Genomic DNA, 56,726 nt, shown 5'->3' with positions numbered 1-56,726 from the left:
GAGCTGGCCGGCGCGGTCATCACGGTGCCGGCCTATTTCGACGAGGCTCAGCGCCAGGCGACCAAGGACGCCGCAAAGCTCGCCGGGCTGGAGGTCTTTCGGCTGCTCAACGAGCCGACCGCTGCGGCCGTGGCTTACGGGCTGGACAACGCCGCCGAGGGCGTGTACGCGGTTTACGATCTGGGCGGGGGCACCTTCGACATCTCGGTGCTGAAACTCGCCCGGGGTGTGTTCGAGGTGCTGGCCACCAACGGCGATCCGGCCCTGGGGGGGGATGATTTCGACCGGGCGGTCTATGATTGGCTACTCGCCCAGAGCGGGTTGAAGGCACTCTCCAGCAGCGATGCGAGTCTTATCATGGCCGCCTCCCGCGTCGCCAAGGAACGGCTTTCCGAACAGACCGAGGCGACCATCGACGCCGTACTGTCGGACGGTTGCCGGCTTGTGCTGACTTTGAGCCGCGACACCTTTGCGGAGCTGACCGCCGGCTTGGTTAAAAAAACGCTCACCCCGGTGCGCAAGGCGCTACGCGACGCGGGGCTCGCCATCGATGACATCAAGGGCGTGGTCCTGGTCGGCGGCGCGACCCGCATGCCTTGCATTCGGGAGGCGGTGGCCGAATTCTTCCAGCAAACGCCGCTCACCGATCTTGATCCGGACAAGGTGGTGGCGCTGGGCGCCGCCATGCAGGCCAACCTGCTGGCCGGCAACCGCGCGGGTGGCGACTGGCTGCTGCTCGACGTGATTCCGCTGTCGCTGGGCATCGAAACCTTGGGCGGTTTGTGCGAAAAGATCGTTCCGCGCAATACCACCATACCGGTGGCGCGGGCCCAAGAATTCACCACATGGAAGGACGGTCAGACCGCCATGAGCATCCATGTGGTACAGGGCGAGCGCGAACTGGTGAGCGAATGCCGCTCGCTGGCGCGTTTCGAGCTGCGCGGCATCCCGCCGATGGTTGCGGGTGCGGCGCGTATCCGGGTGACCTACCAGGTCGATGCCGACGGCCTCCTCAACGTGACCGCATCCGAGCAGACCAGCGGGGTCGAGGCCAGCATCGAGGTCAAGCCCTCCTATGGTCTGAGTGATGCGGAAGTGGCGCGGATGATAGAGGATTCCTATCTGCATGCCCGCGACGACCTGGAGGCGCGGCGGCTGCAGGAGCAGAAGGTCGAGGCTTCGCGTCTGATCGAAGCCACCGAGTCGGCATTGGCCGAGGACAGTGACCTGCTCAGCGAATCGGAGCTTGAAGTCCTGGTCAGCGGTCTACAGGTGCTGAAGGTTGCGATGGAAGGGACGGACTGGCAGGTGATCAAGAACGCCGCCGACGCGTTGAACGAGGCCAGCACGGAATTTGCCGGGCGGCGTATGGACCATAGCATCAAGGCCGCCCTGACCGGCCAGAAGCTGGAGAGCTTGGGAGTCTGAGCATGCCGCAGATCAAGGTATTGCCCCATGCCGAACTGTGCCCGGAAGGCGCCGTCATCAAGGCGAGCTACGGCCAGAGCATCTGCGATGCGCTACTGCACGGCGGGATCGAGATCGAGCATGCTTGTGAGATGGCCTGCGCCTGTTCCACCTGCCATGTCATCGTGAGAGAAGGCTACGATTCGCTGAACCCGGCGGACGATGCCGAGGATGACATGCTGGACCGGGCCTGGGGCCTGGAGCCGCATTCCCGCCTGGCCTGCCAGGCGGTGGTGAGCAAGACCGATCTGGTCATCGAGCTGCCACGCTATAGCCGTAATCTGGCGAAAGAACTCAAGTGAGGTCAGCCATGGCTATACACACCGTAACCATCAACGACACCACCCTCCGGGACGGCGAGCAGACCGCCGGGGTCGCTTTCACCGCCGAGGAAAAGCTTTCCATCGCCCGGGCCTTGGCGCGGGCCGGCGTACCGGAAATGGAAGTGGGCATTCCCGTCATGAGCGCCGAGGAGCAGGAGGTGATCCGCGCCATCGCCGCCCTGGGGTTGCCGACCCGGCTGATGGTCTGGGGCCGGATGTGCGAACGGGACTTGGCGGCGGCAGCCGGCTGCGGGGTCGAACTGGTGAACCTGTCGATTCCGGTATCGGACATCCATCTCCGCCACAAGGTGAACCGGACCCGCGAATGGGTACTGGCCAGTATCGACCGTTTCGTGAAGCGGGGTCTGGATGCCGGCATGGAAGTCTGTGTCGGCTGCGAGGATGCTTCCCGCGCCGATCCGGACTTCATGCTGCAGGTTGCCCAGGGGGCGCAGCAGGCCGGCGCCCGACGCATCCGCTTCGCCGACACCCTAGGGCTGTTGGAGCCGATGACCACCTTCGAGCGTATCCACCGGCTGGCCGCAGGCACCGACCTGGAGATCGAGATGCATGCGCACAATGACTTCGGACTGGCAACGGCCAACACCCTTATGGCGGTGCAGGCCGGGGCGACCCATGTGAACACCACGGTCAACGGCCTGGGCGAGCGGGCTGGGAACGCGGCCATCGAGGAAACCGTGATGGCTCTGCACCGGCTTTACGGCATCGATACCGGCATCGCCGTCGATCATTTTCCGGAGATTTCCGGGTTGGTGGCGGCCGCTTCCGGCCGACCGGTGGCGGCCAACAAGAGCATCGTCGGCGAAGCGGTGTTCACCCACGAAGCCGGCATCCATGTCGATGGACTGCTCAAGAACGTCATTAACTACCAGGGTGTGGATCCGAAGGATCTCGGGCGCGAGCACCGCCTGGTGCTGGGTAAGCATTCCGGCACCCATGCGGTGAAGCGGAGCTTCCGCCAGCTCGGGATCGAGCTCAGCGAAAAGGATGCCGGCCGGGTACTCAAGCGTATCCGTATCCATGCCAGCCAGACCAAGCGCCCGCCCAGCGAGACCGAGCTGAAGCTGTTTTATGCGGAAACTTCGGTGTCGTCCCAGCCGCGTCCGGGTCTGTTCGGCTGAGACGGCGGGATCGGCAATGTAAAGAAACCTGATGGCTAAGGAATCATCATGAATCCGGTTTTGCAGCGCATACAAAGTTTTTCCGCAGCCGAGGAATTCCTCGATTTCTTCGGCGTCGAATACGAGCCCTCGGTCGTACACGTCAATCGGCTGCACATCCTGAAGCGTTTCAACCAGTACCTGAACCGCAGCCCCATTCCGGACGACATGGATGAAGCCACTGCCATGGCGACCTGCAAGGCGCTGTTGAGTCAGGCCCACGATGACTTCGTGAAGTCCACGGCAGCCCAGGAAAAAGTATTCAAGGTGTTCCAGGATCAGAACGGCAAGAGCATCTCGCTGGACAGCTTGAAGGCTAGCCTGGCCACGCGCGGTCAGGGAGCCTGAGACATGGTTTCCTCCCTTCTCTCTCTGGGACTGATCTGCCGAGAGCGGATTTGCACTGACCCGAGGGAGAGCGGGCAGGATAGCCCAGATTGAAAGAGTCGGGCGTGAGGGGCTGTTCAAGCCGTGTGCAACGCGGCAGACCCGGGCTCTCTCGTCCAGCCTTGCCGGCCATCTTCTCCCCAAGGGAGAAGGACAAAAGTGCGGTCGAGTGCCGCAGGTTCCTCGGGTAAGGAGCCGACGACTGTTCAACATAAGGAGAGAACTGTTCATGCCAAAGCCCAGTAAACACATCTTCGTCTGCGCCCAGACCCGTCCGCCCGGCCATCCTCGTGGTTCCTGCGGCCAGCTTGGCTCCACCGCGGTGTTCCAGACCTTCATGCAGCAGTTCGAGGCCGGCCAGCTCTATGGCCAGTTCGCACTGACCAGCACGGGCTGCCTGGGCACCTGCGATCTCGGGCCGACCGTCCTGGTCTATCCGGAGGGCGTGATGTATTCCAAGGTGAGCCCGGCCGATGTGGCCGAGATCATCGAGGAGCATCTGAAGAACGACCGTCCGGTCGAAAGGCTGCTGGCTCCGGCCGCACTCTGGAGCTGACGAGGACACCCAAGGATGACCGCCAACGCCGATCCTCTGCGTTCGTTCTATGCCGGTGAGGTGCCCGCCCGGGTGGGAAGCCTCCTGGAGCAGGCGATGAGCGCATATGCCGACACCGAGCGAGCCGAGGGCTACTTGCGGCAGGCGCAGGCCGAGGCACCCGAGGCCTTGTCGGTCTATTTCTCGATGTACAAGTTTTATTTCTACAAGGGACGCCTGGCCGATGCCGAGCGGGTCGTGCGCATGGCGCTGGAAGCGGCGGCGCGGCAGGGCGGCTTTCCGAACGATATCGAGGCATTGACGCCCGCCACTGTCGATTGGCAGCGCTATGATGCGCCCCAGCATTTCTACCTGTTCTCGCTCAAGGCGCTGGCTTTCATCCGGCTACGCAGGGGCGACAGGGAAGACTGCGAACGCCTGTTGGCCAAGCTGGGCGATCTGGACCGGAACGACAGCGTCGGCGCTTCCGTGATCCGGGCCTTTGCGGATGGGAGCGCGGCCTGACCGACCTTTTGGAATTTTTTACACTCACCAAGACACACACTGAAGAGGACGCTACATGTCTATCCTGACCATCCAGCCTTCCGGAAAAACCATTGAGACACGGGAAGGCGCATCCCTGCTTGAACTCATCATGGAAGCCGGAGAGGCCATCATGCACAAATGTGGCGGCAACGCCCAGTGCGGTTCCTGTCATATCTTCGTGCAGGCCGGCCGCAAGAGCGTGTCCAGGATTGGCGCCGAAGAGAATGCACGGCTCGACACGATCGTCGGCGTCGGTTCCAAGTCGCGTCTGGCGTGTCAGGCCAAAGTCACGGGCGAGGAGGACATCACCGTCGAGCTGCTGGGCTTCGCTTCCGGCTTGTAAATCGCGCGTTTCGTTCCCTTCCCCATTTGGGCAGCCGATAAATTAATGCCGTCATTCCGGCATGGAACGCCGGACCCATTCGCCGGAAGCGGATGGGCACTGGCCCGGAGGGTGCTGGGCAGGATAGCGCGGCATGAATCCAGTGCACAGGGACGTGTGAGGTCATGGCCATCCCCCGGATCGAGTCCGGGGCAGGCTCCGCCCCTGGCCCCTGGCAATCCCTGCCGGGGGACGAGCAGCCCTTTATTTGGCGGCATGGATTCCGAGAGAGAAGGGTACGAGCGCAGTTTCTTCCAATTCGAGAGGTATCGCCATGAGCAATATCGAAGACACCATCCGCGACCAGATCGCGAAGCATCCGGTCCTTCTTTACATGAAGGGCGTGCCGGAGATGCCGCAGTGCGGCTTCTCGGCCAAGGCCGTGTCCTGCCTGCAAGCGGCAGGCGTACCGTTCGCCTATGTGAACATCCTCGCGGCCCCCTCGATCCGGGAGAAGCTGCCGAGCGTGTCGCAATGGCCGACTTTTCCTCAGCTCTTCGTCGGCGGTGAACTGGTCGGCGGCAGCGACATCGTCAGCGAACTCGCGGCGAGCGGCGAGCTGAAGACCATGCTCGAGGCGGCCGTGGCCAGCCAGGCGCAAGGCTAGAGGCCATGGAAATCGCCGAAGTCCGCACCCTCATCGAATCGGGCATCCCCGGCTGCGAAGTCCGGGTGGAAGGCGAGGGCTGCAATTTTTCCGTGGTGGTCATCGGGGCGGCGTTCGAGGGGCTCAGCACTGTGCAGCGCCAGCAACGGGTCCTGGCCACCGTCAGCGAGCCTTTGTCCACCGGCGCCTTGCACGCCATCAGCATGAAGGTCTATACGCCGGTGGAATGGAGCCGGCAAGCCGATTCCGTTTGAGTCCAACCAGGAGGTGAGCCATGCCGTTATACGATTTTCACTGCCGCGATTGCGGCCAGACTTCCGAATTGCTCATCAAGGCCGGCGACGCGCCACTCTGCCCGCATTGCGGCAGCGGCAACATGGAGAAGCAGTTGGCGCAGATCTCGCCGCACATGAAGACGCCCGGACTGATCCAGAAGGCCCGTGCCCAGGCCGCCAGGGAAGGGCATTTCAGCAATTACAAACCGTCTGAGCGTCCGCGCTTGAAATGACCTATTGAACCTCGAACGGGCGAGGGCAGTGCCGTGAAACTTCAGATCGAAAAGCCCTATGTCGAAGCCATGGTCACCGAGTTCCCGCGTCTGGCAGGGCTGCAGGACCAGCTACGGTTCGGGAACAAGGCGGAGATCGCTTTTGCCCAGCTGGAGAATGCCGAAGTCAATTTCCTGCGTAACTTGTACGAGGAAGCCGGTCCGGACCTGAAGCAGCGGGCGGTACAGATTGCGGTACTGCAAAAAGCGCTCAACGACGATGGGGTGCGCTTCGAGGCGAACGAATTGGAGCAGGCGGTACCCGCCATCGTTCGCTATCTCGCGACCGATGCCATCCGCGGCTGGGTGTTCACGGCCAACGTCACCAATCGGCCCTTGCCCTACGTCATCACCCGGCTCGATTACATTCCGGAATCGAACGACGAAACCGGCAAGATTATCATCGAACTGAAGGCCAACGCCAAGGGCAGTCTCGCCACGGTCGCGCTGCGGATCACCGCCAGCGATGTCGTCGGGCGGACCGTGGGCGAGATCTTCGCGGCCAAGGGATTCCTCAAGGAGACGCCCGATCTGATCGAGGACTACGACCGCATCACCGCCCGCTATTTCGACTGGCGCGCCCGCTACGGCGCCCAGTTCGCGGGGCAAGGCATCGGTTTCTACGCCGAGGACCCGGCCGCCACCCACCGTGACACCGACTGGTCGCGCAAGGATGTGGTGGTACTGTCCTCCGGCGGTGGCAGCGCCCGGCTGGTGAACGACGAAGGCATCCTCACCCAGCGCACGCTGACCCTTGATGCCACCGGCGACATTCTGGGACCGTATCTACGCAAAGCGGCCAAAAGCAACCGCTACGACGCCGAGGATGAAGTCCAGGAGCTGCAGGACGCGATGCCGGAAGGGCTGTTCACCCAGCTTCCGGTGCATCCCTACATCCTGATGTTCCATCTGGAGCTGCATCATTATCTGTGGGTGCATGTGGAGGACGTCGCTCCCTACGAATACCAGCCGGAGTTGAAGCGCAAGCTGGTATTGCCGGAGGAGCAGACCGACCTGATCGACATCCTGACCGCTGAGATGGACATGCTGATGGACGACATCGTGGCTGGCAAGTCCGGCGGCACCACCGTGCTTTGTGCGGGTCCCCCGGGCGTCGGCAAAACCCTCACCGCCGAGGTTTATTCCGAGATCATCCGGCGTCCGCTGTACCGCGTGCATTCCGGTCAGCTTGGTCTCGACGTGGCGGCGATGGAAACCGCGCTGAAGGACGTACTGACCCGCGCCCAGCGCTGGGGCGCCGTCATGCTGATCGACGAGGCGGATGTCTACATCAAGCGCCGCGACGATGACATCACCATGAATGCCGTGGTCGGCGTGTTCCTGCGGGTGCTGGAATATTTCAACGGCCTGCTGTTTCTGACCACCAATCGGGTCGATGACATCGACGAGGCCATCGTCTCCCGCTGTATCGCCCTCATCAAGTTCTATCCGCCCGAACGGGAGGACCGTTGCAAGATCTGGCGGGTGATGACCGAGCAATTCGCACTGGCGGTGGACGAGGCGCTGATCAGCCAACTGGCGGACGTCTTTCCGGCCGCCACGGGACGCGATATCAAAGGCTTGGCTAAACTAGTGGCCAAGTATTGTTCGCACAAGCAGGTCGCACCCAGCCTGGAGGTGTTCAAGCGCTGCTCGATCTTCCGCGGTATGGACCTGGGAGTGGCGGAGGGGTATTGAGATGGGTGAACGTTTCGTCGTCGCGGAAATGAACACCCATCACTTCATGTTCCGGGGGGCCGGCGCGACCGCTGAGGCAGCCCGTCAGGCGCTGCTCAAGGCCTGGGCCGCGCATCGCAGCGCGCTGCTGGCGCAATACCCGGAGCGGGAAGTCCGCCTTCCTGAAGCCGAAAGGATGGAAGAGCATTTCAAGATTTATTACCTGGAATTCGAAGTGAATGCCGGATACCGTTGGCCGGACCGGCTGGTGTAGTGGAACAGGACCGAACCGATCATGAACTATGCCTTCCCACCCGCCCCCGTAATCACCCTCGACGCCATGTCGAGCAATCCGTTTCCGGTGCGCCGCATTTTTTGCCTCGCCCACAATTACCCTGAATCCGGCCGGGAAGCGGTCAAGCCCACCGAGCCGAGCTTCTTCCTGAAGCCACCCGGCGCCATCCTCCAGAACAATTCCGTGCTGCCATACCCGCCCGGCACCGGCGCGCTGTTTCCCGAGGTGGAAATGGTGGTGGCGCTGCACAAGGGCGGCCGCAACATTCCCGTGGACAAGGTCGATTACGACTATGTGTTCGGCTATGCCGTGGGCCTGGACATGACCCTGCGCGACGCACTCGACGCCGCCATCGCACAGGGGCTGCCCTGGGACAAGGCCAAATCGTTCGACCATTCCTCGCCATGCTCGGCGATCACGCCGGAGTTCTATGTCGGCAACATCGCCAGCGGCAGGATCGAACTCAAGGTCAATGGCGAGGTTCGCCAGAGCGGCAACGTAGCCGACATGCTGTGGAAGGTGCCGGAGACGGTGCATTATTTGTCCACCCGGCTGGAGCTGTTCCCCGGCGACCTCATCTACACCGGCACGCCGGGTCTGGCCTGCTCCGTGGTCCAGGGAGACGTGATCGAAGCCACGGTGGCGGGGCTCGAGCCTTTGATCATCACCGTGGGATAGCGAGAGGAGAAAGCCTATGCAGGTGACGACGATCCTGGTCGATGGCGTGCCCAAGGCGGTGGTCCGGCCCAATGACCGTAAGGATCTCGCCCGCTTTCTGCGCAATGGCCGCGCCTATTTCACCGCCGACGCGCCGGACGCGGAACTGAGCCACCGTCCGGCCGACGAGGCCGAGGCGGCGCGCTGGCATTCCGGCTACCGGTTGCATCTCGCCTGGGGCGGCAGCGAAGAATGGTTTTTCGGTGTGCCCTTGTAAGTACTCGGCTCAATCGATTCATTCGGAGAGACCCATGTCGTTCATTATCAGTATCGAAGGCGAGCACGCCACCCTGGCGTCGGAAGATGAGATTGCCGAGGGCATCGCGGCCGCACGTGAGGTGTTCGCCCGCAACGAGGCGGACCCGTTGGCCTGCCAGCTCGCCGTGGATAAATTGGAGAAAGACGAATTGCTCAGCCGTGAAGAGGCGTTGCTGTGCCTGATCTGGGACGAGGCCGAGGAAGCCGCCTTCCGCGCGGTGACCCTGGGTTGGCTGAGCCGGGCTGTTGACATCAAGATCGCGGTTCGGGCGGAGTCAGGCGAAGAGGCGATAGCCGCGCGCCTGACTCATTGAATTCACCTTCACTCGGGAAAACTCCCATGATCTATGTCGTCGAGGTAACAAGCCCCGGCAAGGCGAATGCCTGGTTCGCATTCGACCGGGAGGATTTTTCCCGCAAGGTCCGCGCCGCCAAAGAACGGGAAGGCCGGGTGATTTTCGCCACGACCAGCCCGCGCCAGCTGCTGGAAGCCGCCGGCCTCACGCCGGCATCGCCCGAAGCCGAGGCCGGCAACGGCCCGATATTCGAGCTGGCCGAAAAGTACGGCTGGGACACCGATCTGTACCGGGCCGATGATCTCCTGGGGGAGGGTGTCTACGACCCCGAGCCGGTTTCCGAGTTCGAGGCCTGTGTCGCATCCTTGGCGGATGGTCTTCATGCCTGCCGGATCTACCTGTCGGATGAATCGGCCACCGACGCCCTCTACGGCGATCCCTTCTACCAGGGACGGGAAGGTTTCGCCGCTCACATGGCGCTGCGGGATCAGTTGATCGCGCTGGAAGTCATTTCGGACGACCTGTGAGGGGGCGCCGATGACCGTGGAGCAACTGATACAGGCGCTTCTCCAAATGCCCAAAGATGCCGTCGTCCTGTACGAAGGCGACGCCGGCTATGCATTGGTCGGAGGGATCGACCTTCAGCGGAATGGAAACGGCGTTCCGGACGAAGTGATCCTGTTTCCCGATATGAGCGAGTGATCGCATCCCGGCGCAAAGCCTTCTCAAACCTTGGCACAGCCGTCCAATCGTGGTTTCATTGCCCCCGTTTTGTGCATGCGGTCTCCCGGAGGCATGAGAATTCGGCGGAGACGGCTTCCGGTCGGCGCTGGCCGCGCCACGATCCACAGACGGGGGAGTGATGGGACAAGGTCCGAAATTCCGCGGTTTCAGCTTGTTGGGCTGCCTGTTGGTGGCGCTGCCGCTCAAGGCGGACGAATTCGACGCCGCGGATACCGCCTGGATTCTGACGTCCACCGGCTTCGCCTGGTTCATGACGGTGCCGGGGCTGGCCTTGCTTTACGCTGGGCTGGTCCGCACCAAGAACGTACTCTCCGTTCTGGCCCAATGTTTTGCCGTCGCCGCCCTGGTGTCTCTGGTCTGGATGGGCGCCGGCTACAGCCTCGCTCTGGGCAGGGGAGGTTGCTCGGCGCCATGGCTCGGCGGCACGTCCAGGCTGTTCCTGCACGGTCTGACGGCCGACTCGGCGATCGGGCACGTGTCCGAGGCGGCATACTGCATCTACCATCTCGGTTTCGCCGTGCTTGCGCCGACACTCATGGTCGGTGGCTTCGCCGAGAGGATGAAGTTCTCGGCCGTGCTTTGGTTCACCACCCTCTGGATGCTGCTGGTCTATGCACCGGTTTGCCACTGGCTGTGGGGTGGAGGCTGGCTCGCCCGCCTCGGTGCGGCGGACTTCAGCGGCGGCGTGGTGGTCCACGCGACCGCCGGCGCGTCGGCCCTCACGGCCGCCTGGTTGGTGGGGCCGCGGCGTGGATTTCCGGATGCGCTCATGCCGCCCCACAATCTGACCCTGACGGCGGCCGGCGCCGGGATGCTGTGGATCGGCTGGCACGGCTTCAGTGCCGGTAGCGCCTTGATCACCAACGGCGCGGCGGGACTCTCGATGTTGAACACCCACTTGGCCGCTTCCGCCGGTGCGATGGCCTGGATGGGGGTCGAGTGGGTGCGCTTCGGGCGCCCCACCCTGCTTGGCCTAGTGACCGGCATGATCGCGGGGTTGGTCGCACTGTCGCCCGCGGCGGGCTACGTCGGGCCGCAGGGCGCCGTCATCGTCGGTGGCGCAGGCGGGCTGGCCTGTTTCTTCGCGATTCCCTGGATCCGGCGCAAGCTGGAAATCGACGATGCCATGGACGTGTTCCCGGTGCATGCGGCCGGTGCCCTGTTGGGCGTGCTTCTCACCCCGCTGGTCGCTGGCGGGGCTTGGGGCGGTTCGGGATTTCCGGGTGATTTAGGGCTGGGGCAGCGGATCGGCGTTCAGCTCGTCGCGATCGCTGCCGCAGGAGTTTGGAGCGGCACCGTCAGCTATCTCATACTCAAAGGTCTGGACCGTTGGCCGAGACTGCGCGTCAGCCCCGACGAGGAAACCGAAGGCTTGGACTTGAGCTCGCACAACGGCAAGGGCTATTACTTCTGAGGCGGCGGTTCACTCCGGGAGGAAAGGCGTAGCTTTTAGCATTAGTCTCTGGGCGGCATGGTGGCGGTCAATGGAAAAAACAGGTATTTCGCCTAATTCACCACGCCTTCCAGCCAGCCGTGTCCCCAGGATCGGGAAAGTCCAGCAGATGCGCCTTTGTCCGGTCAGGCCAGCTTCACCGACGGTAGCAAAGGCAGCCCCAGTTCCTTGAGAAACTCGTTGTGCTGCTGAGTGGCCGTCTTGATCTTCTGGTCCAGCGCCACAAGCTCGGCATGCACCGCCGCGAGATCGATTTCCTTTTCGGCTTCTGCTGTGCTCACATAACGAGAGATGTTCAGGTTGAAATCGTGCTGCTCGATTTCCTCCATGCCCACCCGCCGCGAGTAGCGCGGTTCTTCCTTGCGGTACTGGTAGGTGTCGATGATCTTGTCGATATGCTCGGGCAATAGCTGGTTCTGCCGATTGCCCTTCTCGTAGTGCTCGGCGGCGTTGATGAACAGCACGTCGTCCGGTTTTTTTACACTTCTTCAGCACCAGGAGGCAGACCGGAATGCCGGTGGAGAAAAAGAGGTTGGCCGGCAGGCCGATCACCGTGTCGATATGGCCGTCCTTGAGCAGCTTGGTGCGGATGCGCGCCTCGGCACCGCCACGGAACAGCACGCCGTAGGGCAGGATGATGGCCATCACGCCATCCTGCTTGAGGAAATGGAAGCCATGCGGCAGGAAAGCGAGGTCGGCGGCGGACTTGGGCGCCAAGGCCGTAATTCTTGAAGCGCACATCCTCGCTTAAGCTTTCGCTCGGCTTCCACCTGTAGCTGAAGGGCGGATTGGCTACCACCGCGTCGAATTTCGGCATCCTGGCCGGGTTGGTCTCGCGCAGCACGTCCCACTCATTGAGCAGGGTGTCGCTGTGGAAGATTTCGAATTCGGAATTCTTCACCCCCTGCAGCAGCATATTCATGCGCGCCAGATTGTAAGTGGTGATGTTCTTCTTCTGCCCGTGAATGTTGCCGATGCCGTGCGGCCCCATGCGATGGCGCACGTTCAACAGCAAGGAGCCCGAACCGCAGGCAAAGTCCAGCACGCTGTCCATGTGAGGGCGCGGACCTTCCGCCGGCTCCTGCCTATCCAGCGTGACGATGGCGGAAAGGATGCTGGAAATGGGCTGCGGCGTGTAGTACTCGCCCGCCTTCTTGCCGCTGCCTGCGGCAAACTGGCCGATCAGGTATTCATAGGTGTTACGTCCCGGACGATCATATAGACGAAAGGCGTTATCCGTTATTCTATGCGCGAGAGCTGTTGAAGGTGTATTTCGCGCCATTGCATGATCTTGACATAAGAGAGTCCGCCCCATGCAGATCGCCCTGCATAAACTGGAGCGTCGCCATTTTTTGCGAAACCCGACGGGACATCCCCGTCACCCTCGGGAGCAAATTGTGGCGACGTCTTTGCCTTCGGCGGCCCGCGCCGTCCTGCGTCCGCCTCGGCTCCGTCCGTCTCTCAAGCGACGCTCTCCGCCAAGGCTCCCACACTGACTCGACGCCGTGTCGGTTCCCTTATGTTTTGTCTCCACCCGCGAGGAAGCCGCAGACTCCGTCAAAACATCCGGGCCTACGGCTTCGCGGGGGGCGTCGCACTCGCTCGCTTCGCTCGACTTCCTTGTGCTCCTTCGCGGTAGGTGTATTTGAGATCGCCCAGCTTGGCGATCAGATCCAGCTCAATCTGGTTTTCCGGGGTGGCCATTGCTTCGTTCCTGCCGTCAATGGTTCGTTGGTTTAGCGGGCAGGCTGAACCAGGCAATGCTTGGAAGGCCCATTAGGCGCTCCCGTTGGCTGCTTCACCACTTGGGCGATCCAGCTTCAGCTCATGTGCCCGCGGTACTCCAGCACCAGAATCTCGATCCTCGAAGCGAGGGATCGCCGTTCGCGCTCTGCGGCCATGCGCAACAGTTGCTTGATCTCGGCGGAGGTGCGTATGGAAAGGGTTTTGTCCTTCTGGCGTGACATGGCGGCCTCTCGGCAAAGATGAGACGCTAATGTACTGCCTTTGGCTTTTTTGGGGCAACACAGATGATGTCACCCGCATCAGGTAGCCGGCTGCTTTGGCGAAGCTTCCTTAAATTAGAAGCTGTTCAGCGCTCAGCCCAAGGCTTCTTCGCCGCTTTCCAGCGTGCGGATGCGGACGGCCTGTTGCGGTTCGAAGACCAAAATCCGGGCATCCTCGTCCGCATCCGGGCCCAGGATGCCGATGATCGATTCCACGACGGCGCCCGCCAGGCGTTCGGTGGCGAGTATCTCCAGCTTGAACAGGCAGTCGTCGGTGCGGGGCGCGTGCCTTTCAAAGGCATCGCCGAAAATGCGACTGATGGTGAGGCCGGTGGCGCCGATTTCCAGGAGGGCCTCGCGGGCTTCATCCAGCTTTTGCGAAGATATGATCGCAGTCACCAGTTTCATTCGTCTGTCCCCTCTTCGCAAGGCCGGGGTGAGATCCGTCCGCCGGTCCCGCTTGCTTGCTAGTCGATTCCCTTGCCGACGGGTTCCTCGAGCAGGTCGCTCCAGTCGGTACGCTCGCGCATTTCTTTCTTCACGCCGGGCGGCAGCAGCTCCCGGCCTTCCCGAATCTCCCAGCCGCCACCCAGCGCCTTGTACATGGCGATGACACTGCGGGCGACGTCTCCGCGGCTGGCGGTCAGCCGGTCTTGCTGCTGCACCAGGAACAGTTCCGAATTGAGGACCCGTGTGTAGTCCTCGAGTCCGTTCTGGTATTGCCGCAAGGCGAGTTCGGCGGCGCGCTGTGAGGCCCGGACGCCGTCTGACAGGCTGGCTACTCTTTCCTCGGCTTTTTTGAAGGCGATGATCGCGTCTTCCACCTCGCGTAGGGCGCGCAATACGGTGCTGCGGTAGTCGGTCAGGAGTTCCTGGAATTTGGCGTCCTGGACGCGGACGTTGTTGGTCAGTCGTCCGTACTGGAGGATCGGCCAGGTGACGGTCGGTCCGAATTTGCCGGCCAGCCCGGAAGGGCTGATGGCGTTGGCCACGTCGAGTCCGTCGATGCTGCCGGAATTGAAGCCGACGGTGCCGACCAGGGAAAGCCGGGGCAGGAGTTCGCTCTCGGCGATCCCGATCTGAGCGCATTGGGATGCGGCTTTGTATTCCTGGGCACGGACATCCGGGCGGCGGCGCAGGATGTCGGTCGGGATGCCCATGGCGATCTCCGACCGGGCGGCGGGGATGTCGCTGTCCGGGCCCAGTTCCTTTTCCAGGTGGCTGGGCTGCATCCCCAGCAGGACGCTCAGAGCATTCTTCGACTGGCGCAGCCCCACTTCCAGGTTGGCGATTTCAGCCAGGGTCGCCTGGTGCAGCGCCTTGGCCTGCTGCATGTCGAGTTCGGTGCTCACGCCGTTGCGGAACTGTGATTCGGCGATGCGGAAGCTGCGCTCTTGCAGGTCGGCATTGCCCTTTGCGAGCGCCAGGCGCTGATTGAACGTGCGTATCTGGACATAGGCGGCAGCCACTTCGGCGGTCAGCGTCACCACCATGTCGTCATACTGCAGTGTCGATGCCGCCAGTTCCGCACCAGCGGCATCGATGCCGCGGCGGAACCGGCCCCAGATGTCGAGCTCCCACATGGCGTCGAATCCGGTCTGGAAATAGGTGAACGTGTGGAAATCGCTCCCTTGGTAGTAGGGCGAGAATTCGCTGATGCGTTCATAGAATGTGTCCATTCCCACGTTCTGTTTCTGCGGGAACAGATACCCTTTGGCGATGCCGAGTTGGGCACGCGCCTGATAGATACGGATCGCCGCTTTCTGCACGTCCAGATTCTGCCGGTAAGCCTTCTCGATGAGGCGATCCAGCACCGGATCATTGAACAGTTTCCACCAGTTGCGGAAATCGCCGGCCTTGGCGGTTTTTTTCGGCGCATCCAGCCAGGTGTCGGTGAGTTTGATTTCCGGCCGGTGAAAGTCCGGGCCGATTTTGTTACAGCCGCCGAGCAGGAACCCCGCGCCGGCAGCAATGGCCACGCGCAGCAAAAGGGCGCGCGCCGAATCGTACAGGGTGATGCGCATGGCGTGGTCTCCCGAGCCGGTTTCTGGCCGAAACTTCTTCAGGATTTGCCGGAGCTGATCTTGATCGGGACCACGGCCGCCGCGGGCGCCTGGCGCCGGTTGCGGATGTCCGCCGCAGGATTGGCACGGCGGTTGGGGCGGGTTGCCGCCGTGCCGTCGTCGCTCCGGGTGAAGCGGGGAGACAGTCCCAGGCCGTATTGCACCACGATCAGGATCAACAGCGAGAGCGGCCAGAACACCAGCCAGAAACCGTAAGTGGATTTGACGTACTCGAGCATGCGCATGAGCAGCACGTGTTCCCGGGTCTGTTTCAGGTATTCCTCGTACTCCCGGCTGTCGTATTCCGCGAGAAACTTCAGGAACTGGAAGAATTCCCCGCTGCGGTGATTGCCGTAGGCCGATCCAAGATAGGCGCGCAGCGCCTTCAGCGGTTGTTGCAGACGCTCGGGATGGGCGCGATAGCGCGCGGCGAGATAGTCCACCACGTCCTCCACGTTCTCCGCTTCCTGCGGAAGGGTCATGTGCGGAACCACGTAGCGCAGCAGGCCGGGGCGGCTATGGGTCGATTCGTAGATATGGTTGAGATAATGCAGCAGGATGCCGACGGATTCCTGCGATTCCATGGCCAGAAGCACCTTCAATGCCTGGGTTTTGACATAGGGCTCCTCGGGGGTTTCACCCAATATTTCGATGAGGCTTTGCACCGCAGCTTTCTCGTCCTCGCTTTTCCAGGCCGGCGCCGCCTGTCCCATGACGGAGTGCACCGTGTTGCCGTCGTTGAAGATCAGGTCGAGGATGTAGAGGGCTTTCTGGCGGTCGCCGACGGTCGCGAGCGCGTAGAGGGCGAAGACCCGGGCGAAGGTATCGGCATTGGTCCGATAATTCACCAGCATCCGGACGATCTCAGTGAACTTGCGGTCGTTCGCGCTCTGCATGTCGATGATCTTGAAATTGCCCACGGCGATTGCCGCCAGCCGTCTGACCTCCGGGTGGGAGTCCTGCATGAGTTCGAAAATCAGCGGCAAGGTGTAAGGATCCTTGCGTTCGGCGAGATACCAGGCCAGGTTGCCACGCACGGCGGGATTCTCGTCGATAACCATGGTGTCGACGGCATCAGGCAACCCCTCCTCGAAGGCCTGGACAATCTTGGCGTAGTCCGCTGCGGCGAGACCCATGACCGGTTGCCCGGCCGCGGGGACCCGGTTTTCGAGGCCGATGCGGATGAGGCTGTGCCGCAGGTAATCCTGTTCGTAGGCGGCTCCCGACAGTTTTCCCAGGGGCGGATATTTCTCCCGGTTCAGGAAGTCCTTGATGGCGATGGGGGCGACCGGGCCATAGAGAGGGCGCACGCGTTGCTGAAAGGTCTGTTCCAGAAACCGGTCGAGGCGGGCCTGCGAGTAATGAATCTCGGAAATGGTCTTCTTGCGGTAGTCGAGCAGTGGCTGTAGCCCCGGCCGACCGATTCGTGAAAATCCCCTGAGAATGGCATTGCGCTTTTGCAGATAGAGGCTGAGAAACTCGTGATTCAGGCGTTTCTGGCGGGGGTATTCACTGTCTAATGCCTCGTAGAGATTGATCAGCGGCTTGACCAGTCGGACGTCGCTGGAAAAGCGGGCCACCATGAAATCGATCAGTTCGACCTTGTGAGTCTCATCGACCTCTCCATCTTCCAGCAGTTGCAGCATCACATGAAACAGTTCCTCGGCCTGTTTCGAGCGGAAGGCTTGTTCGTCCCGGTCGGTCAGCCGCCAGGTCTCCAGGATCGTGTGATAGCGTGCCTCGGAGATCGCTCCGTCGTGCAACAGATTTTCGACGTTGTCGCGGAGGATGGCATGGCGACGCATGCCGGTGCTGTTCACGGCGATCTGGTTCAGGCTGGCGAGCATCTCGGAGAGGTCGCGCTCCTGTTTCTCCCGCAGTGCGATCAACACGTCGCGGACATGGGAGTCGTGTGCCATCAGCGGTTCGACGTCGCTCCAGTTCAGGCTGATGCGGGCGGGGTCCGCAGGGCTGGCCGGCGCCCCGGCGGGGACGGGTTCGGTCGGCACGGAAGAGCGGGCGGCGCTGCCGACGGGCAGGCCGGCGATCCATTCATCCCGTAGGTCGGTGTCAGAGAGCGGTTTGGGCTGGTTGGCCGAAAGCGCGGCGAACGGGCGGTCGCCATAGGGCACCTGGGTCATGGTGTAAAGATATCCACCGAGAAACAGATGGGCGACGGTCAGGCTCCCATAACCGATTTTGCCCCAGAATCCCGCAATCAGCGTTTCCAGCGTCAGGAACGCCAAGCCGAATGTGAAACAGAGCATGACCAAATAGGGGTTGAGTTCGGACCCCAGCGACTGCGCCACCAGCCCCAGACCGGCCAGCAGCAGAAGCCCGGACCGATACAGCCGGACGATGGCATTGCCGCGGCTTTGCAGCAGGCGGTAAAGGAACAGATTGAGCAGGATCGCGGCAAAAAAACCAGCGGCAGCGGTCAGTACCATGGCAGTCACCTCCAGTCTGTGTAGCGGCGCGTCAGGCGGCTGCTTCCAACAATGGGCTCGGTGAGCTGAGGCGGTAATGGTGCACCAGGTAATGCCGCTGCTGCGGATTCAGGCTGCCCAAAGGGACGGCCATCCTCAGGTCGGCGGTTTTGTTGCGGATGACCAGGCAGGGTTCGCCGTCCACTTGGTCCAGGCTGCCGACGAATTCGCCGGCCGTGGTTTCGCCTCTTTCACTGACCAGTTGACCGCGGTCACTGCCCCGCCCCGGTTTCAGGACCACCTCCTGCACCCGTCCCTGCGGCTGTTCCAGCACGGCGTGGCGGTTCAGATGAAGGGCGATCTGGTGTTCGGAAAACACCAGGACGGCGAAGGATTCGTCGGGGGCCTGTTCTTCTGTGCGCAGCGCGTCGAAGGTCGATCTCGGAACCATGGTCCGGGTATGGATGTCCAGCGGAGAGACCGGGTGCTTGGTGGACTGGATCTGGGCCTGGTTGGCGGTATCAGCCTCGCCGGCGAGGTTGGTCAGATCCAGCCCGTTACCCAGTAACACTTCGTACACCAGGCTTGCGCCGGGAATCCAGCGGATCACATCCCACAGCGCCCGGTTGACGATTTCCTTGCGCCGGAAACCGATCACGAACTCGGTGATGAGACCGTCGCAAAGGTCGATCAGCCGGCGGTTCACCAAGCGGAACACTTCCGGGGACAGTTTGCCGTCATATTTCGCCCGCAGGCCCGCCAGGCTGTCGGACAGTACGGTCTGGTAGGGGCGCGACGCATTGACATAGCAGGAGCCCTGGCGCACCTTGTCCCGCGACTGCGGTTGACCGCCGTTGAAACGGATACCGCCGAGTTGGGCGTAGACCATGTTCTCCTCCGCGGCATTGTTGGCTTCCTCGATGCCCATGCGTTCATCGGGCAGGCGGTGAATGGTCACCACTCCGCGATGGGCCCGGATGCCATAGCGGTGCAAGGCGTCACGTACCGTGTCGGCCCAGTAGAAGAACGGAGTCAGGAACGCCGGCATGTTGGAGAACAGGGTCGCGTTGTAGCGTTCGACGATGCGGGCGATGTACTTGCGGTCGATATAGACTTCCGCGCGCGCGCCGATCCGCTCGAACACCGGCCGCCCCTGCCAGCGGCGGACGCCGAGATGGATCAGCCAGAGCGCGGTGAGGAACAGCGCTGCGTCCAGCACGTGGGCCGCCAAGCCGACGCCGGCCAGGAAATCGAACGGGGAGAACAGCAGGCCGAACACCGGTACCCCGAACACCGTGGCGATCACGATGTAAGCCGCGAAAATGGCATAGGAGCGCACGAATTCTACCTGGTTTTCCGCCCGCGCCGCTGCCTCGCGGTTCAATGCATCCGTATCCGGCGAGTCGATGAGTTCGCCGGCCGCGTTGCAGCCGACCCGGTTGGGAATGTCAACGCCGTAAACCGCGGCCTGGAATTCCCGGAAAGCCTTGATGTCGGACATCTGCAGGTCACTGCGCAGCTCGAAATCGCCGCTTTGTCCGGTCAGGACTTCCCGGCTCAGCGTGCTATAGGCATCGATGGCTTTCCGGGCCAGGTGGATGAGAATTTCAGTGAGCACCGCTTGAGTCGCCACCACCACGATGGTCGCCGCTTCGGCCCGACGCCGGCCGCTGGTGCCATCGGGGGAGAGGTGGCTGAGGTTGACGAAAGTGTTGGGCAGAATGGGATCATCGGGCTGATAGCCCTGGCCCAGGGCTTCGGTCATGGAGTTCAGGAACGATTGGGAAAGGACGAAGCAGCGCTCCGCGCCGACCAGGTCGCGCGCCTTACGCACCACGGCCAACGTGGACTGGGTCTGGGCGGAATTGCTCACGCCCAGGAACACGGTCGAGGAGCCGTAGCAGCCGATGCCTTCCCGCTGGGTGCGCTTCATTTCCTTCAGCACGTTGCCGGAATTTTCCGCGCGGATGCGGAGGCCGGGCAGCACGGAGTGCAGGGCGATCGCGAATTCATTGAGCAGGTCCTGGTTGAAGTCCACCCCGTAGAGTACGAGGTCGTGCATCCGCGGGTCCCGGTTCGGATTCAGCAGATTCTGGAACAGCAGTTCGCCGAAATGATTCATCGTGGCGTGGTTCTCGCCCCCGGGTTCGAACGATTCGAGCACTCGCTTGAGCACGAAAGGAATCTCCAGCAAGTCTTTTTCTACGGCATTCCCCGGCGCGGGCAGCTGATGAATACGGCTGATCTTGGCGTTGTTGTTGACCGCGAACCAGTTGGATCGGACAGCTGCCGGCGGTTCTGCCCCCGGTTGCAATGCCTTGGGCGAGAGTTGGGGCGGTTGCAGGAAATCGTCGCCCACCTTGGCGCGGTCATAGATGCGGATGAATTCCGAAGGACTCGCTGCACGATACTCGATGGTGGCGTACTGGCCGTCTTCCAGGTAGATCTGCAGCGCATCGTCGTCCGGCTCCCCCTGGTGCAGGGCCGAGGTGACGCCCAAGGGTTCCGCACTGCCGAAGATTTCCCCACGGGTGCGGTTGTGGCCGAGGGAGAAGGCCTGGGTCAGGGAAAACACGCCCATGCGGGGCTCCAGGGTGGAGCAGACCATCAGTGCGAATTCCCCGACCAGGTCGCGGGAAGCGGTGCGCATCACCCAGGTCAGGTCGTGATGGCAGAAGGCTTCCTCGAATGCGGCGAGAAAGCCAGGGAGGACGTCCGCTTCCAGGGCGGTTCCGACTTCCCGGGTCAGTACGTCGCGCAAGTGTTTCCTGGACTCGGCGGAGAGGTCTGCCAGGGATCGTGCAGGGGCTGCCAGTGCATGCTGGTCCAGTTCTTTGCGTAGATTCAACAACGCCAGATCGGTGGCTTCGGCCCAGCGCGGGAGCAGATCGAGGTTGATGTTCCCGCCGGCGATGTCACGGTTGTAATCCAATGCGGCGGTGAAATAGGCATAGCGCAGCGCCTTGTAGCTCAGTCCTTGGGTATAGATGAAATCTACCCATTCGGCGACGCTGCGGGAATCCGAGTCGCCCTTGGAGCTGGTTCTGGGCATCATGCTCAGGAATACCCCACGGGCCTCCTGTTGAGTGAAGAAATGCCGACGTTTCTCGCCGTCCACGGTGAACTCGAGGTAGACGCCGTCCATGTCGCCATTGTGGGCGATCATGTTGAACACTTCACCGGGCTTAGACACCAGCGAGTGGTCTTCTACCCCGTGGTGCATCATCGCATCGTAGTATTCGTACCAGTGCGGCTGGGCATTGTGCCAATGCGTCGCGCCGCCGGTGGCATAACGCAGATGGAGCAGTACGGCTTCGAAGTCCCGGGGACGTCGGTAACCTTCGCGGCTGGCTTTCTTGAGTAGGCCGTCCAGGCGCTCGGACAGCACATTCACGATGTCTTCCCGTTTGCCTTTGACGACCTTGTCGAAGATGACCGACTGGGCACCGCCTTTGTCCACCAACACTGAGAATCCCGCCGACTGACCGCCGCGGGTCGATGCCTCGCGCGCCAGTATCCGCGCCATTTCCCGCAGACGGTCCGAAATCAGCAGGGGAGCGCTTTCTTCCCCTTCAAGGCCGCAACGGACCGCGAATGCTGGACCGCAGGCCCAGTAAGGCGTCGTTCCCCGGAGCACGGCCAGAACATCCGGTAGCGACAACATCGCAAGGATAGAGCTGGCGCAGAACCCGCTCCAGGCGAAGAGTGCCCAGGCTCCGCCGTCGGGTTCCAGCCACTGGAACGCGGCTGCCAGCATCGACAGATTGGCCAGGATGCCCGCCGCCGCGACGATACGGCATCGCCAGCCCTGGTACAGGGATGCCGGAATGCGGGGCGGATGTGCGGAAAACTGAGGGACCGGTCCGAATGGAAGAAGACTCCTGCCGAATTCTCTGGCTGGGATTCCTTCCAGAATCGTCGCCGCCGAGAAGGCGGTTGGATCGCGTGTAAGCGTGAACAAGGCGAGCGCATGGCCCAGCCCGTGTATTACCAAGGCCACGGCGTTGGTGAACCGCAACGGGGCCAGCATGAGTTCCAAAAGAACTCGCGGCTTCGCGAGCGAAGCCGAAACGATGCTTCCTGTCATGGCATCAATCCTCGGGTAGGGTGCAAGGGCCTCCGGCACCTTTCGCCTCGGCGATGGCCGGGAGTCCAAGCGGCGGCATGCCTGATCGAACGCGTATCGATTCGGGCAGCTCGAACCGCTGCTTATTGTTTTAAGTATCGATTCAATACGAGCGCTTACGTTAGAGTATGGAAGGCGGTGCGTCAATATGTCACGCACATAAAAAGTGCGAAGCACCAATATAGTGCACAAATTTGATTTTTTATGGTGCGCCTGGCAGGTTTTTCAGGGGGGGGGCTGATGTGGAAGGACAGTCTTATCGTTCGGGGGGGCGGGGCAGGAGCGATCAAAAGAGGGTTCGGTCATCGGTCAAGAGCACTGAGCGTCAGTTTCGCCGGCTCCCCAGGCCGCCGCTCGCCAGTGCCGACTTCAGCACCCTGGCCAAGTGCACGCCCTCTCGCTGCGCACCATCGCGTATCTGGTGGCGGCAACTGGTGCCGTTGGCGATCAGCAAGGTGTCTTTGTCCGCTTCGCGTATCCGCGGCAGCAGGGCGAGTTCGGCCATCTGCATGGATACTTCGTAATGCTCGGCCTCCAGTCCGAAAGCGCCGGCCATACCGCAGCAGCTCGATTCGATGAATTCCACCCCCAGCTCCGGTATCAGCCCCAGCACCTTGCGCATCGACTTCATCGCGCCGAAGGCTTTCTGATGGCAGTGTCCATGCACCAGCGCCCGCGCCTGCGGCAGGGGACGGAGCGGAAGTTCAAGCCGCTTGGCGTCGTGTTCGCGGGCCAGGAATTCCTCCAGCAGCAGAGCGGATTTCGCGACGGCGGCCACGGCATCGCCCAGTCCCAGCGAGTAGTATTCGTCGCGCAGCATCAAGAGGCAGGACGGTTCCAGGCCGATGACGGGTAGGCCGCGCTCGGCATAGGGTCGCAAGGCTTCGACCATGCGTCCGGCCTCCGTCCGCGCCTGCTCGACCAGGCCGTGGGACAGGAAGGTGCGGCCGCAGCACAGCGGGTGTTCCCCGGCGGGCGGCCGGGCGAGATGGACCCGGCAACCGGCGGCGGTCAACACGTCGAGAGCCGCCTGGGCGGTTTCCGGTTCGAAGTGGTTGGAGAAGGTGTCGACCAGCAGGACGACCTCGCGCCCTTCGGGGGCGCCGGCGGGTTCGGTCGGGGCCGCGGCGAGGAACTCGATCGGTGCGCTCAGAGGCAGCGAGCGTTTGGCGGCGATGCCGAGCCAGCGCTCGCCCAACTTGGCCAGCAGCGGCACCCGTGCACGCGCTCTCACCAGCCAATTAAGCCATGCCAGTTTTCCCGCCCAGTGCGGTATGTGCGCCAGCAGCCGTTCCCGCAGCGGAGCGCCGCCGAGCTGTTTCCAGCGCTGCGCCAAAGTCTCGATGCGCAGCAGCGCCATGTCCACCCCATTGGGGCATTCGCGCTTGCAGCCCTTGCAGCCCACGCACAGGTCCATGGCCGCTTCCAGCTCCGGTCCGACGAAGGGCTTCGGCCCGTATTCGCCGTTCAGCGCCGCCTTCAATGTTTGGGCCCGGTGGTGGGTGGAGTGCGCCGCGTCATGTGTGACCCGGAAGCTCGGGCACATCACGCCCTTTTCGGTGCGCTGACATTGCCGGTTGCCGATGCATACCGCCGCCGCCTTGCCGTAGGCGCCGCCTTCGGAAGGCACGGCCGCATAGGCATCACCCGCGCCATAGCTGTTGTAGGCCGACCAGTCGAGTTGTGTCTCCATGCCTCAACGCCTTGTAAATAAAACCGTCCAAGCAGGAGTGATGCCATACCGGCGGATTCACCTAAGTCATTGGTTTTGTTAAGTAGCGTGGATCCTGGGTATCTCATCGACTGTACGAAGTGCGACAAGGCAACGGATCTGCAGGTCTTTCCGGTGATTTTTTTCGCAAGGGCCGCTGAGCCGTCACTCGGCATTGCTCAGGGTCGTGTGTGCCGCCGTCTCTTCAGGTATAGCGATCTGACATGTTTATTTTTCAAGACGTTTGGCAAGCCAAAAAAAAACCGCTAAGCCTTGTAGCTCGCGGGTTCTGAGGCGTCATGAGACGGGGTGAAACGGGTAAATGGCGGAGAGGGAGGGATTCGAACCCTCGTGCCGGGTTTCCCCGACCATCCGATTTCGAGTCGGCGCCGTTATGACCGCTTCGGTACCTCTCCTGCACAAGCGATGATATTATAACCAATTCGTTACAGACATACGAATGGTGCGTGACATGAATTCAAAGTTCATGGCGGACGGCGTTCTGAAAGTCGGACAAGTCAGGCTTTTGTTTCGCAAGTTCAATCGCCGTACCGGCCAGCGCTGTCTCGGCGCTGGGGTCGCGGCGCTTCTGCTGTCCCAGCTGTACGGCTGCGGCAATCCGGTTCCGGAGCAGCGTAAGCCGCCACACTTCGACAGGGTCAGGGGATCCGGGGAATTGCGGGTGCTGGTCCGCAACAAGCGTTTCACCTCGTCCCGGTCGACGTTGGGGGCGGCCGGTTTCGAACGCGACCTCCTTCGTAAATTCGCTGAGTACCTTGGGGTACGGCTCCGGTTCATCCCGATCAATGTGCGCCCCGTGACGGAGCGGCTGGTCCAGGGCGAGGCCGATTTTGCGGTGATGCCTTCCGGTTCCGTTTCCGGAGACCTCATGCGCATCGGTTGGACTCCCCCCGCGGCCGGCGAGTCTCCGCCGCTCGCCGGGGCGGCGCCGGTTGGAGGCTGGGTCGGTGCGCTCGCTGGCGGTCTCAAGGGGATGGCCCGAAACAGCGCCCAGAAGTTCAATCCGAGGTTAGCCCTTGCGGAATACTCCCACCGCAGTGTGCGCGCCTTGAAGTGGGTCATCCCCGAAAGCGCCGGCGTTCGCACCCCGCCTGCGCTGGCATTGATGTTCGCCGACCCGGGGGGTGAATATCTGGCGAGGGCGGCAGAGCACTTCCTGCGTGATATGCGCGAGCACAAAGGTTTCGACCCATTGGTCGATCGCCACTTTGGTCACAAGGAGGGCGCGGATCCTGCTCTGGATCGCAGCCTGCGTAAGTCCTACAGCCGTCAGTTGGGCCAATACCGCAGGACGTTCGTCGAGGCAGGGGCACGCCATGGTGTGGACTGGCGGCTGCTGGCCGCGGTGGCTTTCCAGGAATCGCAATGGGACGGCAACGCTGTGTCGGTCGAAGGCGTGCGCGGCATGATGATGCTGACCGCTGCGACGGCCCGCGAACTGGGGGTGGACCGCAATAATCCAGGGCAGAGCATCCATGGCGGGGCCCGCTATCTGAAGGAGGTGTGGTCGCGTTTGCCGGAAGAGATCGCGGAACCCGACCGTACTTGGTTTGCACTCTCCGCCTACAATCTGGGTCCGGGGCGGGTCGAGACCGCACGCCGGTTGGCGAAGAAGATGGGGCGCGATCCCAACAAATGGGTCGAGGTCAAGAAGACCTTGCCACTGGTCGGAGCCGGACATTCCGGTGGTCGCCGCCGCCATCCTTCGGCTCGGGGAAAACTGACGGTCCACTACGTCAACCGGGTGCGGCATTACTACGAGCTGCTGGTGCGGCTCAGCGAGAAGAAGCGGGCCGGACCACCGGAGCAGGGCTAACGGCGGTTCCTGAAGAAGTCCCGCAGGAGCTGGCCGCATTCCTCGGCCAATACGCCTTCCGTCACTTCGACCCGGTGATTCATGAACTCCGCGTCGATCAGCCTGAGCGCGCTTATTGCCGCACCGCGCTTGGGATCGGCGGCCCCAAACACCAGCCTGCCGATACGGGCATGCAGGATCGCACCCATGCACATGGCGCAGGGTTCGAGCGTGACGTATAGGGTGGTATCCACCAGCCGATAATTGCCCAGGCGCGCGCCGGCCGCGCGCAAGGCGACGATTTCGGCATGGGCGGTGGGGTCATGGCTGGAAATGGGTTGATTATGGCCTTCGCCCAGGACTTCGCCATTCTTGACCAGCACGGCCCCGATCGGGACTTCGCCTGCCGCTTCAGCGGTGCGGGCCAGCCTGAGGGCATGGCGCATCCATGCTTCGTCCGGGCCGGGTTCCTTTACTCCCATTCGATCGTCGCCGGCGGTTTTCCCGAGATGTCATAGGTGACCCGGGAGATGCCGGGGATTTCGTTGATGATACGGCGCGAGACGAGGTCGAGGAAGTCGTAAGGCAGGTGGGCCCAGCGGGCGGTCATGAAGTCGACGGTTTCCACCGCGCGCAGTGCGACCACGTAGTCGTAGCGGCGGCCGTCGCCCATGACGCCGACCGACTTCACTGGCAGGAAGACGGCGAAAGCCTGACTGACCTTGTCATACAGATCGTGGCGGTAGAGTTCTTCGATGAAGACGGCGTCGGCGCGGCGCAGGAGGTCGGCGTATTCCTTCCTGACCTCGCCGAGGATGCGCACGCCAAGGCCGGGGCCGGGGAAGGGATGGCGGTACACCATCTCATAGGGCAGGCCGAGCTCGAGGCCAATCTGGCGGACTTCGTCCTTGAACAGCTCGCGCAGCGGTTCGACCAGTTGCAGCTTCATGGTCTCCGGCAGGCCGCCCACATTGTGGTGGGACTTGATGACATGCGCCTTGCCGGTCTTGGAACCGGCGGATTCGATCACGTCCGGGTAGATGGTGCCTTGGGCCAGCCAGCGGGCGTCTTCGATTTTCGCGGCTTCTTCGTCGAAGATTTCGACGAACAGCCGGCCGATGATCTTGCGCTTGTCTTCGGGGTCGGCAACGCCCTGCAACGCGCGCAGGAAACGCTCTTCGGCATCGACCCGAATCACCCGCACGCCCATGTGTTCGGCGAAAGTGGCCATGACCTGATCGCCTTCGTGCAGCCGGAGCAGGCCGGTGTCGACGAAGACGCAGGTCAGTTGTTCCCCGATGGCGTGCCGGAGCAGGGCGGCGACCACGGATGAGTCCACACCGCCGGACAGGCCGAGCACCACGCGTTCGGCGCCGACCCGGGTCTGCACCCTGGCAATGGCGTCTTCGATGATGTTGCCCGTGGTCCAGCGGGCCTCGCACTGGCACAGCTTGCGTACGAAGCGTTCCAGGATGCGCTTGCCCTGGCGGGTATGGGTCACTTCGGGGTGGAACTGCAGAGCGTAAAACCGGCGTTCCTCGTCCGCCATGCCGGCGATGGGCGCGCTTTCGGTGCTGGCGATCAGCTTGAAGCCGGGTGGCAGGCTGACGACCTGGTCGCCGTGACTCATCCACACGTCGAGCAGCCCATAGCCTTCGGGAGTGGTGTGGTCCTCGATCTCGTTCAAGAGCTGCGAATGGCCGCGTGCCCGGACCTGGGCATAGCCGAATTCGCGGTGTGCGACGGCTTCCACCTTGCCGCCAAGCTGGACCGCCATGGTCTGCATGCCATAGCAGATGCCCAGCACAGGTACGCCGAGCGTGAACACCGAAGCCGGGGCGCGTGGCGTGTCGTCGCCGGTGACGGTTTCGGGGCCGCCGGACAGGATGATACCCTGGGGAGCGAATTCAGCGATGAATGTGTCGCCGCAGTCGTAGGGGTGAATCTCGCAGTAGACCCCGAGTTCCCGTACCCGCCGCGCGATGAGCTGGGTGTACTGGGAGCCGAAATCCAGGATCAGGATTTTTTGGGCATGGATGTCGGTCATCGGCGGCTCGCGGGGTGCGGAATCAGTCGAGGCGGTAGTTCGGCGCTTCCTTGGTGATCGTCACATCGTGCACGTGGCTTTCGCGCATGCCGGCGGAGGTCACCCGGACGAAACGCGCATGTTCGCGCATTTCTTCGATGGTGCGGCAGCCGGTGTAGCCCATGGAGGCGCGGAGGCCGCCGACGAGCTGGTGCAGGATGGCGACGAGGCTGCCCTTGTGGGGGACCCGGCCCTCAATGCCTTCCGGCACCAGTTTTTCGGCCTCTGTGCTATCCTGGAAATAGCGGTCACTGGAACCCTGCTGCTGGGCCATGGCGCCCATCGAGCCCATGCCCCGATAGGCCTTGTAGGAACGGCCCTGGTACAGTTCGACTTCGCCGGGCGATTCTTCGGTACCGGCGAACAGCCCCCCGATCATCACGCAATGGGCGCCGGCCGCGATGGCTTTAGCGACGTCGCCGGAATAACGGATGCCGCCGTCGGCGATGACGGGGATGCCGGTGCCGGCCAGTGCCTGGGCGACGTTGGATACGGCGGTGATCTGCGGCACGCCGACGCCGGCAATGATGCGGGTGGTGCAGATCGAGCCCGGCCCGATGCCGACTTTGACCGCATCGGCGCCGGCTTCGGCCAGCGCCCGTGCAGCGGCGCCGGTGGCGATGTTGCCGCCGATCACTTGGACTTGAGGAAAATGGGTCTTGACCCAGCGCACCCGGTCCAGCACGCCCTGCGAGTGTCCATGGGCAGTGTCCACCACAATCACGTCGACCCCGGCTTCCACCAGTGCCTCCACCCGTTCCTCGGTGCCTGCGCCGGTACCGACGGCCGCTCCCACCCGCAGGCGTTCGAATTCGTCCTTGCAAGCCTGCGGGTAGTCCTTGGATTTCTGGATGTCCTTCACGGTAATCATGCCGCGGAGCTGAAAGGCCTCGTTGACGATCAGGACTTTCTCGATGCGGTGCTGGTGCAATAGGCGGATGGCTTCTTCCTTGCTGGAGCCCTCCTTTACTGTGATCAGCCGTTCCTTCGGTGTCATCGCCCGGATGACGGGTTCGTCGTAGCGCGTCTCGAAACGCAGGTCACGGCTGGTGACGATGCCGACCAGTTCGCCGCCATCCACCACCGGAACGCCGGAGATGTTGCGGGCACGGGTCAGCTCCATGACTTCACGGATGGTCGCGGTCGGCGGCACGGTGATCGGTTCTTTGATCACGCCACTTTCGTATTTTTTCACGCTCCGGACTTCCGCCGCTTGGCGTTCCGTCGTCATGTTCTTGTGGATGATACCGATGCCGCCTTCCTGAGCGATGGTGATGGCGAGCCGGGCTTCGGTCACCGTGTCCATGGCGGCCGACAACAGCGGGATGTTCAGCGGAATGGCCCGGGTGACCCGGGTGGTCAGGGAAACGTCACGGGGGAGCACGTTCGAATACGCAGGAACCAGCAGGACGTCATCGAAAGTCAGCGCTTCTTGTTCGATACGCATGGGACACTCCCGGCAAGTAAAAAACCGATTATTATAACCTTTTCTTTGTCAATGTAAACCGTCGGATGTCTGCGGCTTTTTTATGCCACACCCCGCGGCGGGAGTACGGCCCGCATGCCAATGATGCGCAGAGCCGGTGGCTGTTCAGCTTTCCGCCTGGGCGCAAATCCCAGCGAATGCGGGGAAGTCCCGCGCCAGGGCGTCGGCGAGTTCGGTGCCGTTCTCGGGCGCGGGGAGTTGCAGGAACAAGTCGAGCATGGCGGCCATGGCGATCGCATCCAGAAAAGCGGCCTTGATGGTCCAGGCCAACAGCAAGGCAAACACATAGGGCCAGAGGCCGGGATCGAGCGGAAGGCCCGCGACAATGGCCTGAACCGCCGCCAGCAGGACTGGGAAGGCCGCGAAACACCCCAGCCAGCAGAAGCCGGACAGGTACAGCCGGTTACGCAGGATCGTCGGGAGGTGTGCGGCCAGGAGGAGCAGCCCATCCCGCGCGGAGCGGGCGAAACTGTTCGCCGGATGGGCGAAGTGATAGCCGAGCAGCGTCAGGGTCTCTCGGGTGGCAAGCAATCCTTTCGCCAGAAGCAGCCAGCGTTGCGGCAGGGTTTGCGGCGGCGGTTCCTTCCAGCCGGGAAGCGTGGACAAAACCATCCGTATCGCCGCGATCAATGGGGTGAGTGCCGGCGGGGCGGGAAGACGTTCCGCCACCCGGCGGCGGGCGTCGTCGATCTGTCCCTTGCCTTGGGGGACCGGCTCTTTGAGTGCCTCGGCGCCGAGCAGTGCGGCGTTGCGGGCATGAACCCCGGTCAGGAAGCTGTTGCGGAACTTGTACAGAACCCAGCCGACGATGCCTATCCCGATCCAGGCGCCCGCGCCGGCGAATGCGGTGGGGTTGGAACTCAGTGCGCCGATGCCGATGGCCGTACCTGCGCCGAGGATCGCGCCGAAGATGTAGGCCAGGCCAACGCCGAGATAGATGAGCCAGCGATAGAGCACGAAGGCCATGCTCTTTTCGAGGGTACGGGTGGCCAAAAGCAGATTGAAATCCCACATGACGGATGACCTCTTTTTGTTTCTTGCCTCGAAACCCGGTTTGGAAATTCAGCCGCCCCGCTTCTTTTTGCTCGATTTGCGGCTTGCGGTCTTCCGGCCTTGCGGCGGCAGGCCGCTGTGCTGGGTCCGGAACGGCCTGGCGCTGCGGCTCGTTACGGTCCCGGCGGCGCCTGTCCCGCGCGGCTGCCAGGCCGGGACCAGATGGTGCTTGCCGTTGCCGATCAGGTCGGCCCTGCCCATCCGTTTCAATGCCTCCCGCAAGAGCGGCCAGTTGTCCGGATCGTGATAACGCAGAAAGGCTTTGTGCAGCCGGCGCTGCGTGAGCTTCCGGGGTGTTTCGACGGTTTCGCCGTTGCGCGAGATGCGGTGCAGCGGGTTCTTGCGGCTGTGGTACATGGCCGTGGCCACCGCCATGGGCGAGGGCAGGAAGGACTGCACTTGGTCGGCCCGAAAGCCATTCTTCTTGAGCCACAGCGCCAGGTTCAGCATATCCTCGTCGGTGGTGCCGGGATGGGCGGCGATGAAATAGGGGATGAGGTACTGCTCTTTTCCTGCTTCGCGCGAATATCGGTCGAACATCGCCTTGAAGCGGTCATAGGTGCCGATGCCTGGCTTCATCATCTTGGAAAGCGGCCCCGGTTCGGTATGCTCCGGCGCGATCTTGAGATAGCCGCCGACGTGGTGGGTCACCAGTTCTTTGACGTATTCCGGCGACATCACCGCCAGGTCGTAACGCAACCCCGACCCGATCAGGATCTTCTTGATGCCGGGAAGCTGGCGGGCGCGGCGGTACAGGCGGATCAGCGGGCCGTGATCGGTGCCGAGATTCTTGCAGATGCCGGGGTAAACGCAGGAGGGCCGGCGGCAGCTCGCCTCGATCTCGCGGCTCTTGCAGGCCAGCCGGTACATGTTGGCCGTGGGGCCGCCCAGATCGGAGATCACGCCGGTGAAGGCCGGGGAGGTGTCGCGGATGGTTTCGATCTCCCGGAGGATGGATTCTTCCGAGCGGCTCTGGATGATCCGTCCTTCGTGTTCAGTGATGGAGCAGAAGGTGCAGCCGCCGAAACAGCCACGCATGATGGTCACCGAGTGCTGGATCATCTCGAAGGCCGGGATGGGGGCGTCGCCGTAGCGACGGTGGGGCAGGCGGCTGTAAGGCAGGCCGTAGACCCGGTCCATTTCCGAGGTGGTGAGCGGCAACGCCGGCGGGTTGAGCCAGACATCAAAGGCCCCGTGACGCTGGACCAGCGCCCGGGCGTTGTGCGGGTTGGTTTCCTGATGCAATACCCGCGAGGCATGCGCATACAGTACCGGATCATCGCGCAGCGCCTCGAAAGCTGGCAGGCGGATCACCGTGTTGCCCTGGCCGCGGGTGGGGCGGGTGAAGTGGAGTGCCGGGGCGGCATCCCTCGCCTGTGAGCCGCAGCCGGCGGGTGTCTCCTGATAGGGGTCGGCGGGGGCGGCGATCGCACCGGGCCGGTCGATGCGGGTGGAATCGATTTCGCGCCAGCCAGCAGCGGGAGCGCGGCGGATGTAGGCCGTGCCCCGAATGTCCGTGAGTGCGGAGACCGGTTCACCCCCGGCGAGACGGTGAGCGATCTCGACCACCTGGCGTTCACCATTGCCGTAAACTAGCAGATCCGCCTTGGCATCGACCAGTACCGAACGCCGGACCTTGTCGGACCAGTAGTCATAATGGGCCACGCGGCGCAGGCTGGCTTCAATCCCGCCCAGCACGATCGGCACATCTTTATAGGCTTCGCGGCAGCGCTGGGCATAGACCAGCACGCAGCGATCCGGGCGGCGGTCGGCGGCACCGTGGGGGGTGTAGGCGTCGTTGGAGCGGATGCGGCGGTCGGAGGTATAGCGGTTCACCATGGAATCCATGTTGCCGCCGGTCACGCCGAAGAACAGGTTGGGGCGTCCGAATTCCTCGAAAGGTTCGGCCGAGTGCCAGTCCGGCTGGGCCAGAATGCCGACCCGGAAGCCCTGGGCTTCCAGGAGGCGGCCGATCAATGCCATGCCGAAGCTGGGGTGGTCGACGTAAGCGTCCCCGGTGACCAGGACCACGTCGCAGGAGCCCCAGCCGAGCCGCTCCATGTCGGCGCGGGATAGCGGCAATTGCGGGGCGGCGCCGAAGCGGGCGGCCCAGAACTTTCGATAGGAGAAGATGTCCCGTGCTTGCTGCATGATGCCGAGGACCTGAATGGGGTGACTAGTCTAGCGGATCGGGCGAGGCTGCTGCCAGCTCGAAGGGGCAGCCCCCGATCAGCGCTCCGGCGGGATGGATTTACCACCGCGGCCGAGTTTCAGATGGGCTCTGGATTCCTTGAAGACGCCGATTCCCCAGATTCCCCAGGATGCAGTCTTCAGCATGATGAGCGGTATGGCCACGGTTTGCAGTCCCCAGACAGCCACCGCCATGGCGCTGGCGCCGGAAATGCCCCAGGCCACCAGGCCCCAGCGCCCGCCGATCGCGGTTTTCCCCCATCGCAGGGCGGCTTGTTTTTTTTCTTGTTTTTCCATCCCAGTGCGATTATTGAACGGCATTGGCGGGCGTCGCCGCGCGTTTGCGGCGCGGCTGGCCGGTGAGTGCCGCAGGGCGTTGAAATGCGATCGTAACAATGAGGCTGTGGTCATGCAAATGAGGTGGGGTGGATCCTTCGGCTTCGCTTACGGACGCAAGCGGCGAATCTGAAACGAAAAGAGCCGCCGCCCGGCCAGGGGACACGGGCGGCGGCTCCTTGGTCTTTCGGCTTCTCTGCGTCCCTCAGGAGAGGGTTTATCCTCAGGGAGTTACGCCGGCATCAGCGGATGTCCGGGCACAGTTCGCGTTCGAACAGGTGCGAGAAGCTGTAGAAGGTCTGGGTCAGGGTGCCCATGACGGCCAGCGCCAGCCAGCCGAAGATCACGAAGCCATAGTGCAGCGGCGCCACGAACAGCTCTTCCATGAACCAGAAGGTGTGGCCCCACTCGTTCAGACCCACGTTCGGCAGAATCATGAACGGACCCACCACCAGCACCAGGTACGGCAGCGAAATGCCCTTCGCGAAGAACGGCAGACGCGTCTTGGCGTAGATGAACGCCGCAAAACCGGTGATGATGTAGATCGGGTAGCTCAGATAAAACTCGATGATGTGCGACGGCGTGAAGTCGGTGTCGCGCACGATCGTCTGATGCCAGGTGCCGTCCTGCTCGGTGAAGTAGGAAGCGCCCCAGTAGATGGCCCAGGCGTAGGCCACCAGCCAGGTCAGGTGGGTGAAGTTGCGGCGCAGCTCTTCACGCGGGGTCAGCGCGGCCAGGTTGCGGTCGCGGGTCTTCCAGAGATAACCCCACAGGATCGAAGCCGTCACGATCTCCAGGACGATCTCGGTGTACAGGAAGTTCATCCAGTAGGTTTCAAACTCCGGCGCGAACGAGTCCAGACCGGCGGACCAGCCGTAAACACCTTCGTACCACCGTACCCAAATGTAGAATACGGTGTAGATGCCGATAGCGAAAACCAGCCACTTCTTGTCCAGTAGCGGCCGGTCGACGGCGGCGAGGCCGCCTGCGGTTGTTGTAGCCATCTGATTTCTCCTGAGTTGGTGTTGGTTTGATGCCACATGCCCCTTACATGGGGCTGTGGTATGACGTAAGACCAGTGGCGGCGGAAAAAATTCCCGATCGCCGTTCTGGGAAAATTGCCCCTTGGTTGGAACGGGATGCGGAAGGTTGATGATACACTTCCGGCTCGCCGCGTTTCTTTGTCTTTCAAGATCGGTCCGGCTGCGATGACGGTGCCTGCAAAATTCGATTATTCAACGGGTTCACCCTTGCCCCTGGGAGTTCATTTCCAGGGGACGGACGCCAATTTCGCTCTGTTCAGCCGGCATGGCTCCAGGGTCCGCCTGCTGCTGTTCGCCGACCCGAGTCATACCCAGCCTCATCAGATCATCGACCTCGATCCCCATTACCACCGCACCGGCGATATCTGGCACGTGGCGGTACACGGTGCACACCGTGGCCTGGCCTACGCCTTTCAGGTCGACGGACCGCATGAGCCGCATCTGGGGCATCGTTTCGACCCCCAGGCGGTCTTGCTCGACCCCTATGCCACGGCCCTGGTGACACCGGAGCATTGGGAGTTTTCAGGGGCAGCTGTCGGCGGTCCCGAGCATGTGGTCGCAAAGGCACTGGTGACGGCAGACCATTTCGACTGGGGCCATGATCGCCCGCTCAAGCATCACTGGTCGGAACTGGTCATCTATGAGGTCCATGTCCGGGGGCTGAGTATTCACCCTTCTTCGGCGGTCCGACATCCTGGCACCTATCTCGGCGTCATCGACAAGATCCCCTATTTCAAGCAACTCGGGATCACCGCGATCGAGCTGATGCCGCTGCAGGCGTTCAACCCTTACGAAGTGACCCGCCACAACCCCGTCACCGGCGAGCGGCTCAGGAATTACTGGGGCTACAACACCATCGCCTTCCAGGCGCCGCATGCGGGTTATGGAACCGGCGCCTACCCCGGCTGCCAGGTGGAAGAATTCAAGCACATGGTCAAGGCTCTGCACGAGGCCGACATCGAGGTTCTCCTCGATGTCGTGTTCAACCATACCGCGGAAGGCGATGAAACCGGTCCAATCCTGAATTTCCGGGGTCTGGACAACAGTATCTACTACCTGCTGGAAGAAGACCGTCGGCATTACCGGAACTATTCGGGCTGCGGCAATACCGTCAACTGCAATCACCCGGTGGTGCGCAATTACATTTTGGACTGCCTGCGGTACTGGGTGGTGGAGATGCATGTGGACGGCTTCCGGTTTGATCTGGCCTCAATCCTGGGGCGCGACCGCAACGGCCATCTGGTGCCCAATCCACCCCTGCTGGAGCTGATCGCCGAAGACCCCATCCTGCGCGACGTCAAGCTCATCGCCGAGGCCTGGGATGCCGGCGGCGCCTATCTGGTCGGCCGTTTCCCGGGCGAACGCTGGTGTGAATGGAATGGGGTGTACCGGGACGACGTGCGGCGTTACTGGCGCGGCGATCCGGGTATGGCGGGGGCCTTTGCCAGCCGCCTGTGCGGCAGTGCGGACATTTACGAGCATTCCGGCAAGGCACCGGTGAACAGCATCAACTTCGTGACCTGCCACGATGGCTTCACACTCAACGACTTGGTCAGCTACGCCTGCAAGCACAACACCGCGAACGGGGAGGACAACCGCGACGGTTCGGACCACAATTTCAGCGCCAATTACGGTTGCGAAGGGCCGACCGACGATCATGAGATCAACGCCATCCGCCGTCGCCAGATGAAGAACTTCATGGCCTCACTGCTGCTGTCGCGGGGGATCCCCATGATTCTGGGCGGCGACGAATTCTGCCGGACGCAGCGGGGGAACAACAACGCCTACTGCCAGGACAATGAGATTTCTTGGTTCGACTGGCGTTTGTTGGAGGAAAACCGTCCGTTCTTCGAGTTCGTCCGCAAGATGATCGCGTTCCGGGGCAGCCATCCGGTGCTGTCGCGGGAACAATTCTACCGGCCGGAAGACATTCTCTGGTTCAGCCCCGCCGGCGGTCTGCCGGACTGGCAGACCGCCGCTGCTCTGGGGTGCTGCATTCGGGCGGTAGGGGACGAGGAGCAGCCGCTCTGTCTGCTGTTCAATCCGACGGTGAAAGGGCTCTGCTTCCGGCTTCCGGATACGCTTCGAGGTGGGGTTTGGGTCAAGGCTGTCGATACCGCCGCGGAATCACCGTTCGACATCTGCGAATTCGGAGGGGAGAGCCCGCTGCCGGACCAGCGGCGTCTGTTTCTTCCCGACCGCAGCCTGGTGGTGCTGGTGGAAGGGGCCGCGAAGGCTGTTGCGGCCCGTGCCTGATCAGTCGGTGATAGTCTGGCTGGCGGTAAAGGTTTTTCCCAGGTTGTCGCGGATTTCCGCTTTGAGTTCCCCGGCTTTGTCCGGCACGAAATAGAAGCGGAAATTGGGGTCGGCGCTGATGGCGATGTCGGTCTTGGCGGTGAGGACCGGCATTTCGTTGAAGCTCACTTTGACTTCCTCGACGTAGTGCGCGGGTTTGATCAGGCGCGAGATCTGGTCCATCTGCAGCCCGGTGATGTTCGGATGGCTGACGAGGAGCTGGATGGCGTTGGGTTGTCCCAGCACGGCCTTGTCGCCATCCATGCGGAACTTCATCTTCCCCAGCCGCGCCATCGCGGCATCGAGGTCGGCGCCCAAGGGGGCGGAACAGCCGCCGCTGGCCTTGACGAAGGCTTTGCTCATATAAAGCTTGCCGTCGCTGGTTTCGGCGATGGCGCGGACATGTGTATAGGAATTGACGCGGACGCGCATTGCCAGATCAGCTTTACCACTGGCAGGGGTCAGCTCGAAGGATGCCGCGAAGGGCACCGGATTGTTGTCGATGATCAGGGTGATGTGTCGTATGTATTTCTCCGGCCTCTGCGGAATCTTGCCTGTGATCTGGATGGGGACCAGGGCAGGGTCCTCGGCGCGGTAGGGCGCCGTAAGCTCGATGACGTCATTGCCTTCTTCGATTGGCCTGTCGCCGAAGTATTGAGTCCGCAGCGCGCTTGTCCAAGCGCTTTCATCTTGCGGGTCTGTCGCCTGCGCCAGGGCGGAGAGAATGGTTCCTGCCAACAGGAGCCAAATACGTGGGACGATTCCAGTTTGCATGTGTCGATCTCCGGGGGGCTGATTATTAGAGGATACTGTTAGTCGTCTTCCCATTCCAGCGCGGCGAACGCCGTGGAGACGTTTCTTTTGTTGAATTCGTCGAACAATTGCCACTCGCCCCGCATTGAAGTTCCCACGGTTGCCATCGCCTGCTCCATCGTCCGGTGCTGCCTGATTGCAACGCGGACCTCGGTTGCGAGACCGTTGAGATAACGTTCCTCGGCGGCAATGGCCCGGGGCCACTCGCTGACCGCCGGGCCATGGCCGGGAATGACCAGCCGGGCCGGGACGGCTTTCAAACGGTCGATCTCCTTCAGCCAGCCGATGAGGCTCCCGTCGACCACCGGCAGGTGCCCCATGAACAGGAGGTCTGCCGCCCATAACGTGCCGGTCTTGGCGTCATAGACGCTCAAATCATTGTCGGTATGGGCGGGGCCATGGGCAGTGAGGCGGAGCATTCGGTTACCGAGGTCGAGATCCATGCTTTCCTTGACTGGCTGGTCCGGAGGCACGAAATCCTCGGCGGTTAGAGTGTAGCCCAAGTCCCGGCCAGCCTTTTCGATATAGTACGGCGCTCGCAGAGCCATCGCCTGAGCAAGTTTGTGATGGCCCACGAACGACACGCCCGGCGCCTTGAACGCGCGGTTGCCGTAGATATGGTCCGGATGGACGTGGGTGTTGATCACATAACACACGGGCAGCGGGGTGTGGACGGCGATCGCGGCTTTCAGCGCCCGTCCCTGGTCGGGGCTCCCGCCGCTGTCAACTACGGCGACGCAGCGTTCTCCGACGATGAAACCGATATTAGCGATTTCCCCCCGGTTGTGTTTGTCGGGCAGCTCGTGCCGGCCCTGATGAACGAAAATGCCCTGCGCGACTTCACGCAGATCGAGGTCCGCCCGGGCGGCGGCCAAGCCCCACCATAGGCCGCACAAGGCCGCTCCAGCGGTTCGGGCGAAACGGGGTGGCAAGGGGTGTCCTCGGCTGGGGAGAAGAATACCTGAAAATGACCTTTGGACATTGTCCCCTTCGGCGTGGCGATCTTCAACCGTCCCGCTTCCACAGCGTGGCGAATTGACGCGCCCGGCTCGGCTCCTCGTGGGTCGAACCCGTGAAAAACGTGGCTTCCAGGCCCCTTTCACCGCCCCGCCTCGCGGTTGACTTTTATGGCGAAATCCTTCACCTTACGCGTCCAGACGGGCTGGACGGGGCATTTTCATGCCTTTTACCGGGAGAAATTCCGGCGATACCGGCCGCCGTCCTCCTTAAAGAGTTTTCGGACATTTTTTCACTAACAAGACGTATTCTGCGGACGCAGATACCAGGAGGAAACAAGATGAAAAAACCCGTGAAAAGCTGGCTCATCGCAAGTTCCATAGCATCGTTGCTGGCGGTACCCGGGGTCTCTTTCGCGAACGCCGAAGTGGAAGCACTCACCAAGGATCCGAAGAACTTTGCGACTTGGGGTGGTAACTACGCGGGCACGCGTTACAGCACGCTGGATCAGATCAATTTCAAGAACGCCAAGCACCTGCAGCCGGTCTGGACGTTCTCCACGGGCATGCTGCGCGGTCATGAAGGCGGTCCGCTCGTCATCAACGACGTGATCTACATCCACACCGGTTATCCCCACAAGGTCTACGCCTTGGATCAGGCGACGCAGTCCGTGATCTGGGAATACGTCTACGCCCCCGACAAGGGCACCGATCAGTCGCAGGTCATCTCCGTGATGTGCTGCGACGTGGTCAATCGTGGTCTGGCCTATGGTGACGGCAAGATTTTCCTTGCTCAGGGTGACGCCACGCTGGTGGCCCTCGACGCCAAAACCGGCAAAATCGTCTGGAAAGTCAAGAATGGCGATCCGAAGACCGGCATGACCGCCACCAATGCTCCCCTGGTCGTCAAGGACAAGGTCCTGACTGGTATCTCCGGTGGTGAATTCGGCGTCCGTGGCTTCCTGGCCGCTTACAACATCAAGGACGGCAGCCTGGTCTGGAAGAAGTACAGCATGGGGCCGGACGATGAAGTCGGGCTGGATCCCGAGCACACCATGACCTGGACCGATGGCAAGATGGCGCCGGTCGGCAAGGACTCGTCGTTGAAGACCTGGCAGGGCGACCAGTGGAAGATCGGTGGCGGTACCACCTGGGGCTGGTACAGCTATGATCCGGACCTGAACCTGGTCTACTACGGTTCGGGCAATCCCAGCACCTGGAACCCCGTGCAGCGTCCCGGCGACAACAAATGGTCGATGACCATCTGGGCCCGCGACGTCGATACCGGCGAAGCCAAGTGGGTCTACCAGATGACCCCGCACGATGAATGGGACTATGACGGCATCAACGAAATGATGCTGATCGACCAGGAAATGACCGCGAAGGACGGTTCCAAGCACTCCAAGCTGTTGACCCACTTCGACCGTAACGGTTTCGGCTACACCCTGGACCGCGTCACCGGTGAGCTGCTGGTGGCTGAAAAGTTCGACAAGGCTGTCAACTGGGCGACCCACGTCGACATGAAGACCGGCCGTCCGCAGGTCAATCCGAAGTATTCCACCCAGCACGGCGGTGTGGATGTCGACACCAAAGGCATCTGCCCCTCGGCCATGGGCGCCAAGAACGAGCCGCCGGTCACCTACTCGCCGCGGACCAAGCTCATCTACATTCCGGGTAACCATACCTGCATGAACTATGAGCCGTTCGAGGTCGAATACACCGCAGGCCAGCCGTACGTCGGCGCTACGCTGAACATCTTCCCGGCCAGGGCCAACGTGAAGACCGGCGAGAAGGAATCGAGCAACCACATGGGTTCCTTCACCGCCTGGGATCCGACCACCGGTACCATCGCCTGGCAGTTCGACGAACCTTTCTCACTGTGGAGCGGCATGGTTTCGACCGCTGGCGACATCGTGATCTACGGGACGCTGGAAGGTTACCTGAAAGTGCGCGACGCCAAGACCGGTGAAGAACTGTACCGGTTCAAGACGCCGTCGGGCATCATCGGCAACGTCAGCACCTGGACCTACAACGGCAAGCAGTACATCGGCGTGCTGTCCGGCATCGGCGGCTGGGCCGGTGTGGGCATGGCAGCCGGCCTGGAAGGCGACACCGAAGGCCTGGGCGCAGTGGGCGCCTACAAGGGCCTGAGCAGCCACACCAAGCTGGGCGGCGTGTTCACCGTGTTCACTCTGCCGTAAGAACCGGTCTGGTTCCACGAGTGGACAGCCGGCGCTGACCGGCGAATGAATGCCCCGGATCGGTCGCCCGGTCCGGGGCATTTTTGTTTGTGCAGCACGCAAACGGTGACACAATTGCGTCGGCGTCCGGATGGTCGCCCGCCCTTGTTTCGGATCACGAGAACATGATGAAAAAAACAGGTCTGATTTTGGCCGGGGTTGCCTGGCTGCTCACTGGCGCAGCCGCCCCGGCGGCCAGCGATGCCTTCAAGGTCTGCGCCGATCCCAACAACCCGCCGTATTCCGATCAAAAGGGCGGCGGATTCGAGAACAAGATCGCTGAGCTGTTCGCCAAGGAACTGGACAAGAAACTCGTCTACACTTGGTTTCCGCAGCGCATGGGCTTCATCCGCAATACCCTAAAGGCCAAGGAGCCCGATTCCGAGGATTACAAGTGTGACGTGGTAATGGGCTTGCCGACCGGCTACGACCAAGCCGCCACCACCAAGCCCTACTACCGATCGACCTATGCCCTGGTCTATGTGAAGAAGAAGGGCTGGGACGACGTTCATTCCGCCGCCGCGCTGGATGCCCTGCCGCCGGATCGCAAGTCGAAACTCCGGATCGCCATGTTCGACGGCTCGCCGGCCACGACCTGGATGCTGAAGCACAATCTGGTGGAACAGGGTGTTCCCTACCAGTCGATGACCGGAGACGCGACGGTCAACACCACCCAGACGGTGGAGAAGGAACTGCTCGCCGGCAACATAGACATGGCCATCGTGTGGGGGCCGATGGCGGGCTATCTGGTCTACCACAACAAGCCGGGAACCTTCGCATTGATTCCCATGCCGTCCGAGGAAGGGGTGCGGTTTGACTACGCCATGTCGATGGGGGTGCGGATTCCTGACAAAGCGCGGAAAGAGCAGTTGGAAGCGCTCATCGACAAGAAGACCACGGATATTGAGGCGCTGCTCAGGAAATACCACGTCCCGCTGCTGGACAAGGACGGAAAACTCTTGACGGCGGCGGAAGAGTGACCGGCCGTTGCGGGTTCGCCAGGGGCCCGCAACGACTCGGTGAGTGCCCTGGCGGTCAGCTTTCCGGCCGCATGTGCGGGAACAGGATGACGTCGCGGATGGAGGGCGAGTCGGTGAAGAACATCACCAGACGGTCGATGCCGATGCCTTCGCCGGCGGTGGGCGGCAGGCCGTATTCCAGGGCCCGGATGTAGTCGGCATCGTAGTGCATGGCCTCCTCGTCGCCGGCGGCCTTGTCTTCCGCCTGCTTCCGGAACCGCTCGGCCTGGTCTTCGGGATCGTTGAGCTCGGAAAAGCCGTTGGCCAGCTCGCGTCCGCCCACGAAGAACTCGAAGCGGTCGGTGATGAACGGGTTCTCGTCATTGCGCCGCGCCAAGGGAGACACCTCGGCCGGGTAGGCAGTGATGAAGGTCGGTTCGTCCAGCCGGTCTTCCACGGTTTTCTCGAAGATTTCGGTCTGGATCTTGCCGAGTCCGTCGCCCGCGGCGGCCGGGATGCCCAACCGGGCCGCGATCTTGGCGGCGCTTTCGCGCTCGACCAGTTCTTCGGCCCGGATGTCCGGGTTGTAGTGGAGGATCGATTCCAGCACTGTCATGCGTCGGAACGGCTGGCCCAGGTCGTAATCCTTGCCCTGATGGGTCACGATGGTGCTGCCCAGCAGGTTCTGCGCGATGCCACGCATCAGCGTTTCGGTCAGGTCCATGAGATCACGGTAATCGGCATAGGCCTGATAGAACTCGATCATCGTGAACTCGGGGTTGTGCCGGGTGGATAAGCCTTCGTTGCGGAAGCTGCGGTTGATCTCGAACACCTTCTCGAAGCCGCCCACCACCAGGCGCTTGAGGTAGAGCTCGGGGGCGATACGCAGGTACAGATCCAGGCCCAGCGCGTTGTGATGGGTGACGAACGGTTTGGCGCGGGCGCCGCCGGGGATCACCTGCATCATCGGCGTTTCCGCCTCGATGAAGCCGCGCTCGCTCAAGAAGTCGCGGATGTAGCGGACGATGGCGCTGCGGAGCTGAAACACCCGGCGCGAGTCCTCGTTCATGATGAGGTCGAGGTAGCGCTGGCGGTGGCGGGTCTCGGCGTCGGTGAGCCCGTGGAACTTTTCGGGCAGCGGGCGCAGTGATTTGGTGAGCAGGCGGATGTTCGATGCCTTCACCGACAGTTCGCCGGTCCTGGTGCGGAACACCGTGCCTTCCACGCCGATCACATCGCCGATGTCCCAGCCCTTGAACTCCTCGTACACGCCGTCGGCCAGCGCATCCCTTTGCAGGAAAATCTGGATACGGCCGGACATGTCCTGGATATGGGCGAAGCTGGCTTTGCCCATGATGCGCTTGCCCATCAGCCGCCCGGCCAGCTTGACCGATGCGGCGGTTTCTTCCAGCGCCTCGGCCGTTTTCTCTCCGAAGCGTGCGTGCAGTTCGGCGGCGAGGGCGTCGCGGCGAAAGTCGTTGGGGAAGGCGACGCCGCTTTGCCGCAGCTCGGCGAGTTTTTCACGGCGCAGCGCGATCAGTTTGTTTTCGTCTTGCTGTTCACTCATGGCTTTACAGGCCGCTCTTCAGGCTGGCTTCGATGAACATGTCCAGGTCGCCGTCGAGCACCGCCTGGGGGTTGCCGGTTTCCACGTTGGTGCGCAGGTCTTTGATGCGCGACTGGTCCAGTACGTAGGAACGGATCTGGTTGCCCCAACCGATGTCGGACTTGGAGTCTTCCAGTTTCTGCTTCTCGGTGTTGCGCTTCTGCATCTCCAGCTCGTAGAGCTTGGCGCGCAACTGCTTCATACACCAGTCGCGGTTGGCGTGCTGGGAACGCTGATTCTGGCATTGCACCACGATGCCGGTTGGGACATGGGTGATGCGCACCGCCGATTCGGTCCGGTTGACGTGCTGCCCGCCGGCGCCGCTGGCGCGGTAGACGTCGGTGCGCAGATCGGCCGGGTTGATGTCGATGTCGATGTTGTCGTCGATCTCCGGTGAGACGAACACCGAGGAAAACGAGGTATGGCGGCGGTTGCCGGAGTCGAAAGGCGATTTCCGCACCAGCCGGTGGACGCCGGTTTCGGTGCGCAGCCATCCGTAGGCGTATTCGCCTTCGAAGCGGATGGTCGCGCTCTTGATGCCGGCGACTTCGCCCGGCGACTCTTCCACCAGTTCGGTCTTGAAGCCCTTGCGTTCGCCCCAACGCAGGTACATGCGTTCGAGCATCTGCGCCCAGTCCTGGGCCTCGGTGCCGCCGGAACCGGCCTGGATGTCCAGGAACGCGTTGTTCGGGTCCATTTCGCCGGAGAACATGCGACGGAATTCCATTTCGGCGATCACGCTTTCAAAGTGCGCTAGATCCGCGGCGACCGCATCGATGCTGTCCTCGTCGTTTTCCTCGACCGCGAGCTGGAGCAGCTCTTCCGCGTCGTTGAGGCCGGCCGCGATCTCGTTCAGCCGGTTGACCACGCCTTCCAGTTGGGTCCGTTCCTTGCCTAGCGCCTGGGCACGTTCCGGATTGTCCCAGATCTTCGGGTCTTCCAGTTCGCGCAGGACTTCGGTCAGGCGTTCCTGTTTGGCTTCGAAGTCAAAGATACCCCCTAAGAGCGTCCTGGCGGCTCTTGAGGTCTTTGATCTGATTGTAGAGAGGATTGAGTTCGCGCATCGCGGTAATCCGTTGAAAAACTTTGCATTCTACTACAATGGTTAAAGCGTCGCAGTAGTCAGAATCTTCGGTTTGTGCTCCCGACGTTTCAATACGTCAGTGTGATGGTGACGGTGTCGGTGTAAGTGCCGGCGTAAACGTCCTGGAGTGGAGGGATCAGACCGTAAATATTGTGGATCACCTGTTGTACCGGGCTGGTGGGGTTCAGCAGCAAAGTGCCCCGCAGAGGGAATGTGCCGCCGCTTCCATCGCCCCAGATCGTCACCCTGGCCGCGTCCAGATACAGGTTGTAGCCGAGCGATCCTTTGCTGCCCAGCATCTGCCGGGGGTTGTAACTGCCGCCGAGGCCACGGCTCAGCGCCACCGTGTATTGGACCCGCTGTGTCTGCTTTACGTTCTTGAGCTCGCAAGTGACCCCGACGGTGCCCACGCCAGAGCTGTTGGGGTTGGAGTCCGTGGGATCGTAGATCGTTTGCGGGACGCTGATATTGCCAATGTCGCACCGGTACGGTTCCGCACCCGACATTCCGGGACAGGCCAGCAGGGAGAAAAGCAGGGCTGCTGGCCGCCATTGGCGGCCTTTCCAAATATCGTGGTTCATCGGCGGACTCCCGCGCAAACGAATTTTCCCAGGTCCGGCAGTATCTCTGCTGATTCCGGATAATCGGCTACGATCGTGCATCGCTTTCCGTTCCATTCGACTTTCATCTCGTTCCGGGGAGACAACCCCGTCAGGTAGACCTCTCCGTTCATGCCGACGGGAAATACATCCGCGACCCCTTCCACGGTGACCGTCGCCCCGACGGGGATCGGTTGGCCGTCCTCCAGCAGGATCGTCAATGTCGCCCCGCGCGAGCGCCGGATGGGGAAGTCCACCACCACGCCACTGCGGAAATAAGGCGTGACCGGCAAGGAGAGGGTTCCGATTTGTGCATCCATCGGCAGGTCTTCATCCTCGACCCTCACGTTGTTGACGTCGTAGGCCCGCAGGCGCGGCAGTACCACGTACCCTTCGTCGTCGGTCCGGCCGATCAGCTGATTGTCCGCATAGACCCTGACATCCTTATAGTCGCCCACTTTCGCGATGGCAAAGCTGTCCTGGATTTGCCGCGACAGGAACGGATGGCCTTCGATGAGGCCGATACCCCCCGAGCCGAAGGCGCGTTCGGCGAAGTCTCCCTGGGAATGTATGACTTCTGCGCTGAACAGTCCGAAGGCGGTCTGGGCCGTGAGTTGCGCGGCCTGGCGGTCGTTGGTGCCGGCGTCCAGCCGGTAACCCCACCCCGGTCCCCAGCCGGGGGAATGGGTCAACTGGGCATCGAATTCCAACTGCGTGGGCGAGCCTTGGGTGCGGGTCGCCCGCGCGTTGGCCGTGGCATAGGTCCGCTCGCCCAAAGGCAGGGTGAAGATCGCCGCGACCTGGGCGTTCTCGAAGTCCGATCGGGTATAGTTCGCCGCCAGGGTCAGGGTCAGTCCTCCCCAGAGGTTCTGGGTGTAGGTTGCCACATACGTGTCGACATGGGGCCGGTCGAAGTAATTGGCCGAGCCGTAGCGGAGGGAAACGCTCGATCCACCGGTGAGGGTGAAGCCGCAGAAGGCATCGCTCAGTTGCTTGGGGGCGAACTGGCCCTGTTCGATGCCGAGCTGGGTGAAAGCCTGGCTGGCGAAATAGGAACTGGCGCCGTAGCTGAAGGCTTCGCCCTGATGCATGAAGCCGAGGCCGCCCAGCCCTCCCCAGCCCCGGCCGCCGCTGACGCCCAGCGCCGCATCGACCACGCCGTAGGTGCCGACCAGGAACGAGCCGCCGGTCGCCACGGTGGCCTGATCGCGGACCACCTGTCCGTGCAGTTCTCCGGTCAGCCAGGAATTCAGGCCGCGCCGGTAGGTGGCGCTGCCGAAGGGTGCGCCGTAACTCATGCTGTCGGTGCCGTAATAGCGGCGCAGGAAACCGGCCTCGTAGGAGAAATCGACCAGCCCTTCCCTCAGCAGGGTCCTACCGACATAAAAGGGCTGGGTGATCACCTGTTCACGCCCGAGCAGATCGCGCGCCACGACGCGGATTTCGCCGCTGCCGTTGGCGGAGGGCAGATCTTTGATTTGAAACGGCCCGGCGGGCAGGCTTTGCTGGTCCACTAGGAGGTTATTCATAAAGATGTCGAGGTGCGAGGCTTCGGTCAGACTGCCCGCGACGGCCGGCTGCGGATACCGGTAGAAGCGGGGCTGGAGGCCGAAATTGGTGGCGTACTGGATGCCGGCGAAGCGGGCCTGGTAGCCGCGCTGCCAGGGACGCACAATGGTGTCGCCCAGCTGCAGGCTGGCCATGTTCTCCGGGTCGTCCACGAGCCAGGTGGTGTACAGGCGGGTGAGCTGGAGTTCCGAGCCGGCTTGGGCGCTGGTGTGCCGGGCGAGGAAGGCGGAGGTGCCCAGGCCGTAGCGGTTCGATATGCCGATTTCCAGCGCGCCGCCCTGGAAATCGCCCTGGGGCGAGTGCATGAGGTTGAAATCGTAGTTGAGGAAGCCTGCGAAACTCGTCCGCTCCGGCTTGGGCTGAGTCAGGTGGCTGCTGGCCTGGGCCACCGTGGCGGCCAGCAGCGAAGGTTCGACTTTGAGCACCAGGATCTGTCGGGTATCGTCGATGCGGGCCTCGAGGATGCCGGGATTCGCCAGCAGCAGGTAATCCAGGCCGTCGCGCGCCAGGGTCTGGCCGCGGGGCAGCCGCAGCCGCCAGCCCTGCGCTTCCTTGTCCGGCACGTACAGCGTTCCGCCCCGCCCGCGCAGCACCACCGTCCCTTCCGAGACCTTTTCCCCGTTCAGCTCGACCGCCAGCACATGTTCCTCCCAGTCCGCTTCGGGTTCGGCGGGGCTGGATACCTGAGGCTCCCCCGGCTGGGATGATACTGATTCAGTTCCGAAAGGCTGCTCCCGCGGGTGGGCCGTGACGGGCATCAGGAGCAGCAGGGATAGTAGCGACGACCGGGGCAGGAACACTCAAGGCATTGCCACATCGCTTTCGAGGGCGCCCGCGCTGGTGGATGCCCGGACATGGGCCGGCCCGGATTCGGTCCCCAGGATGCCGGGGGGGGAAAGTCCAGCTCTGCCGGCTTCCCGGAGGTAACAGAATCGTGCCGCTTTGTCCCACTGGCTTCCCCGGCGTTCCGCCGATGAACAATTCGTAGACGGCCTGGAGGGCCGAGCCCTCGTTCCGCGCGGTGATTTCCAGGTCGCCGCCGGGGCGTCTGGCTCCGCTCCACACGATCCGCGGCGGGGCGGGAGCCGCGGGCTGCACCAACACCGGCAGACTGACCCGTAAGGCAAACTGTACCCCTTTGAATCCGGCCTGGGGCGGGGGCGGTACTTCCTCGACGAACAGCCGGTACGTCAGCATGCTGCGGGGGTCTGCGGGCCGGCGCAGTCCTACCCGGAGCACCTGGGACCCGCCCGGCGCCACCGTGGCGATGGGCGGGGTGACGATCAGATCCCGGGTCGGGGTATGGCGGTCCTCGTTGCCCTCGCGGGTCCAGGCGACGACGGAATTCTGGATGACGAGCTTGTCTTTGCTCTCATTTTTCACGGTCACGGCCGACGCCGGTTTGGCAGTGCTCAGCTCGATGCGGGTGGGAGCCACATCCAACTGGCTGGCGGCAAGCTGAGCAGATGCGCAAAGGCAAGCGGCCAGTAGCGGCGTTAGCCGCCTGGCCGCGAATGGGGATGAAATCATCGAGCCACGATGCCTCCTTGCGCCGGCTTATCAGAAGACTACGGTTACGGTGACGGTATCTGAATAGCTTCCGGCGGGCACGTCCTGCCCGGCAGGAATCTTGCCGTAGACGGTGATGTTACTATAGTTGTTGGAGCTTGCGCTGTAAGAGTACGCATTTCCCCCTGTGCCCGTGGTGCAACCCCACACGGTGCTGAAGCTGGAATCCTGATAAAGCGCATACTGGAGCTGATCGGTCCCTTGTTTCATGTATCGTACGGGAGTTCCGGTGCAGTTTGCGCCAGTGCCCGTGCCCGGGCCCATGGTGATGGAATGGGTCGAGCCCTTCGTGCATTTCACCTGGATCTGGCCGTTGTTTGCCGTTGCATCCGTCGTGTCTGTGGGGTCGTAATCACCGAAGCTCAAGCCTGTGGTGGTCGAGTCTATCTTGCACTTGCTGGCTACGGTCGCTGTTACGTTGAGGCTTGCGCTTGCGTCCGCTTTCGCGGTTCCTGGGCCGGCAAGGAAAAAGGCTATGGCCAGGCTCGCAAAGCCGGCTGTACGGCGGAGGAACGCGTGTTTCGATAAAGTGTTCATGACAGGACTCCTAATTGATGGTTTCTATTGGCTTACAATTGTTCGCCCGCCGCTTGAGAATGTTCTTTTGCTGCGGCGAGAGCGGATAAGACACCTCTTATTTTGGCTTTTCACAGACAGTGCTGGAAGGCTTGCGATTCGCTATATTGAACCGAATTAAAAAAAACTCTGTGACGCGTGTCAATAATAAAATGCACTGCTATTAAACAGTTAGGCGGCACGCGGCGTGGTGCGCGTCCTCATTGGAAGGGTCTGGCTCGGGACTGTCCGCAGCGGAACAGGCGTGATAGCCAAAAAAAGTTGGCGGCCTGCAGAGCTTTGGGAAGGCGGGTTCGGGTGTTATCTTTGAATCGGTCTGGGGAAACTGGCCGATTGTGGAGCTGGCATGGCTAAGGTGACTGTGACTCGATGCGACGATTCGACCTTCGACGTAGTGGTGGAGGACGCCGCCATGACTTCGCATACCGTGACGGTCGATCCATCCTATGCGGCCCGGATCGCAGGGGCCGCGGTGCCGGTGGAGGTGTTGGTGCGGCGGTCCTTCGATTTCCTGCTGGAACGGGAACCGAACACCGCCATCCTGCGGCGCTTCGATCTTTCCGTGATCGGGCGTTACTTCCCCGAATATGAGCGGGTGATACAAGGTGTGTTGCCGTAATGGCTGTCAGATGTTCCCTTTCCCAGGGCGGAAGGGGTCAGGTTGAGGATGGATTTGGACCATGGCGGAATCGGACGAAATCGGAACGGAAGCACGCGCGTTGCTGAATCAGGCCTATGATGGCGTGCTTTCCACGCATTCGGCGGATATGCCGGGCTATCCTTTTGGCTCGGTGATGCCGTACTGTCTGGATCGGGGCGGTGTGCCCGTCATCTACATCGCCAACATCGCCCAGCACACCCGGAACATCCAGGCCAATCCCAAGGTTTCGCTGATCGTGCTCGACCGCAGCGTCGGGGACGTGCAGACCAATGGCCGGTTGACTCTGCTCGCGGACGCGCAGCCCGTGCAGGAGGACGAAGTGGATGCGGCCGAGCGCTATTTCTCCTTTTTTCCGGACGCCCGCCGTTTCCACAACACCCATTCCTTCGCATTCTACCGCCTGCTTCCGGTGCGCCTGCGCTACATCGGCGGTTTCGGCCGTATCCACTGGCTGTCGCCGGATCGCGTATTGCGGCCCAACCCCTTCCGGGCGGAGGAGGAGCGGGCGATGCTGGAGCACATGAACGCCGACCACCGCCAGGCGATGCGCAGGTATTGCGAGGCGGCGGGCGTGTCTCTCGAGGCCGGCTGTGAACCGTCCATGGTCGGGATCGACGGGGAAGGATTCCACCTCCGGGTGGGGACCAGAGTGGCGCGCTTCCCTTTTCCCGCCCCTGTTTCCACGCCGGCCGAGGTGAGGGCGGCCCTGGTGGCGATGGTGCGCTCCAGTCACTGAGGCGGGTTATTTCGCCAGGAGCACGATCTCGTTGCGTTCGTCGTCGATGGTGAGGCGGAACCGGTTGAGAAAGCTCATGCCCAGCAGCATCGCGCCGTTGAGACGCTTGTCGGCGATGAAGCTGACCGGGACGTTTTCGGCGGAGGCGGGGCCAACAGTGACGGAGGGAAGCACGCCGATCTTGGTGTGAACCTGGCCGCTCGCGGTCTGGCTGATGCCGGCGGAAAGCCCTTCGGCATCGAATCCCAGGGGGGTGATCATCGAGGTCGGCAGCACCACGGTCGACGCGCCGGTGTCGACCAGGACAGACACGGTTTGTGTAACCCCGTTCGGGCCGACCAGGATGGCTTCCACCTGGTGGTGGGCGCCGATGCGAAGGGTGGAAATGGTCGAGCTCTGGGGTTTCCCGCTGCGGGCGGTGCCGGTGATGACCAGCCGTTCGATGTTCCCCGGCCGGCTTTCCGCCAGGATGTAGTTGTAGCCCTGCAACAGGGTCTGCAGGCGGTCTTTGATGGTGCCTTCGGCGCTGCGGGCTGGTTCGGCGCCCAACCGTTCGAGCCCTTCGGCCGGGAATCCGTTGTCCCGCGCCAGTGCATGGATCTGATCCGCCAGCCCAGCCGCTTCGGCGCTAGCGGGCGAGAGCCCGAAAATCGCGCATGCCAACAGATAGGGTCCGGCTATCCCCGGCCAGGGGGCGTGGGGGCAAGCCATTCAGAGGCCGGTGTTCGAATAGAACAGTATCTTCTCGCCCACGAACTGCACGCTGATGGTTTTGGGGTCTTTGCCCCAGACGCAGCTCTTGACCGAAACCACGGACTGACAGTTCTCCGGCTCACCCAGCAGCTCGACCACCTTGGAGTATTCCATACCGATGGCGAGCTTGTCGTAGTTCTCGCGGGTCACCTTGTTTTCGCAGGCCGCCAGGATCAGGCCGAGTGCAACCGGCAGCAGGGCGTGTGTCAGGCCACGCAGGCGTTGCTTCATAATCGTCACGTCCGGAAGTGGGAGAGAGATGGGGTTCGATGATCCCTTAAACGGTCCCGCGGAGGCAAGCGGTGCAATCCGCGATGACTTGCCGCATACTGCCTTCCCCCGACCCTGCCGGGCGTCGTGATAGAAACCAAGGAGGAGCTTGCCGTGAAAGTGCGAATCCGCATGTTGGCTGTCCTGTTGGCGTTGTCGATGCTCTCCGTCGTGGAGGCGGACGAGCGAGCGCCCTTGACTTACGACCGAATCGATCTCGCGTCCGTGGCTCGGGGTGAGGTCCAGAACGATATCCTCGTCGCCATTCTTTCCAGCGAGATGGAAGGCCCCAAGTCGGCGGCGCTGGCCGTCGAGGTCAACAAGGCCATCGCCAAGGCGGTCGAACGGGCCAAGCAGGTGCCGGAGATCGAGGTCCAGACCCTGGGTTACCAGACCTCGCCGGTCTACCAGAAGGAGCGCATCAGCGGCTGGCGGGTGAAGCAGTCGATCAGGCTGGAAAGCCCCGATGCCGGCAAGCTCGGCGGCCTGCTAGGCGAACTTCAGTCGCAGCTTCATCTCGAATCCGTCGGTTACGAAACCTCTCCACAAAAACGCAAAAGTGCCGAAGACGGCTTGATCAAAGAAGCGCTGGGGGCATTCCGCCAACGGGCCGAGCTGGTGACCCGCGAGCTGGGGCGCAGTCGTTACCGGATCGTCGCTCTGCGGGTTGACACCGGCGGTGCACCCATCAGGCCCATGGCGCTGGGCATGCGCGCCATGGCAGCGGAAGCCGCTGTGCCGGTACCGCTCGAAGCCGGGACGCAGAACATCGAGGTGAGCGTGAGCGGCACGATCGAGCTTCAGGCGGACTGACTCGAGCCGTTTGCCCGGCTGCTCGAATAGACCAGGAGCCGATATGGAAAATTCGAACTCACCCTGGGGGGCCATGGCCAAGCCATTCCCTCGTTCACTGCTGGCTTCGCCTGCCCGCATCGTGCTGGTCGCCCTGGCGCTCCTGGGACTATGGACCGCCTACTATACGATCCCGGCCGAATCCGAAGGCGTGGTGCTCCGGTTCGGCAAATACATCCACAAGGTGCCGCCGGGCCTCCATTTCAAGCTGCCTTACGGCATCGACAGTGTCATCGCCGTGCCGACCCAGCGCCAGCTCAAGCTGGAGTTCGGATTTTCCTCACCGGGTGCGACCAATCCGGATCAGGCCGGTCTGGAGCCCGGCAAGGAACGGACCATGGTCACCGGCGATCTGAATGCGGCGCTGGTGGAGTGGATCGTCCAGTACCGCATCATCGAGCCTCAGGACTATCTGTTCGCGGTGCGCGACCCCGGTCAGACGCTGCGCGACATTTCCGAATCCGTCATGCGCGCCGTCGTCGGCGACCGGACCGTAGATGAGATCATCACCATCGGACGGCAGGATATCGAAGAAACCTCGCTGCAACGGATGCGGGCGCTGGCCGAGCTTTATCACCTCGGCGTATTCATCAGCCAGGTGCAGCTCAAGAACGTCAATCCGCCGGAGCCGGTTCAACCGTCTTTCAACGAAGTCAACCGTGCCCAACAGGACCGCGAGAACGCCATCAACCTCGCCAACGGCGAATACAACAAGGCGGTGCCCCGCGCCCGCGGCGAGGCCGATCAGCAGATCCGGGCGGCGGAAGGCTATCGCTTCAAGCGGATCAATGAGGCGCAAGGCGACGTCGCCGCCTTCAGTGCCGTGCTGGAGCAGTACGTCAAAGCGCCGGAGGTGACACGCATGCGGCTCTACCTCGAAACCATGGGCGACGTGCTGCCCCGGGCCAAGCAGTCGATCGTGGTCGACGAGACAGTGCAGCAGATCTTGCCCATGCTGCCCTTGCCGGCCGCCATGCCGGAGGAAAAGCGATGATCGCCGTAAGACACTGGGTTTCCCTCGTGGCCGCGCTGGTGCTGCTGGCGCTTTATCTGTCCGCCTACACCGTCGACCAGACCGAGCAGGTCATCGTCACCCAGTTTGGCCGGCCGGTAGGTGAGCCGATCACCGACCCCGGCCTCCATTTCAAGCTGCCTTTCGTTCAGCAGGTCAATCGTTTCGACAAGCGCTATCTGTCCTGGGACGGCCCCATGGTCGAGATGTCCACCAAGGACAAAACCTACCTCCAGGTCGACACCTTCGCCCGCTGGCGCATCACCGATGCCATGCGCTACTACCTGCGACTGCGGGACGAGCGCAGCGCCCAGTCGCGGCTGGAGGACATCCTCGGCAGCGAGACCCGTACCGCCATCGCGCGGCACGAGTTGATCGAAGTCGTGCGCAGCGACAAGGATCGCCAGCCCTTGCGGGATGAAGGACTGGCCGCGCAGTGGCCGGAGGGAGGGCTGCGACCGATCCGGGTCGGGCGGCAGCAGATCGAGAAGGACGTGTTCGAGAGTGCAGCCCCCAAGCTGGCGGAATTCGGCATCGAGCTGCTCGACGTGCGTTTCAAGCGTCTCAACTACAACCCGGAGGTGCTCGAACGCATCCACCAGCGCATGATCAGCGAGCGTCTGCAGATCGCCCAGCGTTTCCGGTCGGAAGGCGAAGGCGAGGCCGCTCGCATCGCCGGCAACAAGGAGCGTGACATCAACGAGATCGCGTCCACCGCTTACAAGCGGGTCCAGGAGATCGTCGGCGAAGCCGATGCCAAGGCCACCGAGATTTACGCCAGAGCCTATACTCAGCGTCCCGAGGCCGCCGAGTTCTACCGTTTTCTCAAGAGCATGGAGACCTACCGCAGGATCATCGACCGCGACGCCACCCTCGTCCTATCCACCCGCAGCGACCTGTTTTCCCTGCTCAAGCGTATCGAGGCGGAGCGCAAGCCTTGAGGCACAAACGGCGATGATGAGCGCCGGCCCACGGGGAGCGCGGCGGCATCTCGGCGTATTGTTCGATCGATGGCGGAGATCTTGGGAACCTGGGCATCCGGGAGGGTCAGATGACTCTTCAGGCACTCGGTCTGGGTCGCCCCATTGGCGGACGGACAAACGGCGATATCGGGTCAGGTTTGCATGTTCGCGGAAATGAGACGACCGGTCGTATCATGCCGTCATGACGAAAACCGCGACCAAACAACTGACACGGGAAAGATTGTTGAACGAAGGCGTGGCCTTGCTCATGGAGCAAGGCTATCACGGCACCGGACTGCAGGATATCCTGCAACGGGTGGGCGTGCCGAAGGGTTCGTTCTACAACTACTTCGCCAGCAAAGAAGAATTCGGCGCCGAGGTGATCCGGCACTATATCGAGCCGTTTCTCCTGCGGCTCGACGGTCATCTTCGGGATTCGTCGCGAAATAGCGCCCAATCCCTGCAGGCATATTTCCGTGAACTGATCGAAGAAGCCGGTCGCCGGCGGTTCAAGGGAGGCTGCCTGCTGGGAAACCTGATGGGCGAGATCGGGGACACCAGCGATACTTGCCGCGAGGCGCTGGGGGAGGCTTTGCACCGGCATCGGGACAAGCTGGCGCAAGGCATCGCCCGCGCCCAGGACGAAGGCGTGTTCCGGCGCGACCGGAGCGCCGAAGAACTGGCCGATTGTCTCGTCGATGCCTGGCAGGGCGCTTTGCTGCGAATGAAGATCGAACGTTCCACCCGCCCGCTGGAAGAATGTTGCCGCAACCTCTTGGAGGGATATTTCCAACCTTAAAATTTTTTAGCCGAATCGAGACGACCGGTCATATAACAGACAACAACGAGGTTACGCCATGAAGACATCCATCGTTTCAGGACCACCCATGCGTTTTGCTTCGCCGCTCCTGGTTTCAGTCCTCGTTCTGACCTTTGTCGCGCCGCTGGCCGCAAAGGGTGATGAAACTTGCGCTTCGCCCTACATGAAGAAAATCACCGGTCAGGAGGATTATGTATAGGTCTGGACTCTGGGGGCGGAAGGCGTCGGTGATGAGCAGGACAAGCTGGTCATCGTCGACGCCAACCCGAAATCGCCTCAGTATGGCAAGGTGGTGAGCACGCTTTCGGTGGGCGGACGCAACGAGGCCCATCATGCGGACTTCACCGACGACCGCCGGTACCTCTGGGCCGGCGGGCTCGATACCAGCAAGATCTTCGTGTTCGACGTGCACAGCGATCCTGCCAAGCCCGTCCTCTCGAAGACCCTCACCGACTTCGTGGAAAAGAGCGGCGGCGTGGTCGGCCCCCACACCTTGTACGCCCTGCCGGGACGCATGCTCATCACGGGGCTTTCCAACAACAAGGACCACGGCGGCCGCACGGCGCTGGTGGAATACACCAATGCCGGCGAATACGTCGCTACCCATTGGATCCCGACCGACGGTGACCTGCGCGGGGCGGTCAAGACCGGCAAATACGCTGATGGCTACGATTACGACGTCCGTACCCTGCCCCGCAGGAACCTCCTGGTGACCTCATCTTTCACCAGCTGGAACAATTACATGATGGACTTCGGCAAGATGCTGGCGGACCCCGAGGCCATGAAGCATTTCGGCCACACCGTGGTGACCTGGGATCTGCACACCAAGCAGCCGAAGAAGGTCTTCGACGTACCCGGCGCGCCGCTGGAAATCCGCTGCGCCTGGGGCGAAGCCCACAACTACTGCTTCACCAGCATGGCGCTCACTTCGCAGATCTGGCTGATTTATGAGGATGCCAAGGGCGAGTGGCAGGCCAAGGCCGTGGCCGACATCGGCGAACCGTTCAAGGTGCCGCTTCCGGTCGATATTGACCTGGCTAGACTATCCCGGACACACAACCTGAAATGAGATCATAGAGAGATCGAGGTTGTGTGTTGAGATGAGTGAGAGAAAGCAAGCGAAGAGTTACACCGCGGAGTTCAAGGAATCGGCGGTGAAGTTGGCGGTGGAGTCGAAGCGCCCGCTGGCGCCGCCGGCCCGGCAAGGGCCTGCTGGTGCATTCGGATCGCGGCAGCCAGTACGCCTCAGGCCGCTTCCAGGCGCTGCTGAAGGACCAGGGCTACGTCTGCAGCATGAGCCGCAAGGGCAACTGCTGGGACAACGCACCGGCCGAGAGCTTCTTCCCTACCCTCCAAACGGAGCTGATCCATCAGCGCCGTTTCGAGACCCGGGAGCAAGCCAAGCAAGAGATCTTCGAGTACATCGAAGTGTTTTATAACCGGCAGCGCAAGCATTCGACACTCGGTTATCGAACGCCTGCCGAGTTCGACACACTGCACCGAAAAGCTGCCTGACCTTGTGTCCGGAAAACTCTTGCCAGATCAGAAATCCCGTGCGCCGCGTCACAAACCGAAGCAGCGAACCGCGCCGCCGCTGGAGGCGCGCCAATACTTACGGGAAGTCCATGCCCTTTTCCGTAAGCCATGCCGGCCGTTGCCGCCTGTCGCCACGATTTACCCCCGCTCGTCCCGCCGACGGTCTATCAGCCCCGGCGGCCGGAGCGGACCGCGGCGTATCAGGCGGTGCAAGGTCATCTGGAGACCTGGCTGCACCTTGCGCGCAGGAGCGAGCCGGACGGCGATCCCATTCCCGCCCACGTCGAGCGGGAGTTCCGCCAGTACCTGACCTGCGGCATCCTGGCCCACGGCTTTGCCCGGGCGCGTTGCGCGGACGGCGGGCATGACTTTCTGGTCGCGTTCTCCTGCAAGGGCCGCGGGGTCTGTCCCTCGTGCAGCACCCGGCGCATGGCCGAAACCGCCGCGCATCTGGTGGATCACGTGTTCCCCGAGGTGCCGGTGCGGCAGTGGGTCCTGTCGCTCCCGAAACGGCTGCGGTACTTCCTCCATCACCACGCCCACCGGGTCAACCCGGTGCTGCGGATCTTCCTGGCCGAGGTGGAGACGGCGCTGCGCTCGTGCAGTCCCGACGCGCCGAACGCTGCCCGTTTCGGTGCGGTGACGTTCGTCCACCGTTTCGGCTCGGCACTGAATGCCAACCTGCACTTCCACTGCTGCGTCATCGACGGCGTCTTCAGCGCGGAAGCGGAAGGGATCCGGTTTCACCCGGCCTGCCTGAGCGAGGCCGCCATCGCCCGCGTCCAGCCGCAGACCCGGCGGCGGGTGCGGAAGCTGTTCGAGCGTCGCGCGGTGTTGCCGGAAGAGGCGACGGAGTTGATGCTCGGGTGGGAGCACAGCGGAGGGTTCTCTCTCCATGCCGAGGTCTGGGTACCCGCCTGGGACCGCGCCGGTCTGGAACGGCTGTTGCGCTCCTGTGCCCGGCCGATCTTCGCCGGTGAGCGGCTGGCCTGGGTCGAGCCCGATGAGCGCCTGATCTACCCCCTCCCCAAACCGCGCCCGGAGGGACAAACGGACCTGTACCTGACGCCGCTGGAATTCCTCGATCGTCTCGCCACCCTG

General features: G+C 62.4%; 53 protein-coding genes, 1 tRNA gene and 4 pseudogenes (2 of these 58 cut by a window edge). 31 read left to right on the top strand and 27 right to left on the bottom strand.

The features are described from left to right. From hscA to N4J17_RS02695, 18 genes are all read left to right on the top strand, one after another. Nucleotides 1–1,428 carry the 3' portion of a Fe-S protein assembly chaperone HscA gene (hscA, locus tag N4J17_RS02780; protein ID WP_232470336.1) on the top strand. The gene continues 432 nt to the left of window position 1, outside the view, so only the last 1,428 of its 1,860 coding nucleotides appear in the window; its start codon lies beyond the left edge, outside the window; its stop codon occupies nt 1,426–1,428. Nucleotides 1,429–1,430: 2 nt separating this feature from the next. Continuing rightward, nucleotides 1,431–1,769: an ISC system 2Fe-2S type ferredoxin gene (fdx, locus tag N4J17_RS02775; protein ID WP_198322373.1), complete on the top strand. Its 339-nt coding sequence runs from the start codon at nt 1,431–1,433 to the stop codon at nt 1,767–1,769. A gap of 8 nt (nt 1,770–1,777) precedes the next feature. Then, nucleotides 1,778–2,932, top strand: coding sequence for a homocitrate synthase (nifV, locus tag N4J17_RS02770; RefSeq protein WP_198322372.1), 1,155 nt, complete (start codon nt 1,778–1,780; stop codon nt 2,930–2,932). Nucleotides 2,933–2,980: 48 nt separating this feature from the next. Next, complete coding sequence (nifW, locus tag N4J17_RS02765) at nt 2,981–3,319, top strand: nitrogenase-stabilizing/protective protein NifW (protein ID WP_198322371.1); 339 nt, start codon at nt 2,981–2,983, stop codon at nt 3,317–3,319. 268 nt (nt 3,320–3,587) lie between these two features. Continuing rightward, the gene (locus N4J17_RS02760) at nt 3,588–3,914 is read left to right on the top strand and encodes a (2Fe-2S) ferredoxin domain-containing protein (RefSeq protein WP_198322370.1); all 327 of its coding nucleotides are present in this window, start codon (nt 3,588–3,590) and stop codon (nt 3,912–3,914) included. A 15-nt stretch (nt 3,915–3,929) separates the two neighbouring features. Next, on the top strand, nt 3,930–4,418 hold the full coding sequence (locus tag N4J17_RS02755; RefSeq protein ID WP_198322369.1) for a hypothetical protein: 489 nt from the start codon (nt 3,930–3,932) through the stop codon (nt 4,416–4,418). 55 nt (nt 4,419–4,473) lie between these two features. After that, complete coding sequence (locus tag N4J17_RS02750) at nt 4,474–4,782, top strand: 2Fe-2S iron-sulfur cluster-binding protein (protein WP_198322368.1); 309 nt, start codon at nt 4,474–4,476, stop codon at nt 4,780–4,782. Nucleotides 4,783–5,095: 313 nt separating this feature from the next. Further along, the gene (gene grxD, locus N4J17_RS02745) at nt 5,096–5,428 is read left to right on the top strand and encodes a Grx4 family monothiol glutaredoxin (protein WP_198322367.1); all 333 of its coding nucleotides are present in this window, start codon (nt 5,096–5,098) and stop codon (nt 5,426–5,428) included. 5 nt (nt 5,429–5,433) lie between these two features. After that, nucleotides 5,434–5,682, top strand: coding sequence for a BolA family protein (locus N4J17_RS02740; protein WP_198322366.1), 249 nt, complete (start codon nt 5,434–5,436; stop codon nt 5,680–5,682). Nucleotides 5,683–5,702: 20 nt separating this feature from the next. Beyond that, nucleotides 5,703–5,936, top strand: coding sequence for an FmdB family zinc ribbon protein (locus N4J17_RS02735; protein WP_198322365.1), 234 nt, complete (start codon nt 5,703–5,705; stop codon nt 5,934–5,936). A 33-nt stretch (nt 5,937–5,969) separates the two neighbouring features. Further along, nucleotides 5,970–7,673, top strand: a complete 1,704-nt coding sequence (locus N4J17_RS02730; protein WP_198322364.1) for an AAA family ATPase — start codon at nt 5,970–5,972, stop codon at nt 7,671–7,673. Nucleotide 7,674: 1 nt separating this feature from the next. Further along, entirely contained in the window at nt 7,675–7,926 is a 252-nt protein-coding gene (locus N4J17_RS02725) for a hypothetical protein (RefSeq protein ID WP_198322363.1), read from the top strand. Nucleotides 7,927–7,947: 21 nt separating this feature from the next. Further along, nucleotides 7,948–8,625 carry a fumarylacetoacetate hydrolase family protein gene (locus tag N4J17_RS02720; RefSeq protein ID WP_198322362.1) on the top strand — a complete coding sequence of 226 codons (678 nt, stop codon included), beginning with the start codon at nt 7,948–7,950 and terminating at the stop codon, nt 8,623–8,625. A 16-nt stretch (nt 8,626–8,641) separates the two neighbouring features. Next, entirely contained in the window at nt 8,642–8,881 is a 240-nt protein-coding gene (locus tag N4J17_RS02715) for a hypothetical protein (RefSeq protein WP_198322361.1), read from the top strand. Between the two features lie 34 nt (nt 8,882–8,915). Next, nucleotides 8,916–9,236 (top strand): hypothetical protein, encoded by a 321-nt coding sequence (locus N4J17_RS02710; RefSeq protein ID WP_198322360.1) that lies wholly within the window; start codon nt 8,916–8,918, stop codon nt 9,234–9,236. A gap of 26 nt (nt 9,237–9,262) precedes the next feature. Next, nucleotides 9,263–9,745, top strand: coding sequence for a hypothetical protein (locus N4J17_RS02705; RefSeq protein ID WP_198322359.1), 483 nt, complete (start codon nt 9,263–9,265; stop codon nt 9,743–9,745). A 46-nt stretch (nt 9,746–9,791) separates the two neighbouring features. Beyond that, a complete protein-coding gene (locus N4J17_RS02700; protein WP_277458152.1) occupies nt 9,792–9,920 on the top strand; it encodes a hypothetical protein in 129 nt (42 codons plus the stop codon). Between the two features lie 160 nt (nt 9,921–10,080). After that, complete coding sequence (locus tag N4J17_RS02695) at nt 10,081–11,376, top strand: ammonium transporter (RefSeq protein ID WP_198322394.1); 1,296 nt, start codon at nt 10,081–10,083, stop codon at nt 11,374–11,376. A gap of 164 nt (nt 11,377–11,540) precedes the next feature. Here N4J17_RS02695 and N4J17_RS02690 read toward each other — a convergent pair. The 10 genes and pseudogenes from N4J17_RS02690 to N4J17_RS02645 all read right to left on the bottom strand — a co-directional run bounded on the left by N4J17_RS02690 (nt 11,541) and on the right by N4J17_RS02645 (nt 24,163). Next, nucleotides 11,541–12,156 (bottom strand): annotated as a pseudogene (locus N4J17_RS02690) (N-6 DNA methylase). Nucleotides 12,157–12,196: 40 nt separating this feature from the next. Then, a pseudogene (locus N4J17_RS02685) lies at nt 12,197–12,697 on the bottom strand (HsdM family class I SAM-dependent methyltransferase); the annotation flags it as partial. Between the two features lie 290 nt (nt 12,698–12,987). Further along, entirely contained in the window at nt 12,988–13,119 is a 132-nt protein-coding gene (locus N4J17_RS02680; protein WP_255527219.1) for a hypothetical protein, read from the bottom strand. Between the two features lie 116 nt (nt 13,120–13,235). Next, complete coding sequence (locus N4J17_RS02675) at nt 13,236–13,382, bottom strand: hypothetical protein (protein ID WP_198322357.1); 147 nt, start codon at nt 13,380–13,382, stop codon at nt 13,236–13,238. 132 nt (nt 13,383–13,514) lie between these two features. After that, the gene (locus tag N4J17_RS02670; RefSeq protein WP_198322356.1) at nt 13,515–13,829 is read right to left on the bottom strand and encodes a P-II family nitrogen regulator; all 315 of its coding nucleotides are present in this window, start codon (nt 13,827–13,829) and stop codon (nt 13,515–13,517) included. 59 nt (nt 13,830–13,888) lie between these two features. Then, nucleotides 13,889–15,445, bottom strand: coding sequence for an efflux transporter outer membrane subunit (locus N4J17_RS02665; protein ID WP_198322355.1), 1,557 nt, complete (start codon nt 15,443–15,445; stop codon nt 13,889–13,891). A 38-nt stretch (nt 15,446–15,483) separates the two neighbouring features. Further along, nucleotides 15,484–17,931, bottom strand: coding sequence for a HEAT repeat domain-containing protein (locus N4J17_RS02660; protein WP_198322354.1), 2,448 nt, complete (start codon nt 17,929–17,931; stop codon nt 15,484–15,486). A gap of 31 nt (nt 17,932–17,962) precedes the next feature. Continuing rightward, nucleotides 17,963–21,997 (bottom strand): hypothetical protein, encoded by a 4,035-nt coding sequence (locus tag N4J17_RS02655; RefSeq protein ID WP_198322353.1) that lies wholly within the window; start codon nt 21,995–21,997, stop codon nt 17,963–17,965. Between the two features lie 364 nt (nt 21,998–22,361). Then, entirely contained in the window at nt 22,362–23,729 is a 1,368-nt protein-coding gene (locus N4J17_RS02650) for a (Fe-S)-binding protein (RefSeq protein WP_198322352.1), read from the bottom strand. Between the two features lie 341 nt (nt 23,730–24,070). Then, nucleotides 24,071–24,163, bottom strand: a tRNA-Ser gene (locus N4J17_RS02645). A gap of 56 nt (nt 24,164–24,219) precedes the next feature. Here N4J17_RS02645 and N4J17_RS02640 point away from each other — a divergent pair. After that, entirely contained in the window at nt 24,220–25,584 is a 1,365-nt protein-coding gene (locus N4J17_RS02640; protein ID WP_198322351.1) for a transglycosylase SLT domain-containing protein, read from the top strand. Here the strand turns inward: N4J17_RS02640 and tadA are convergent. The 7 genes from tadA to amoC all read right to left on the bottom strand — a co-directional run bounded on the left by tadA (nt 25,581) and on the right by amoC (nt 33,718). Beyond that, complete coding sequence (tadA, locus tag N4J17_RS02635) at nt 25,581–26,045, bottom strand: tRNA adenosine(34) deaminase TadA (RefSeq protein ID WP_198322350.1); 465 nt, start codon at nt 26,043–26,045, stop codon at nt 25,581–25,583. The genes N4J17_RS02640 and tadA overlap by 4 nt on opposite strands. Next, complete coding sequence (guaA, locus tag N4J17_RS02630) at nt 26,036–27,610, bottom strand: glutamine-hydrolyzing GMP synthase (RefSeq protein WP_198322349.1); 1,575 nt, start codon at nt 27,608–27,610, stop codon at nt 26,036–26,038. The genes tadA and guaA overlap by 10 nt, the downstream gene beginning before the upstream one ends. Before the next feature lie 22 nt (nt 27,611–27,632). Continuing rightward, complete coding sequence (guaB, locus tag N4J17_RS02625; protein ID WP_198322348.1) at nt 27,633–29,096, bottom strand: IMP dehydrogenase; 1,464 nt, start codon at nt 29,094–29,096, stop codon at nt 27,633–27,635. A gap of 144 nt (nt 29,097–29,240) precedes the next feature. Next, entirely contained in the window at nt 29,241–30,149 is a 909-nt protein-coding gene (locus N4J17_RS02620) for a hypothetical protein (protein WP_198322347.1), read from the bottom strand. Nucleotides 30,150–30,197: 48 nt separating this feature from the next. Continuing rightward, nucleotides 30,198–32,339 carry a YgiQ family radical SAM protein gene (locus N4J17_RS02615; protein WP_198322346.1) on the bottom strand — a complete coding sequence of 714 codons (2,142 nt, stop codon included), beginning with the start codon at nt 32,337–32,339 and terminating at the stop codon, nt 30,198–30,200. 78 nt (nt 32,340–32,417) lie between these two features. Next, nucleotides 32,418–32,675, bottom strand: coding sequence for a hypothetical protein (locus N4J17_RS02610; RefSeq protein WP_198322345.1), 258 nt, complete (start codon nt 32,673–32,675; stop codon nt 32,418–32,420). A gap of 281 nt (nt 32,676–32,956) precedes the next feature. Further along, complete coding sequence (gene amoC / locus N4J17_RS02605; protein ID WP_198322344.1) at nt 32,957–33,718, bottom strand: bacterial ammonia monooxygenase, subunit AmoC; 762 nt, start codon at nt 33,716–33,718, stop codon at nt 32,957–32,959. Nucleotides 33,719–33,922: 204 nt separating this feature from the next. Here amoC and glgX point away from each other — a divergent pair, with 204 nt between their 5' ends. Further along, nucleotides 33,923–36,013, top strand: a complete 2,091-nt coding sequence (glgX, locus tag N4J17_RS02600) for a glycogen debranching protein GlgX (protein ID WP_232470335.1) — start codon at nt 33,923–33,925, stop codon at nt 36,011–36,013. Here the strand turns inward: glgX and N4J17_RS02595 are convergent, their stop codons facing one another. Both N4J17_RS02595 and N4J17_RS02590 read right to left on the bottom strand, forming a co-directional pair. Next, nucleotides 36,014–36,826, bottom strand: coding sequence for a quinoprotein dehydrogenase-associated SoxYZ-like carrier (locus N4J17_RS02595; protein WP_198322343.1), 813 nt, complete (start codon nt 36,824–36,826; stop codon nt 36,014–36,016). Nucleotides 36,827–36,864: 38 nt separating this feature from the next. Continuing rightward, nucleotides 36,865–37,761: a quinoprotein relay system zinc metallohydrolase 2 gene (locus tag N4J17_RS02590; protein ID WP_338457629.1), complete on the bottom strand. Its 897-nt coding sequence runs from the start codon at nt 37,759–37,761 to the stop codon at nt 36,865–36,867. 401 nt (nt 37,762–38,162) lie between these two features. Here N4J17_RS02590 and N4J17_RS02585 point away from each other — a divergent pair, with 401 nt between their 5' ends. Both N4J17_RS02585 and N4J17_RS02580 read left to right on the top strand, forming a co-directional pair. Then, complete coding sequence (locus tag N4J17_RS02585) at nt 38,163–40,022, top strand: methanol/ethanol family PQQ-dependent dehydrogenase (RefSeq protein ID WP_198322341.1); 1,860 nt, start codon at nt 38,163–38,165, stop codon at nt 40,020–40,022. A gap of 164 nt (nt 40,023–40,186) precedes the next feature. Continuing rightward, complete coding sequence (locus N4J17_RS02580) at nt 40,187–41,041, top strand: substrate-binding domain-containing protein (RefSeq protein WP_198322340.1); 855 nt, start codon at nt 40,187–40,189, stop codon at nt 41,039–41,041. 55 nt (nt 41,042–41,096) lie between these two features. On the opposite strand, the gene lysS is transcribed toward N4J17_RS02580, so the two are convergent. The 6 genes from lysS to N4J17_RS02550 form a co-directional block, all read right to left on the bottom strand. After that, entirely contained in the window at nt 41,097–42,587 is a 1,491-nt protein-coding gene (gene lysS, locus N4J17_RS02575; protein WP_198322339.1) for a lysine--tRNA ligase, read from the bottom strand. Nucleotides 42,588–42,591: 4 nt separating this feature from the next. Continuing rightward, nucleotides 42,592–43,690, bottom strand: a protein-coding gene (gene prfB / locus N4J17_RS02570) for a peptide chain release factor 2 (protein WP_198322338.1) whose coding sequence is annotated in 2 segments (ribosomal slippage) — nt 42,592–43,614 and nt 43,616–43,690 — 1,098 coding nt in all. Because the reading frame shifts where the segments join, the coding sequence is not laid out codon by codon here. 88 nt (nt 43,691–43,778) lie between these two features. Continuing rightward, nucleotides 43,779–44,291, bottom strand: coding sequence for a Csu type fimbrial protein (locus tag N4J17_RS02565; protein WP_198322337.1), 513 nt, complete (start codon nt 44,289–44,291; stop codon nt 43,779–43,781). Next, on the bottom strand, nt 44,288–46,636 hold the full coding sequence (locus tag N4J17_RS02560; protein WP_198322336.1) for a fimbria/pilus outer membrane usher protein: 2,349 nt from the start codon (nt 46,634–46,636) through the stop codon (nt 44,288–44,290). Before N4J17_RS02560 ends, N4J17_RS02565 begins: the two co-directional genes overlap by 4 nt. Beyond that, a complete protein-coding gene (locus N4J17_RS02555; protein WP_232470332.1) occupies nt 46,593–47,408 on the bottom strand; it encodes a fimbrial biogenesis chaperone in 816 nt (271 codons plus the stop codon). The genes N4J17_RS02560 and N4J17_RS02555 overlap by 44 nt, the downstream gene beginning before the upstream one ends. Nucleotides 47,409–47,438: 30 nt before the next feature. Beyond that, a complete protein-coding gene (locus N4J17_RS02550; RefSeq protein ID WP_198322335.1) occupies nt 47,439–47,984 on the bottom strand; it encodes a Csu type fimbrial protein in 546 nt (181 codons plus the stop codon). 385 nt (nt 47,985–48,369) lie between these two features. Between N4J17_RS02550 and N4J17_RS02545 the strand changes: the two genes are divergently transcribed. Next, a complete protein-coding gene (locus N4J17_RS02545; protein WP_198322334.1) occupies nt 48,370–48,642 on the top strand; it encodes a hypothetical protein in 273 nt (90 codons plus the stop codon). Nucleotides 48,643–48,703: 61 nt separating this feature from the next. Further along, nucleotides 48,704–49,420 (top strand): HugZ family protein, encoded by a 717-nt coding sequence (locus N4J17_RS02540; protein ID WP_198322333.1) that lies wholly within the window; start codon nt 48,704–48,706, stop codon nt 49,418–49,420. Between the two features lie 6 nt (nt 49,421–49,426). Here the strand turns inward: N4J17_RS02540 and N4J17_RS02535 are convergent, their stop codons facing one another. Next, entirely contained in the window at nt 49,427–50,131 is a 705-nt protein-coding gene (locus N4J17_RS02535; RefSeq protein WP_198322332.1) for a retropepsin-like aspartic protease family protein, read from the bottom strand. Further along, on the bottom strand, nt 50,132–50,404 hold the full coding sequence (locus N4J17_RS02530) for a DUF3862 domain-containing protein (protein ID WP_198322331.1): 273 nt from the start codon (nt 50,402–50,404) through the stop codon (nt 50,132–50,134). Between the two features lie 153 nt (nt 50,405–50,557). On the opposite strand from N4J17_RS02530, the gene N4J17_RS02525 reads away from it, so the two are divergent. From N4J17_RS02525 to N4J17_RS02495, 7 genes and pseudogenes are all read left to right on the top strand, one after another. Then, nucleotides 50,558–51,256 (top strand): SIMPL domain-containing protein, encoded by a 699-nt coding sequence (locus N4J17_RS02525; protein ID WP_198322330.1) that lies wholly within the window; start codon nt 50,558–50,560, stop codon nt 51,254–51,256. 43 nt (nt 51,257–51,299) lie between these two features. Then, nucleotides 51,300–52,289: an FtsH protease activity modulator HflK gene (hflK, locus tag N4J17_RS02520; protein WP_198322329.1), complete on the top strand. Its 990-nt coding sequence runs from the start codon at nt 51,300–51,302 to the stop codon at nt 52,287–52,289. Further along, nucleotides 52,286–53,248 (top strand): protease modulator HflC, encoded by a 963-nt coding sequence (hflC, locus tag N4J17_RS02515; protein WP_198322328.1) that lies wholly within the window; start codon nt 52,286–52,288, stop codon nt 53,246–53,248. The genes hflK and hflC overlap by 4 nt, the downstream gene beginning before the upstream one ends. A gap of 223 nt (nt 53,249–53,471) precedes the next feature. Continuing rightward, on the top strand, nt 53,472–54,068 hold the full coding sequence (locus N4J17_RS02510) for a TetR/AcrR family transcriptional regulator (RefSeq protein ID WP_198322327.1): 597 nt from the start codon (nt 53,472–53,474) through the stop codon (nt 54,066–54,068). A 58-nt stretch (nt 54,069–54,126) separates the two neighbouring features. Further along, nucleotides 54,127–55,128, top strand: a pseudogene (locus N4J17_RS02505) (selenium-binding protein SBP56-related protein); the annotation flags it as partial. A 140-nt stretch (nt 55,129–55,268) separates the two neighbouring features. Next, nucleotides 55,269–55,604: pseudogene (locus N4J17_RS02500) on the top strand (IS3 family transposase); the annotation flags it as partial. A gap of 129 nt (nt 55,605–55,733) precedes the next feature. Continuing rightward, nucleotides 55,734–56,726, top strand: the 5' portion of a protein-coding gene (locus tag N4J17_RS02495) for a transposase (protein WP_198322326.1). Its footprint extends 465 nt past the window's final position; the window shows 993 of its 1,458 coding nt (coding positions 1–993); its start codon is at nt 55,734–55,736; the stop codon falls past the right edge of the window.

This window comes from Methylococcus capsulatus, from assembly GCF_036864975.1.
Taxonomy (GTDB): domain Bacteria; phylum Pseudomonadota; class Gammaproteobacteria; order Methylococcales; family Methylococcaceae; genus Methylococcus.
This window is presented reverse-complemented; position numbering and strand designations above follow the sequence as displayed.

Coding starts and splice junctions, on each gene's coding strand:
- fdx (WP_198322373.1), top strand. CDS start 1,431: ATGCCGCAGATCAAGGTATTGCCCCATGCCGAACTGTGCCCGGAAGGC.
- nifV (WP_198322372.1), top strand. CDS start 1,778: ATGGCTATACACACCGTAACCATCAACGACACCACCCTCCGGGACGGC.
- nifW (WP_198322371.1), top strand. CDS start 2,981: ATGAATCCGGTTTTGCAGCGCATACAAAGTTTTTCCGCAGCCGAGGAA.
- N4J17_RS02760 (WP_198322370.1), top strand. CDS start 3,588: ATGCCAAAGCCCAGTAAACACATCTTCGTCTGCGCCCAGACCCGTCCG.
- N4J17_RS02755 (WP_198322369.1), top strand. CDS start 3,930: ATGACCGCCAACGCCGATCCTCTGCGTTCGTTCTATGCCGGTGAGGTG.
- N4J17_RS02750 (WP_198322368.1), top strand. CDS start 4,474: ATGTCTATCCTGACCATCCAGCCTTCCGGAAAAACCATTGAGACACGG.
- grxD (WP_198322367.1), top strand. CDS start 5,096: ATGAGCAATATCGAAGACACCATCCGCGACCAGATCGCGAAGCATCCG.
- N4J17_RS02740 (WP_198322366.1), top strand. CDS start 5,434: ATGGAAATCGCCGAAGTCCGCACCCTCATCGAATCGGGCATCCCCGGC.
- N4J17_RS02735 (WP_198322365.1), top strand. CDS start 5,703: ATGCCGTTATACGATTTTCACTGCCGCGATTGCGGCCAGACTTCCGAA.
- N4J17_RS02725 (WP_198322363.1), top strand. CDS start 7,675: ATGGGTGAACGTTTCGTCGTCGCGGAAATGAACACCCATCACTTCATG.
- N4J17_RS02720 (WP_198322362.1), top strand. CDS start 7,948: ATGAACTATGCCTTCCCACCCGCCCCCGTAATCACCCTCGACGCCATG.
- N4J17_RS02715 (WP_198322361.1), top strand. CDS start 8,642: ATGCAGGTGACGACGATCCTGGTCGATGGCGTGCCCAAGGCGGTGGTC.
- N4J17_RS02710 (WP_198322360.1), top strand. CDS start 8,916: ATGTCGTTCATTATCAGTATCGAAGGCGAGCACGCCACCCTGGCGTCG.
- N4J17_RS02705 (WP_198322359.1), top strand. CDS start 9,263: ATGATCTATGTCGTCGAGGTAACAAGCCCCGGCAAGGCGAATGCCTGG.
- N4J17_RS02700 (WP_277458152.1), top strand. CDS start 9,792: ATGCCCAAAGATGCCGTCGTCCTGTACGAAGGCGACGCCGGCTATGCA.
- N4J17_RS02695 (WP_198322394.1), top strand. CDS start 10,081: ATGGGACAAGGTCCGAAATTCCGCGGTTTCAGCTTGTTGGGCTGCCTG.
- N4J17_RS02680 (WP_255527219.1), bottom strand. CDS start 13,119: ATGGCCACCCCGGAAAACCAGATTGAGCTGGATCTGATCGCCAAGCTG.
- N4J17_RS02675 (WP_198322357.1), bottom strand. CDS start 13,382: ATGTCACGCCAGAAGGACAAAACCCTTTCCATACGCACCTCCGCCGAG.
- N4J17_RS02670 (WP_198322356.1), bottom strand. CDS start 13,829: ATGAAACTGGTGACTGCGATCATATCTTCGCAAAAGCTGGATGAAGCC.
- N4J17_RS02665 (WP_198322355.1), bottom strand. CDS start 15,445: ATGCGCATCACCCTGTACGATTCGGCGCGCGCCCTTTTGCTGCGCGTG.
- N4J17_RS02660 (WP_198322354.1), bottom strand. CDS start 17,931: ATGGTACTGACCGCTGCCGCTGGTTTTTTTGCCGCGATCCTGCTCAAT.
- N4J17_RS02655 (WP_198322353.1), bottom strand. CDS start 21,997: ATGACAGGAAGCATCGTTTCGGCTTCGCTCGCGAAGCCGCGAGTTCTT.
- N4J17_RS02650 (WP_198322352.1), bottom strand. CDS start 23,729: ATGGAGACACAACTCGACTGGTCGGCCTACAACAGCTATGGCGCGGGT.
- N4J17_RS02640 (WP_198322351.1), top strand. CDS start 24,220: ATGAATTCAAAGTTCATGGCGGACGGCGTTCTGAAAGTCGGACAAGTC.
- tadA (WP_198322350.1), bottom strand. CDS start 26,045: ATGGGAGTAAAGGAACCCGGCCCGGACGAAGCATGGATGCGCCATGCC.
- guaA (WP_198322349.1), bottom strand. CDS start 27,610: ATGACCGACATCCATGCCCAAAAAATCCTGATCCTGGATTTCGGCTCC.
- guaB (WP_198322348.1), bottom strand. CDS start 29,096: ATGCGTATCGAACAAGAAGCGCTGACTTTCGATGACGTCCTGCTGGTT.
- N4J17_RS02620 (WP_198322347.1), bottom strand. CDS start 30,149: ATGTGGGATTTCAATCTGCTTTTGGCCACCCGTACCCTCGAAAAGAGC.
- N4J17_RS02615 (WP_198322346.1), bottom strand. CDS start 32,339: ATGCAGCAAGCACGGGACATCTTCTCCTATCGAAAGTTCTGGGCCGCC.
- N4J17_RS02610 (WP_198322345.1), bottom strand. CDS start 32,675: ATGGAAAAACAAGAAAAAAAACAAGCCGCCCTGCGATGGGGGAAAACC.
- amoC (WP_198322344.1), bottom strand. CDS start 33,718: ATGGCTACAACAACCGCAGGCGGCCTCGCCGCCGTCGACCGGCCGCTA.
- glgX (WP_232470335.1), top strand. CDS start 33,923: ATGACGGTGCCTGCAAAATTCGATTATTCAACGGGTTCACCCTTGCCC.
- N4J17_RS02595 (WP_198322343.1), bottom strand. CDS start 36,826: ATGCAAACTGGAATCGTCCCACGTATTTGGCTCCTGTTGGCAGGAACC.
- N4J17_RS02585 (WP_198322341.1), top strand. CDS start 38,163: ATGAAAAAACCCGTGAAAAGCTGGCTCATCGCAAGTTCCATAGCATCG.
- N4J17_RS02580 (WP_198322340.1), top strand. CDS start 40,187: ATGATGAAAAAAACAGGTCTGATTTTGGCCGGGGTTGCCTGGCTGCTC.
- lysS (WP_198322339.1), bottom strand. CDS start 42,587: ATGAGTGAACAGCAAGACGAAAACAAACTGATCGCGCTGCGCCGTGAA.
- N4J17_RS02565 (WP_198322337.1), bottom strand. CDS start 44,291: ATGAACCACGATATTTGGAAAGGCCGCCAATGGCGGCCAGCAGCCCTG.
- N4J17_RS02560 (WP_198322336.1), bottom strand. CDS start 46,636: ATGCCCGTCACGGCCCACCCGCGGGAGCAGCCTTTCGGAACTGAATCA.
- N4J17_RS02555 (WP_232470332.1), bottom strand. CDS start 47,408: ATGATTTCATCCCCATTCGCGGCCAGGCGGCTAACGCCGCTACTGGCC.
- N4J17_RS02550 (WP_198322335.1), bottom strand. CDS start 47,984: ATGAACACTTTATCGAAACACGCGTTCCTCCGCCGTACAGCCGGCTTT.
- N4J17_RS02545 (WP_198322334.1), top strand. CDS start 48,370: ATGGCTAAGGTGACTGTGACTCGATGCGACGATTCGACCTTCGACGTA.
- N4J17_RS02540 (WP_198322333.1), top strand. CDS start 48,704: ATGGCGGAATCGGACGAAATCGGAACGGAAGCACGCGCGTTGCTGAAT.
- N4J17_RS02535 (WP_198322332.1), bottom strand. CDS start 50,131: ATGGCTTGCCCCCACGCCCCCTGGCCGGGGATAGCCGGACCCTATCTG.
- N4J17_RS02530 (WP_198322331.1), bottom strand. CDS start 50,404: ATGAAGCAACGCCTGCGTGGCCTGACACACGCCCTGCTGCCGGTTGCA.
- hflK (WP_198322329.1), top strand. CDS start 51,300: ATGGAAAATTCGAACTCACCCTGGGGGGCCATGGCCAAGCCATTCCCT.
- hflC (WP_198322328.1), top strand. CDS start 52,286: ATGATCGCCGTAAGACACTGGGTTTCCCTCGTGGCCGCGCTGGTGCTG.
- N4J17_RS02510 (WP_198322327.1), top strand. CDS start 53,472: ATGACGAAAACCGCGACCAAACAACTGACACGGGAAAGATTGTTGAAC.